Annotated in this window: 36 protein-coding genes, 1 tRNA gene and 2 riboswitches (1 of these 39 running past the window's edge); of the genes, 17 read left to right on the plus strand and 20 right to left on the minus strand. The window is 59.3% G+C overall.

Annotation, left to right across the window (positions count from 1 at the left end):
* From gpmI to rpmA, 4 genes are all read left to right on the plus strand, one after another.
* Positions 1 to 234, plus strand: the end of a protein-coding gene (gene gpmI / locus RBQ93_RS03790; RefSeq protein ID WP_320370691.1) for a 2,3-bisphosphoglycerate-independent phosphoglycerate mutase. Its footprint begins 1,299 nt before the window's first position; 234 of the gene's 1,533 nt are visible here — the last part of the coding sequence; the start codon falls outside the window, past its left edge; its stop codon occupies positions 232 to 234.
* The gene (locus RBQ93_RS03795; protein ID WP_320370692.1) at positions 231 to 887 is read left to right on the plus strand and encodes a fumarylacetoacetate hydrolase family protein; all 657 of its coding nucleotides are present in this window, start codon (positions 231 to 233) and stop codon (positions 885 to 887) included. The genes gpmI and RBQ93_RS03795 overlap by 4 nt, the downstream gene beginning before the upstream one ends.
* 355 nt (positions 888 to 1,242) lie before the next feature.
* Positions 1,243 to 1,551, plus strand: coding sequence for a 50S ribosomal protein L21 (gene rplU / locus RBQ93_RS03800; protein WP_320370693.1), 309 nt, complete (start codon positions 1,243 to 1,245; stop codon positions 1,549 to 1,551).
* A 37-nt stretch (positions 1,552 to 1,588) separates the two neighbouring features.
* Positions 1,589 to 1,843 carry a 50S ribosomal protein L27 gene (gene rpmA, locus RBQ93_RS03805; RefSeq protein ID WP_320370694.1) on the plus strand — a complete coding sequence of 85 codons (255 nt, stop codon included), beginning with the start codon at positions 1,589 to 1,591 and terminating at the stop codon, positions 1,841 to 1,843.
* A gap of 202 nt (positions 1,844 to 2,045) precedes the next feature.
* On the opposite strand, the gene RBQ93_RS03810 is transcribed toward rpmA, so the two are convergent.
* Positions 2,046 to 2,122, minus strand: a tRNA-Pro gene (locus RBQ93_RS03810).
* Positions 2,123 to 2,187: 65 nt separating this feature from the next.
* On the opposite strand from RBQ93_RS03810, the gene nadA reads away from it, so the two are divergent.
* From nadA to RBQ93_RS03860, 10 genes are all read left to right on the plus strand, one after another.
* Positions 2,188 to 3,105 carry a quinolinate synthase NadA gene (gene nadA, locus RBQ93_RS03815; protein ID WP_320370695.1) on the plus strand — a complete coding sequence of 306 codons (918 nt, stop codon included), beginning with the start codon at positions 2,188 to 2,190 and terminating at the stop codon, positions 3,103 to 3,105.
* 2 nt (positions 3,106 to 3,107) lie between these two features.
* Entirely contained in the window at positions 3,108 to 4,310 is a 1,203-nt protein-coding gene (gene glp, locus RBQ93_RS03820; protein WP_320370696.1) for a gephyrin-like molybdotransferase Glp, read from the plus strand.
* A 151-nt stretch (positions 4,311 to 4,461) separates the two neighbouring features.
* Positions 4,462 to 5,316 carry a deoxyribonuclease IV gene (locus RBQ93_RS03825; RefSeq protein WP_320370697.1) on the plus strand — a complete coding sequence of 285 codons (855 nt, stop codon included), beginning with the start codon at positions 4,462 to 4,464 and terminating at the stop codon, positions 5,314 to 5,316.
* Positions 5,317 to 5,323: 7 nt separating this feature from the next.
* Positions 5,324 to 6,553: an ABC transporter permease gene (locus RBQ93_RS03830; protein WP_320370698.1), complete on the plus strand. Its 1,230-nt coding sequence runs from the start codon at positions 5,324 to 5,326 to the stop codon at positions 6,551 to 6,553.
* Positions 6,546 to 7,250 carry a response regulator transcription factor gene (locus RBQ93_RS03835; protein ID WP_320370699.1) on the plus strand — a complete coding sequence of 235 codons (705 nt, stop codon included), beginning with the start codon at positions 6,546 to 6,548 and terminating at the stop codon, positions 7,248 to 7,250. The genes RBQ93_RS03830 and RBQ93_RS03835 overlap by 8 nt, the downstream gene beginning before the upstream one ends.
* A gap of 1 nt (position 7,251) precedes the next feature.
* Positions 7,252 to 7,575: a YajD family HNH nuclease gene (locus RBQ93_RS03840; RefSeq protein ID WP_320370700.1), complete on the plus strand. Its 324-nt coding sequence runs from the start codon at positions 7,252 to 7,254 to the stop codon at positions 7,573 to 7,575.
* The gene (gene selB / locus RBQ93_RS03845; protein WP_320370701.1) at positions 7,572 to 9,611 is read left to right on the plus strand and encodes a selenocysteine-specific translation elongation factor; all 2,040 of its coding nucleotides are present in this window, start codon (positions 7,572 to 7,574) and stop codon (positions 9,609 to 9,611) included. The genes RBQ93_RS03840 and selB overlap by 4 nt, the downstream gene beginning before the upstream one ends.
* Before the next feature lie 62 nt (positions 9,612 to 9,673).
* Positions 9,674 to 9,979: a hypothetical protein gene (locus RBQ93_RS03850; RefSeq protein WP_320370702.1), complete on the plus strand. Its 306-nt coding sequence runs from the start codon at positions 9,674 to 9,676 to the stop codon at positions 9,977 to 9,979.
* Between the two features lie 176 nt (positions 9,980 to 10,155).
* Complete coding sequence (ppdK, locus tag RBQ93_RS03855; protein ID WP_320370703.1) at positions 10,156 to 12,834, plus strand: pyruvate, phosphate dikinase; 2,679 nt, start codon at positions 10,156 to 10,158, stop codon at positions 12,832 to 12,834.
* Between the two features lie 96 nt (positions 12,835 to 12,930).
* Complete coding sequence (locus RBQ93_RS03860; protein ID WP_320370704.1) at positions 12,931 to 14,286, plus strand: MATE family efflux transporter; 1,356 nt, start codon at positions 12,931 to 12,933, stop codon at positions 14,284 to 14,286.
* On the opposite strand, the gene RBQ93_RS03865 is transcribed toward RBQ93_RS03860, so the two are convergent.
* The 5 genes from RBQ93_RS03865 to RBQ93_RS03885 are packed head-to-tail and all read right to left on the minus strand — an operon-like array spanning position 14,281 to position 19,480.
* Positions 14,281 to 14,988, minus strand: a complete 708-nt coding sequence (locus tag RBQ93_RS03865) for a TonB family protein (RefSeq protein WP_320370705.1) — start codon at positions 14,986 to 14,988, stop codon at positions 14,281 to 14,283. The two genes, RBQ93_RS03860 and RBQ93_RS03865, sit on opposite strands and share 6 nt — an antisense overlap.
* A 6-nt stretch (positions 14,989 to 14,994) precedes the next feature.
* Complete coding sequence (locus RBQ93_RS03870; protein WP_320370706.1) at positions 14,995 to 15,735, minus strand: ABC transporter ATP-binding protein; 741 nt, start codon at positions 15,733 to 15,735, stop codon at positions 14,995 to 14,997.
* A complete protein-coding gene (locus tag RBQ93_RS03875; protein WP_320370707.1) occupies positions 15,732 to 16,685 on the minus strand; it encodes an iron ABC transporter permease in 954 nt (317 codons plus the stop codon). Before RBQ93_RS03875 ends, RBQ93_RS03870 begins: the two co-directional genes overlap by 4 nt.
* Positions 16,682 to 17,515 carry a helical backbone metal receptor gene (locus tag RBQ93_RS03880; RefSeq protein ID WP_320370708.1) on the minus strand — a complete coding sequence of 278 codons (834 nt, stop codon included), beginning with the start codon at positions 17,513 to 17,515 and terminating at the stop codon, positions 16,682 to 16,684. The genes RBQ93_RS03875 and RBQ93_RS03880 overlap by 4 nt, the downstream gene beginning before the upstream one ends.
* A gap of 3 nt (positions 17,516 to 17,518) precedes the next feature.
* A complete protein-coding gene (locus RBQ93_RS03885; protein ID WP_320370709.1) occupies positions 17,519 to 19,480 on the minus strand; it encodes a TonB-dependent receptor plug domain-containing protein in 1,962 nt (653 codons plus the stop codon).
* Between the two features lie 35 nt (positions 19,481 to 19,515).
* Positions 19,516 to 19,658, minus strand: a riboswitch (cobalamin riboswitch).
* A gap of 129 nt (positions 19,659 to 19,787) precedes the next feature.
* A riboswitch (cobalamin riboswitch) is annotated at positions 19,788 to 20,002 on the minus strand.
* Positions 20,003 to 20,058: 56 nt separating this feature from the next.
* Here RBQ93_RS03885 and RBQ93_RS03890 point away from each other — a divergent pair.
* Positions 20,059 to 22,071 carry a molybdopterin-dependent oxidoreductase gene (locus tag RBQ93_RS03890; protein WP_320370710.1) on the plus strand — a complete coding sequence of 671 codons (2,013 nt, stop codon included), beginning with the start codon at positions 20,059 to 20,061 and terminating at the stop codon, positions 22,069 to 22,071.
* Between the two features lie 56 nt (positions 22,072 to 22,127).
* Here RBQ93_RS03890 and RBQ93_RS03895 read toward each other — a convergent pair whose 3' ends face one another.
* The 8 genes from RBQ93_RS03895 to RBQ93_RS03930 all read right to left on the minus strand — a co-directional run bounded on the left by RBQ93_RS03895 (position 22,128) and on the right by RBQ93_RS03930 (position 33,787).
* The gene (locus RBQ93_RS03895) at positions 22,128 to 23,114 is read right to left on the minus strand and encodes a substrate-binding domain-containing protein (protein WP_320370711.1); all 987 of its coding nucleotides are present in this window, start codon (positions 23,112 to 23,114) and stop codon (positions 22,128 to 22,130) included.
* Between the two features lie 59 nt (positions 23,115 to 23,173).
* Positions 23,174 to 24,397, minus strand: coding sequence for an alpha-hydroxy-acid oxidizing protein (locus RBQ93_RS03900; protein ID WP_320370712.1), 1,224 nt, complete (start codon positions 24,395 to 24,397; stop codon positions 23,174 to 23,176).
* A gap of 185 nt (positions 24,398 to 24,582) precedes the next feature.
* A complete protein-coding gene (locus tag RBQ93_RS03905) occupies positions 24,583 to 25,338 on the minus strand; it encodes a LytR/AlgR family response regulator transcription factor (protein WP_320370713.1) in 756 nt (251 codons plus the stop codon).
* Positions 25,335 to 27,023 (minus strand): LytS/YhcK type 5TM receptor domain-containing protein, encoded by a 1,689-nt coding sequence (locus RBQ93_RS03910; protein WP_320370714.1) that lies wholly within the window; start codon positions 27,021 to 27,023, stop codon positions 25,335 to 25,337. Before RBQ93_RS03910 ends, RBQ93_RS03905 begins: the two co-directional genes overlap by 4 nt.
* A gap of 163 nt (positions 27,024 to 27,186) precedes the next feature.
* A complete protein-coding gene (locus RBQ93_RS03915; protein WP_320370715.1) occupies positions 27,187 to 28,956 on the minus strand; it encodes a flavocytochrome c in 1,770 nt (589 codons plus the stop codon).
* A 142-nt stretch (positions 28,957 to 29,098) separates the two neighbouring features.
* Positions 29,099 to 30,427 (minus strand): anaerobic C4-dicarboxylate transporter, encoded by a 1,329-nt coding sequence (locus RBQ93_RS03920; RefSeq protein ID WP_320370716.1) that lies wholly within the window; start codon positions 30,425 to 30,427, stop codon positions 29,099 to 29,101.
* Between the two features lie 274 nt (positions 30,428 to 30,701).
* Positions 30,702 to 32,114 (minus strand): sigma-54 dependent transcriptional regulator, encoded by a 1,413-nt coding sequence (locus RBQ93_RS03925; RefSeq protein ID WP_320370717.1) that lies wholly within the window; start codon positions 32,112 to 32,114, stop codon positions 30,702 to 30,704.
* The gene (locus RBQ93_RS03930; RefSeq protein ID WP_320370727.1) at positions 32,111 to 33,787 is read right to left on the minus strand and encodes a transporter substrate-binding domain-containing protein; all 1,677 of its coding nucleotides are present in this window, start codon (positions 33,785 to 33,787) and stop codon (positions 32,111 to 32,113) included. Before RBQ93_RS03930 ends, RBQ93_RS03925 begins: the two co-directional genes overlap by 4 nt.
* A 177-nt stretch (positions 33,788 to 33,964) precedes the next feature.
* Here RBQ93_RS03930 and RBQ93_RS03935 point away from each other — a divergent pair, with 177 nt between their 5' ends.
* Positions 33,965 to 34,600 (plus strand): OmpH family outer membrane protein, encoded by a 636-nt coding sequence (locus RBQ93_RS03935; protein WP_320370718.1) that lies wholly within the window; start codon positions 33,965 to 33,967, stop codon positions 34,598 to 34,600.
* Positions 34,601 to 34,614: 14 nt separating this feature from the next.
* Positions 34,615 to 35,793 carry a methyl-accepting chemotaxis protein gene (locus tag RBQ93_RS03940; RefSeq protein ID WP_320370719.1) on the plus strand — a complete coding sequence of 393 codons (1,179 nt, stop codon included), beginning with the start codon at positions 34,615 to 34,617 and terminating at the stop codon, positions 35,791 to 35,793.
* Positions 35,794 to 35,961: 168 nt separating this feature from the next.
* Here RBQ93_RS03940 and RBQ93_RS03945 read toward each other — a convergent pair whose 3' ends face one another.
* From RBQ93_RS03945 to RBQ93_RS03970, 6 genes are all read right to left on the minus strand, one after another.
* Positions 35,962 to 36,543, minus strand: coding sequence for an HNH endonuclease (locus RBQ93_RS03945; RefSeq protein ID WP_320370720.1), 582 nt, complete (start codon positions 36,541 to 36,543; stop codon positions 35,962 to 35,964).
* A gap of 11 nt (positions 36,544 to 36,554) precedes the next feature.
* The gene (locus RBQ93_RS03950) at positions 36,555 to 37,424 is read right to left on the minus strand and encodes a hypothetical protein (RefSeq protein ID WP_320370721.1); all 870 of its coding nucleotides are present in this window, start codon (positions 37,422 to 37,424) and stop codon (positions 36,555 to 36,557) included.
* Positions 37,402 to 38,145: a hypothetical protein gene (locus RBQ93_RS03955; RefSeq protein WP_320370722.1), complete on the minus strand. Its 744-nt coding sequence runs from the start codon at positions 38,143 to 38,145 to the stop codon at positions 37,402 to 37,404. Before RBQ93_RS03955 ends, RBQ93_RS03950 begins: the two co-directional genes overlap by 23 nt.
* 116 nt (positions 38,146 to 38,261) lie before the next feature.
* Positions 38,262 to 38,813: a hypothetical protein gene (locus tag RBQ93_RS03960; RefSeq protein WP_320370723.1), complete on the minus strand. Its 552-nt coding sequence runs from the start codon at positions 38,811 to 38,813 to the stop codon at positions 38,262 to 38,264.
* Positions 38,814 to 39,070: 257 nt separating this feature from the next.
* Complete coding sequence (locus RBQ93_RS03965; protein WP_320370724.1) at positions 39,071 to 39,502, minus strand: hypothetical protein; 432 nt, start codon at positions 39,500 to 39,502, stop codon at positions 39,071 to 39,073.
* 252 nt (positions 39,503 to 39,754) lie between these two features.
* A partial coding sequence (locus RBQ93_RS03970; RefSeq protein ID WP_320370725.1) for a hypothetical protein occupies positions 39,755 to 40,509 on the minus strand: 755 nt, incomplete at its 5' end.

Below are 40,509 nucleotides of genomic sequence, written 5' to 3' on the forward strand. Positions count from 1 at the left end.
GGCGGCACGGTGCTGATCACTGCCGACCACGGCAATGCCGAACAGATGGTGGATGAACAGGGCGAGCCCCACACCGCCCACACCTGCAACCCGGTCTGGCTGGTACTGGTGGATGACAACCGTAAGGACACGGTACTCAAGGAGGGCGGCAAACTGGCCGATATCGCCCCCACTATGCTTAACATCCTGGGGCTGCCGCAGCCTACTGAGATGACCGGAGAGAGCCTGCTATGAAGACCGTTTCCGTTCCCGCTACCGGCAATGAATATATAATCGGCAAGATTCTCTGCATCGGCCGCAACTATGTCGACCATATCAAGGAGCTGGGCAACGAGACCCCGTCGGCGCCGGTGGTCTTCATGAAACCGGCCACCGCCGTAATCTCTGACGGCGAACAGATCAGGATCCCGACCTACAGCCAGGAGTGCCACTACGAGGCCGAACTGGCAGTACTGATCGGCAGCGACGGCAAGGATATCCCGGAGGCCGAGGCGCTCAACTACGTGGCTGGCTACGGGGTGGCCATCGACATGACCCTGCGGGACGTGCAGGATAACCTGAAAAAGAAAGGGCTGCCCTGGGAGATTGCCAAGGGGTTCGACACCGCCTGCCCGCTGTCCGACTTTGCACCGGCCGCGACGGTGACGAACCCGCAGGATCTGACCATCCGGCTGGCCATAAACGGAGTTGAACGCCAGCACGGCTCCACCGGGCTGATGATCAACCGTGTCTCACAGATCATCAGCTACCTCTCCACTGTCTACACCCTGGAGGAAGGCGACATCATCCTGACCGGCACCCCGGCCGGCGTGGGACGGGTGGTGTCCGGCGACCGCCTGCAGGCCGAGATCCCTGGTGTGGCGAGCCTTACCGTCCAGGTTGCCTAACCACTGACGCAACCCCTGCAGGTTGACTTTTGGCCTGCTGCCGGGCTAAAGTCATGTTCATCGATATCAAATCGGAGGCGGTCATGCAGAACGAAAAAGAGTGCCCGGAGTGTAAGGGCAAGATGATCCTGATGCCCGGCTGAGGTGGTCTCTTCTGGCGGTGCCAGAAGTGCGGCCTGCGTCTTTCCTACAACAGTGAGCAGGCTCCCAGCTGTTGCGGCTAATCCGGACCGGCGGGGCAGGTCAGGCACCTGCCCCGCTTTTTCTCCATGAAGACCGAAAAAAGACTTGACGGACCAGCCCCCTTTGGCTATAGTCCACAACTCTGTAAAAACCAAAGAGGTGGTACACAGCTATGTACGCAGTTATCAAGACAGGTGGCAAACAATACAAGGTCGCCGAAGGCGATTTTCTGAAGGTCGAGAAGCTCGAGGGCCTGGTAGGCGACACCGTTGAGTTCGGCGAAGTGCTGATGGTTGGTGGCGAGGCCATCAAGGTCGGCGCCCCGCTGGTAGCCGGCGCCAAGGTAACCGCCAAGGTTGCCGTGCAGGGCCGCGACAAGAAGGTGCTGGTCTTCAAATCCAAGCGCCGCAAGAACACCCGCAAACTGATCGGCCATCGCCAGCACCACACCGTGCTTAAGATTGAAAAAATCAACGCCTAGTCGTTGACCGATTTACTTTTTTTGAGGAGATAGAACCATGGCACATAAAAAAGGCGTTGGTAGTTCCCGTAACGGCCGCGATTCAGACGGCCAGCGACTTGGCTGTAAGAAGTTCGGTGGCGAGCCGGTCAAGGCCGGTAACATCATCTACCGTCAGCGTGGCACCCAGATTCACCCCGGCAACAACGTCGGCTGCGGCAAGGACTACACCCTGTTTGCCCTGATCGAGGGCGTGGTGAAGTTCGAGCGGATGGGTCGCGATCGCAAAAAGGTCTCGGTCTACCCGGCCTAATCAGCCAGATCATAACGTAAAAGCCCGACCGGTCTACCGGTCGGGCTTTTTTTATGCCTGATCCAACGCCGAATGACATTGGAATTAAGGCGCCATCTGTGCTATACAGAATCCTGCTGTATGCCCGCCAGCACTGCCGGCAGCACAAGTGCACAACAAAAAGGGCTTACGGTACTAACGCCGTAAGCCCTTTTATTGATGTTGGTCGGGATGACACGATTTGAACGTGCGACCCCCTGCTCCCGAAGCAGGTGCGCTACCAGGCTGCGCTACATCCCGTGGAATTGTTCTTATAGTCCCATTCCAGATATTTTGTCAACAGGCAACCGCCTGAAGGAGCAAAAATGTCGTCGCCCGAACTGGCACAGTCCATACGTGATCTTTTGAAGCAACGCAACGCCGTACTGCTGGCCCACAACTACATGCGGGATGAGGTGCAGGCCATTGCCGACATCACCGGCGATTCACTGCAACTCTCGATGGAGGCGGCCAAGACCGATGCCGCAGTGATCGTTTTCTGCGGGGTACACTTCATGGCTGAATCGGCGGCAATCCTTTCGCCCGACAAGACCGTGCTGCTGCCCCGCCCCGACGCCGGCTGCCCAATGGCCGACATGGTGGATGTGGCCGGCCTGCGGGAACTGAAGGCCAAACACCCCGGCGTGCCGGTGGTGACCTACGTCAACTCCAGTGCAGCGGTCAAGGCCGAATCGGACATCTGTTGCACCTCGGCCAACGCCGTCTCGGTGGTCAAATCACTTGCAAGCGACAGGTTGATCTTTGCCCCGGACCGCAATCTGGGCCGCTGGGTGGCCCGTTTTGTGCCTGACAAACAGTTCATGTACTGGGAGGGCTACTGCCCGACCCACGAACGGATGACGGTCGAGGCAGTACAGCAGAAAAAGTCCGAACATCCTGACGCCCTGTTCATCTGCCACCCGGAATGCGCCCCCTCTGTATCTGCCCTGGCCGACCATGTCTGCTCCACCAGCGGCATGTACGACTACTGCAAAAAGAGCCCGGCCAAAACATTTATTATCGGCACTGAGGCCGGTATCCTCTTCAAGCTACGCCAGGACAATCCGGACAAAGAGTTTATCCTGGCCAGCCAGGCACTGATCTGCCCCAACATGAAACTAACCTCGTTGGAGGACGTGCTGTTGGCCCTGCAGACCATGCAGCCGGTGGTGCGGGTGCCGGAAGCGGTGCGGCTGAAGGCCAAATCAGCCTTGGACAAGATGCTGGCTGTCCCGAGGGATTAAACATGGTTTCCTATGACGAAGCGCTACGCACTATCCTTGACAACGTCTCCCCGGTCGGCAGCGAGCAGGTTCCGCTCAGTGAAGCGGTTGCCCTGGTGCTGGCCGAGACCGTCACTACCCCCTGGGACCTGCCGTTGTGGGATAACTCGGCCATGGACGGCTATGCGGTACGAACCGAGGATTGTGGCCAACCGCCCTGCAAGTTACGGGTGACCGGCTATCTGCCGGCCGGGGCCTCGGCAGAAGGGATGACCGTAACCACAGGTTGTGCCATCAAAATCATGACCGGCGCCCCGCTGCCGGCCGGAGCCGATGCCGTGGTACCGGTGGAGGAGACCGAGGAGACGTCCGGTGAACAGGTTACCATCGGTGCTGCAGTCAAAGTCGGCCAGCATATCCGTCGTCAGGGCGAAGATATCCGACGGGGCGAGACGATCCTGCAGGCTGGATCTCCGCTGCGAGCAGCCGAGATCTCGCTGCTGGCCTCCTGCGGCAAACCGCTGGTCAACGTGCAGCGCCGCCCGGTGGTGGCGATCCTCTCCACCGGCGACGAGCTGGTGGAGCCGGGCACGCCGCCCGGCCCGGCCCAGCTGATCAACAGCAACTCCATCGCCCTGGCTGCCGCAGTCCGCGAGGCAGGTGCCATGCCGCGCATGCTCGGCATCGCCCGCGATAATCGGCTGAGCCACCTGGAAAAGATGCGGGCCGGCCTGACTGCCGACTGCCTGATCACCTCGGCCGGAGTCTCGGCCGGGGACCGTGATCTGGTGCGGGCAGTATTGGAGGAGCTGGGGGTCAAATTTCTGTTCTGGAAGGTGGCCATCAAGCCGGGCAAACCCACCGCCTTTGGCATCTTCGAGGGTAAGCCGGTCTTCTGCCTGCCAGGCAATCCGGTATCAAGCCTGGTCACCTTTGAGGCCTTTGTGCGACCGGCGCTGCTCAAGATGCAGGGGCGCCACAAGCTGCTACGTCCCACCCTGCAGGCCACACTACGTGAACCGCTCACGGGGGGTAGCCGGATGCAATTCCTGCGGGTGGCGCTGGAACAGGAGGCTGGCCGCTGGTTTGCGCGCTCGGCTGGTAACCAGGAGACCGGTATCCTGCGCACCTCCCTGCTGGCCGACGGCGTGGCCCAGATTCCGGCCAACAGCGCGTACGAGTCCGGTGCTGAAATTAACGTGCAACTGCTAGGTGAACCGCTCTAGAAACCAACTAACAAACAACGGCACAGACACAGGCTCCAGATGCTAGGCGCACGAGAAGTACGGCACGACGGCGTACAACTGCAGTACGTCGAGTGTTGTACTACGAGTGCAACGAAGCAGATGGACCTGTGGCGAAGCCGCAGGTGAAACCATGACCGACTACCTCGGTGCCCATATGTCCATAGCCGGCGGCCTGCACAAGGCTATCGAACGGGCTGTGGCCGCCAGCTGCGGCACCTTGCAGATCTTCACCCGTTCCTCCAACCAGTGGAAGGGCAAATCGATCAGCGATGCCGATGCCGAGTTGTTCCGCTCAACCTTTGCCGCATCGGGCCTGCATGAGGTCATTTCCCATGACATCTACCTGATCAACCTGGCCGCCCCCCCCGGTGAGACCCGCGACAAGAGCCTTGCCGCCTTTGCCGATGAGATGGCCACCTGCGCCAGACTGGGGATCCACAAGATCGTGATGCATCCCGGTTCGCACACCAGTGATCCCCCTGAGGTGGGCCTGCAACGGGTGATCGAGGGCTTCGACCAGCTGTTCAATGAGGTGCCGCAGTACCAGGGGCTGGTGCTGCTGGAGACCACCGCCGGCCAAGGCACCAACCTGGGCCGCCACTTCGAGGAACTGCGCACGATCATCGACGGCAGCCGCTATCCTGAGCGTTTCGCCATCTGTTTCGATACCTGTCATACCTTTGCCGCCGGTTACGACACCACCAGCCCCCAAGGGTATCAGGCGGTGATGGACGAATTCGACCGGGTTTTGGGGCTTGAGCGGTTGCAGTGTTTCCATTTCAACGACTCCAAGAAGAGTCTGGGCAGTCGGGTGGACCGCCACGACCATATCGGCCAAGGCATGTTGGGCCTGGAGCCGTTCCGCTTGATCATGAACGACCCCCGTTTTGTTGCCATTCCCAAGATACTCGAAACCCCCAAGGGGGATAACGACGAGATGGACCAGATCAACCTCGCTCTGTTGCGGGGCCTGGTCAGCCCATAATGATGCCATGACCAATCTCACTCAACCGCTACGGATCGCCTTGCGGGCGTTGCGGATCAATAAACTGCGTTCCTTCCTGACCATGCTGGGGATCATTATCGGCATCGCCGCCGTGATCGCTATGATGGCGGTCGGCTCCGGCGCCAGCTACATCATCTCCCAGCAGATCGCCAGCATCGGCAGCAACATCCTCTTGGTGATCCCCGGTTCGCTCACCAGCGGCGGCATACGTACCGGCAGCGGCGGGGTGCAGACCCTGACCTATGACGATGCCCGCGCCATCCAGCACGAATGTCCTTCAGTTGCCCTGGCATCCCCCACCGTACGCGGTTCCGGCCAGGTGGTCTACGGCAACCAGAACTGGTCCACCCTCTTGATGGGTTCCACGCCAGAAATGTTTATCATCCGCGACTGGCCGGTTCTGCGTGGCCGCACCATCACCAGCTCCGATGTTGACAGCGCCGCCAAGGTCTGCCTGTTGGGTCAAACCGTGGCCCAAATCCTGTTCGGCAGCGAGGATCCGCTTGGCAAGATGATCCGCATCAAGAAGGTGCCCTTCACCGTGGTCGGCATCATGGACCGCAAGGGGCAGTCACCCCAGGGCACCGACCAGGATGACGTGATCTTCGTGCCGTTGCGCACCGCCCAGCGCAAACTGATCGGCAGCCAGTTTCCCAATACCGTCGGCGCCATCCTGGTGCAGGCCAAAAGTGAAGAGCTGCTGGGTCGTGCCGAGGAGGAGATCACCACGCTGCTCAACCAGCGCCACCGGATTAATGGCTCCAAGGAACCCGACTTCACCGTTCGCAACTTGTCTGAAATACTGGCGGTAGCCGAGCAGTCGGCCAAGGCCATGTCACTGCTGTTGGGGGCGGTGGCCTCCATCTCGCTGATCGTTGGCGGCATCGGCATTATGAACATCATGCTGGTCTCGGTTACTGAGCGAACCCGCGAGATCGGTATCCGGATGGCAATCGGCGCCAAACGTAAGGACATTTTGCTGCAATTCCTGACCGAAGCGGTGCTGCTGACCATCATGGGCGGCCTGATCGGTATCACCCTGGGGGCCGGCGGCGCCATGGTGGTCTCCCGCCTGCTTTCCTGGCCGACCCTGATCTCACCGCTCTCGATCACCATCGCCGTGCTGTTTTCCGGCGCCGTCGGCATCTTCTTCGGCTTTTATCCGGCCCGCAAGGCGGCGTCGTTAAACCCGATCGAGGCATTGCGCTATGAGTGACCGTCCCCGCATCATGCTGGTGGAAGACGAGATCCATCTGGCCCGTGGCATCTGTTTCAACCTGGAACTGGATGGCTATGTGGTCAGCCACTTTGACCGTGGCGAGACCGCCCTTGAAGCGTTGCGGGTCGAACGCTGCGACCTGATCATCCTGGATGTGATGCTGCCCGGCATGGACGGCTTCCAAGTCTGCAAGGCGATGCGCGAACTGGATTCGCGGGTGCCGATCCTGATGCTGACTGCTCGATCAGAAGACCTGGACCGGGTGGCCGGCCTGGAATCAGGCGCTGATGACTACCTGACCAAGCCGTTCAACCTGGCTGAATTCCTGTTGCGGGTGAAAGGGATGCTACGGCGCTCCTCCTGGTACCGCCCCGACCCGGTTGAGGAGGGCTACTGTTTCGGTGACAATGAGGTATTTCTGCTTTCCTATCGCGCCAAGACCGCCCAGGGTGAGATCGACCTGACCGAGATGGAGGTGCGGGTGCTGTCACTGTTCTTCCAGCGGGAGGGCCAGGTGATCCCCCGCGGCGAACTGTTGGAATCGGTCTGGGGCTACGCCTCCGATGCCGAGACCCGAACCCTGGATAACTTCGTGGTGCGGCTACGCAAATACTTCGAACGGGACCCGGGCCGGCCGGTACATTTCATTACCGTGCGCGGGGTGGGCTACCGCTTTTCACGTCAGGGCAGCTAAGATGGTGCAACGCCGCCCGCAATCCCGCAAACTGCCCTCACCGGAAGAGCTGCGTCAGCTGGTTAACACGTTGAAATCAGGAAATAAACCAGCCAACGCTAACTACCGCGAGCAATCGCTCAAGCTGCATGGCTGGATCTGCGCCAAGTGCGGCAGAGAGTTCGAGCGGGAGAATCTGCAGCTCCTCACCGTCCATCACCGGGATGGCAACCACCACAATAACCCGCCCGATGGCAGTAACTGGGAAAACCTGTGCGTCTACTGCCACGACGACGAGCACAGCCGTCTGATACTGGCGGAGTACCTGAACGGAACCACACCATGAAACACCTGATCCTCGGCACAGCCGGCCATATCGACCACGGCAAGACCTCGCTGGTACGGGCGCTGACCGGTATTGATACCGACCGCCTGAAAGAAGAAAAAGCCCGCGGCATCACGATTGAATTGGGTTTTGCCCATCTGGAGCTGCCCTCATACGCCGAATTAACGAAGCAGCAGTCGGCTGGAGAAGCAGGCGGCGAGGAAGGGGCGACGCAGGCGTATGCGGAACTACGTCGAGGAGCCCCTGACGCTGCCAACGAACTTGTCCGGCCGAATCCTGCTTCGTACCAGTTCGGGGTGGTGGATGTGCCGGGCCATGAAAAATTCGTGCGGGCCATGGTGGCCGGTGTAGCCGGCATGGACCTAGTGATGCTGGTGATCGCTGCCGACGAGGGGATCATGCCCCAGACCCGCGAGCACCTGGATATTTTGCGGCTGTTAGGTGTCCACACCGGCCTGGTGGCGCTGACCAAACGGGACATGGTGGAACCTGACTGGCTGCCGCTGGTGCAGGAGGAGGTGCGCGAGTTCGTGGCCGGCACCTTCCTGGAGACAACGGCCATCATCCCGGTCTCTTCCAAAACCGGTGAGGGGCTCGACGACCTCAAGGCCGAACTGGCCCGCCTAGCCGAGGGGGCGTCCGAGAAGAAACGTGACGGACAATTCCGCCTGCCGGTGGACCGGGTCTTTACGGTGGCCGGTTTCGGCACCGTGGTGACCGGCACCCTGTTGGCCGGCGAGATCAAAGTAGGTGACGAACTGGAGCTGCTGCCCAAGGGGATTCCCGGCCGGGTGCGGGGCATCCAGGCCCATGGTGCCAAGACCGACATCGGTCAGGCCGGCCAACGGCTGGCGGTGAACCTGCAGGGGGTTGATCTGGATCAGGTGCAGCGCGGCGATATGGTGGTGCCGACCGGGGTCTTTCGCACCACCCGTCGGGTGGATGTGCGGCTGGACCACCTGACTGCCGCCCCCCGCGACCTCAAGCACCGCTCCACGGTCCGTTTCCACACCGGCACCAGCGAGGTCACCGCCCAGGTGATTCTGCTTGACCGCGACCTGCTGCCAGCGGGCGAGACCGCCTACGCTCAACTGCGTCTGACCGAGCCACTCTTGCTGGTCTCCGGCGACCCCTATCTAATCCGCGCCTCGTCGCCGGCCGCCACCATCGGCGGCGGCATCGTGCTGGACCCATTCCCGCCGGCCCGACGCCGTCGCAGCGACGATGCACTTAACCTGCTGCAATCACTGGATGTAGCCGAGCACCAGAAGACCTGCAGCCTGATCGTTGCCCAATCACTTTTGTCCGGCATCAGCCTTGAAGAGATCGTGCTGCGTTCCGGTATTGCGCGCAGGCAGGCCGAGACGGCTCTGCAAGGGTTGCTGGCTTCGGGTGAGATCGTGCAGATGACCCGCGAACCGCGCATCTTTCTCAGCAAGACCGCCATCGACACCTTAAAGGCAGGCCTGTTGGCTGAACTAACCGCCTATCTGGCTGCCAATCCGCTCAAAGAGGGTATCAGCAAGGAAGAGTTAAAAACCCGCCTGCCCAAACGCAGCGACCAGCGTTTCTTTGCCCCGCTGTTGGCTGATCTGGAAAAGGAAACCAGACTGACCGTCGAACGGGACCTGGTTCGTCTCGCCGGCGCAGCCAAACAGGCTGCACCCCAGACCTCCGCCCTGGCCGGCAGCTTGCTCAAGCTGCTTGACGCAGCCGGCAAAGAACCGCCTACGGTGAAGGAACTGGCCGAGGCTCATCATTGCAGCGAAAAAGAGGTGCGCGACCACCTGACACTGTTGCTGCGTGACAACAGCGTGACCCGCGCTTCAGCAGATATCTTTTATGCCAGCAACGCTCTGGATGCCATCCGCCAGCAGTTGATAACGTTTTTGCAGCAGCACGGCGAGATCATACCGTCCGATTTCCGCGAACTGACCGGCCTGTCACGGAAGTTCATGATCCCGCTGCTGGAGCATTTTGACAACGAAAAGCTGACCATCCGCACCGGCGATAAACGGGTATTACGAAAACGGTAACGGTTGCTTTCGGACAAAAGCAGGCTACAGTTGTACCCATCCCGTCCTTTTGGAGGCGTTTCATGACTCTGCGTCTATGCATTATCTTCAGCTGTACGCCTTTCCTGCTGGCCGGTTGCGCACGCGAGCAACAGACCGAAGCAGACAACTTCAGACAGTCGTTTCGAAAAAGCTTCACCGAATCCTGTATCGCTGGTTCGACTTCAGGCCCCAACGCCTTATCCGCCAAGCTTGCCGCTGACAAGTGCGCCTGCATGGCTGATTATCTGGTGGCAAACTATTCCCCTGACGAACTCGGCCAGCTGTCTGGGGCTGGTTCCAGCGAGGCCACCAGCCTGATGGACGCCGCCATCGCAGCCTGCAAATAGCTTCGACCGACATCTGCAACACCTCGCAAAGGGCGCACTGATGCGCCCTTCTGCATTGAGGAGGCAAAATTACCTTGAGAAATCAGGAGACATCGTATATGGTATAACCTATTGTTTTCACTTGCGTTAAACGCTTTTTACGGACATTAAAACCGTATCATCCAAGGAGGTTTCAGATGGCAGCGAAGTATGTGTACTTTTTCGGGAATGGTCAGGCCGAAGGCCGGGCCGACATGAAAAACCTGCTGGGCGGCAAGGGTGCCAACCTGGCGGAGATGACCAGCATCGGACTGCCGGTTCCCCCCGGCTTCACCATCAGCACCGAGGTCTGCACCTACTACTATGCCAACGCTGAGACCTACCCCGCCGCCCTGACCAGCGAGGTGGAGAATAACCTGCAGAAGGTAGAGGCGATCATGGGCCGGACCTTCGGCGATGCCGCCAATCCGCTGCTGGTATCGGTCCGTTCCGGCGCCCGGGCCTCCATGCCGGGCATGATGGACACCATCCTCAACCTGGGCCTGAACGACACCACGGTCCAAGGGATCATCGCCCAGTCCGGCGATGAACGCTTCGCCTATGACGCCTACCGCCGCTTTGTACAGATGTACTCCGACGTGGTGATGGGCATGGACAAGCACTCCCTGGAGCACCTGCTGGAGCAAAAAAAGGCCGAGAAGGGTGTGCACCTGGACACCGAGCTGACCGCTAGCGACTGGAAAGACCTGGTGGCCCAGTTCAAGGCCAAGATCAAGGCCGACCTGGGCAAGGCCTTCCCGGAAGACCCCAAAGAGCAGCTATGGGGCGCCATCGGGGCCGTCTTCGGCTCCTGGATGAACCAACGGGCCATCACCTACCGCAAACTGAATAACATCCCGGCCGATTGGGGCACCGCCGTCAACGTGCAGTCGATGGTCTACGGCAACATGGGCGAGGACTGCGCCACCGGCGTGGCCTTTACCCGCGACCCCTCCACCGGCGACAACTATTTCTACGGCGAGTACCTGATCAACGCCCAGGGCGAGGACGTGGTGGCCGGTATCCGCACCCCCCAGCCGATCAACATGCACCAGAAGAAGCCGGGCGACCTGCCTTCGATGGAAGAGGTGCTGCCGGAATGCTACGCACAACTGGCTGATATTCGTCAGATCCTTGAGAAACACTACAAGGATATGCAGGACATCGAGTTCACCATCGAAAAGGGCAAGCTGTTCATGCTGCAGACCCGTAACGGGAAGCGTACCGCCCAGGCTGCCATCAAGGTGGCGGTGGATATGGTCAAGGAGGGACTGATCGACCAGAAGACCGCCGTGCTGCGGGTGGCCCCGTCCCAGCTGGACCAGCTGCTGCACCCCTCGCTGGACCCCAAGGCCGAGAAGAAGGTGATCGCCAAGGGCCTGCCCGCCTCCCCCGGCGCTGCCGGCGGCACGGTGGTCTTTACCGCTGACGAGGCCGAGGAACTGGCCAAAAACGGCAAAAAGGTGATCCTGGTACGGATCGAGACCTCGCCGGAGGATATCCACGGCATGCATGCCGCCCAAGGCATCCTCACCGCCCGGGGCGGCATGACCTCCCACGCGGCGGTGGTGGCCCGCGGCATGGGCAAGTGCTGCGTGGCCGGCTGCAGCGATATCAAGGTCGATTACGCCAGCCAGAGCTTCGTTGCCAACAACGGCGTGCTGGTTAAAAAGGGGGATACCATCACCCTGGACGGCTCCACTGGCCAGGTGATGCTGGGTGAGGTTCCCACCGTACCGCCCCAGCTGACCGGCGACTTTGGCACCCTGATGGGCTGGGTGGACTCGTTCCGCACCCTGAAGGTGCGTACCAACGCCGATACCCCCCACGACTCCAAGGTGGCCCGCGAGTTCGGAGCAGAAGGGATCGGCCTGTGCCGTACCGAGCATATGTTCTTTGAAGCCGAGCGGATCGCCGCAGTGCGTGAGATGATCCTGTCGGCCGACGTGGAAGGCCGCCAGAAGGCGTTGGCCAAGATCCTGCCGATGCAGAAGGGCGACTTTATCGGCATCTTCCGCGAGATGAAGGGGCTGCCGGTCACCATCCGCCTGCTGGACCCGCCGCTGCACGAATTCCTGCCCCAGGAAGACAAGGATATCGACGATCTGGCCGTCACCATGCAGGTACCGGCCCAGACCCTGCGCAACAAGGTGGAGTTCCTGCACGAGTTCAACCCGATGCTGGGCCACCGTGGCTGCCGCCTGGGGATCACCTTCCCTGAGATCTACGACATGCAGGTGCGGGCCATCATGGAGGCGGCCTGTGAACTGGTCAAAAACGAGGGCTTCAGTATCGTGCCGGAGATCATGATCCCGCTGATCGCCACCGTAAAAGAACTGTCGGTCTTGAAGGCCAACGCGGTCAAGATCTGCGACGAGGTGATCGCCCAGTACGGCGTCAAGGTGGAATATCTGATCGGCACCATGATCGAGCTGCCCCGAGCCGCCCTGACCGCCGATGAGATCGCCGTCGAGGCAGAGTTCTTCTCCTACGGCACCAACGACCTGACCCAGACCACCTTCGGCCTGTCCCGGGACGATGCCGGTAAGTTCCTGCCGTTCTACGTGGATGCCGGCATCCTGCCGGAAGACCCCTTCGTCTCCCTGGACCAGAACGGCGTCGGCCTGCTGGTCAAGATGGGTTGTGAGAAGGGCCGCGCCACCCGCCCCACCATCAAGCTGGGCATCTGCGGCGAGCATGGCGGCGATCCCGAATCGGTGATCTTCTGCCACAAGATCGGCCTCGATTACGTCTCCTGCTCCCCCTTCCGGGTGCCGATCGCCCGCTTGGCTGCAGCCCATGCCGCCCTGGGTGGCGGCGACGACGCCACCAAATAGGTTAAGCACTACCTGTTTTGACATCACGGGCGGGATCGACACGATCCCGCCCGTTTTTGTTGACGCCGCCGGTGAGGAGGGACTACAGTCGTTGCCATGTCGTCCCTGCTTGGCCGCATACTCCCTTGTTTTCACAGCAAACCGGTCTCGATCCGCTGCAATGTCTTTCGGCTCTCGCTGCCGGTACTGCTTTCATCGCTGTTCCAGCGGCTGGTGGGCATCGCCGACATCTTCATGACCGGCGGCCTGGGTGCATCGGCCATCGCCGCCACCGGCCTGGGCCAGCTGCTGCTCTTCACCACCATGACCATCTTCTGGGGCCTGTCTACCGGCACCTCGGTGGTGATCGCCCACCTGTTCGGCGCCGGACGCCATGACGAGGCCCGCCGGGCCGCAGCCACCGCCCTGGCAGCCTGCCTGGTGCTGACCGCCATCGCAGCCGTTGCCGGCAGCCTGTGGGGGGCCGAGGTAGCCAGCCTGATGGGAGCCTCGGCCGAGGTACAGGCCCAGGCCGGCCCCTACATCCGGCTGGTATTCCAATGGCTGGTCTGGACCACCGGGGTCAACATCCTCTCGGCCATCATGCACGGCAACGGCCAGACCCGCATCCCGATGCAGGGCATCCTGCTGGTCAACATCCTGCACATCCTGATCGCCTGGCCGCTGATCTACGGCAGATGGGGTCTGCCGGCCCTGGGGGTGGAGGGCGCGGCCATCGCCATTAACCTTTCGGAATTCATTGGCTTTTGCTACCTGCTCTACCAGGCCTTCAAGCAGCGCTACCTGGTCCTGCAGTGGCCTGACCGGCCGCTGTTTGCCAGGATCTGGCAGGTGGGCTGGCCGGTGGCCCTGGAACGGGTGGCCCAACAATCCGGCCAGCTGTTCTACTCCAGCTTCATCATCGCCTACGGCACCAGCGCCTATGCCGCCCACCAGATCGGCCTGTCGATCGAATCGCTCTCCTTCATGCCGGGCGCCGGCATGGGGATCGCCGCTGCCACCCTGATGGGCCAGTCGCTGGGGGCCAAGAAGTATCTGCGGGCCCATGCCAGCCATGTGCAGGCCCTCAAACTGGCCCTGGTGGTGATGGGCACCATGGCGCTCGTCTTCCTGCTGATCCCCCACTACCTGATGATGGTCTTTACCAGCGACCCGGAGGTGATCCGCCAAGGTGCCGTTTTCTTGAGGATTGTGGCCTTTGCCCAGATCCCGCTGGCGATCTCCTTTGTCTATGCCGGTAGCCTGCGGGGGGCAGGGGACACCTTCTACGTCTTCATTGTCACGCTACTGACCATGTGGGGGGTGCGGGTGCTCTTGGCCTGGGTGGCGGGGCCGCTGCTGCAGCTGTCACTGTATATGGTTTGGGGGGTCTTCCTGGTGGATTGGTATGTACGGGCGGTGGCCTTTGGCTGGCGCTACCACAAACGGGACCTGCACAGCACGGTGCTATGAGCGCAGCGTAAAGCGGATGGTGATCAGGGCTTGGGCCTGGACCGGGCGGCCAGCCCTTACAGCGGGGCGATAACTGGATTGGCGAATGGCGGTCAGCGCCGCCTGGGTAAACCCGAAGGCAGCCGGCTGCACCACCTCAACCCCCTGCAGGCGGCCCTCGGCATCAATGGCCAGCTTCAGCACCACCGTTCCCTCACGACCCAGTTGACGAGCCCGGGCAGGATAGACCGGCGCTACCTGGCGGCTGAAGGCCGGAGCGCCGCTGCTGCCCAGCTGCGGCAGCGGACTGCCGGCACCTTCGTCGCGGACAGATTGCTGGGTGCCGACAGTCGCCACACTCGCTGATGGTCTGACGTCTTCTCTGGCCGCCGTCGCTGGCGGCGGCAGTTGAGCAGCCACCGGCGGGAGTGGCGCCGTTGCTGCAGTCGGCATTGCCGGCTGGACAAGCGCGCTGGCCGCAGCAGGCGGCTCATGCTTGGCCCTGATGGGCCGAGGTTGCGCTGATTGGCCTGATTTTTTATTGAGCTGCTGCCGTTGCCGAGATGCGCCAGCCTGTGCCGGGCTGTTCGCCAGCACCACCTCATAGACCACTACCGGTTGCGGAGAAAAATCGAGCGAACGGGCCAATGTCACCGCTGCCACCAGCCCATGCAGCAGCAGCGAAACGATCACGCAGAATATGCCCAGACGATTTGCGCCCATACGGTTTTAGTCCTTGTGTGCCTGCCAGGCCACGTTCCACTGGGCGGCCGGGTCCAGATCAAAGGTCCGGCAGACCAGCTCCGGCTGCAACAGCTCACCCGGCAGACCATCGGCCAATAGCTCGCCTTGCCGCAGCACCAGCAGACGGTCCAGCTCGCGGGCCAGCATCAGATCGTGCAGCGATAGCAGGATGGTCAGTCCCCGCTCCTGACAGAGCTGCCGCAGCAGGGCCAGCAGTTCATACTGGTAGCGCAGGTCAAGTCCGGCCAGTGGTTCGTCCAGAAGCAGGGTTGAGCCACCCTGGGCCAGGGTCATGGCCAGAAAGGCCCGCTGCCGTTCACCACCGCTGATCTCTGCCAGTGGCAGCTCAGCCTTTCCAGTCAGACCAACCATTTCAAGCACTTCAGCACAGGTAAGCCGCTGGGGGTGTCGTCCGGCGGCCCGGCCCATCTCCACCAGCTCCAGCACCCGAAACGGTAGCGGCACCTCCAGTGTCTGGGGCAGATAGCTCAGACGGCTGGCCCGCTCATGGCCCCGCCAGCTGCCTACCGACTTACCATCCAGCGTCACCTGCCCCTGATCAGCCCGTAACAGACCGGCCCCCAGCCGCAGCAAGGTCGTTTTGCCGGAGCCGTTGGCGCCGATCAGACCCACCAGCTGGCCCTTGGCCAACTGCACCGAAAACAGACGAATGCAGGGGGTCTGGCCATAGCTGAAGCTGACCTGTGTAAAGGCAAGACCGCTCATCGCATCCCCCGCCGCAGCATGATCAGAAACCAGGGGGCGCCGATCAGTGCGGTGACCACACCGGCCGGCAACTCCATCGGCGGCAGCAGACTGCGCCCCAGGGTGTCGGCCAGACAGAGCAGCATACCGCCACCCACCGCCGCCAACGGCAACACCCGCCGGGCATCGGCCCCCACCAGCACCCGCACGCCATGGGGCACCATCAAGCCCACAAAGCCGACGATACCCCCCAGGGCCACAGCGGCAGCGGTCAAGAGTGCAGCCGCCAGCACCAGCAGCATCCGCTCACGCCCTGGCTCCAGCCCCAAGCCAAAGGCCACCTCGTCTCCCAGGGCCAGGGCATTCAGCCCCCGCCGTCGTGACAAACCCAGTACAAAACCGAGCAGCATCAACACCGCTGCCGCCGGCACCAGCGACCAGTCGGCGCCAGCCAGGTCACCGGCCATCCAGAGCAGGGCCCGCTTGACCCCATCGGCCTGGGCCAACGACATCACCAGCATCAGGATGGCGGACAGAAAAAACCCGATCCCCACCCCGGACAGCAGCAACCGTTCCGCCCGCACCCCCCAGGCATCGCGCCCCAGGGCCACCACCACCCCGCTGGTCATCAGGGCCCCCACCAGGGCCAGGCTGGGCACCAGCCAGGTGGCGCTTCCCTGACTGGCCAACAGTCCGAAGGCCGCAGCCAGTGCGGCCCCACTGGAGGTGCCCAGCACATAGGGGTCGGCCAGCGGATTACGGAAGACCCCCTGCAGTATGGCTCCGGCCACTCCCAAGGCTGCACCCATCAAAAGCGCCACCACCACCCGCGGTAGCCGCAACTCCAGCAGGATCTTCAGCTGCAACTCATCAATCTGTAACAGGTTGATCGGCTGCTGTCCCAGCGAAAGCGAGAGCAGCAGCACCACCACCAGACAACCCAGCATGATGAACAGGGGATGCCGTTTCAAGGCCGTTGCCCCCGCCGAGCAAGCTCCAGACACCGCTTCAGCTCCGCAATCCCCTCCGGTATCCGGGGACCGGGTCGGTAGAGGGCATCGCTGACCATGCAGACCCGACCCTGCCGGACCGCATCCAGCGACGAAAGGTGCTTGAGCATCCGCTGCAACGGCACCCCCAAGGTTTCTCCCTGACCCACCACGATCAGCTGCGGATCACGGGCAATCACCGCCTCCAACGAGAGCCGGGGATAACCGGAGCGGGCATCTGCGGCAATGCTGTCAAAGCCGACCCGCTGCAGCACATCGTCCAACAGCGAGCCGGGACCGGCCGCCACCAGCGGGTCCGGCCAGATCACAAACAGGGTGCGTATTTGTCGATTTTGTTTCGTGTCGCTACGCAGACCCGCCTCGATTCGGCCAGCCAACCGTTCGGCAGCCTGGGGCACCCCCAGTTCATGGCCCAGCCGGCGGATAGCCGGCACCAGCCGATCCAGCCGGGAACCACGGAAGATCACCGTCTTGATGCCAAGCTTCTGCAATCGTTTCGACAGGTTGGCGCCTACCCCCTCTTCATCCAGCAGCACCAGATCGGGCTTCAGCCGCAGCACCGCCTCCAGCGACGGGTTGGCTGGCCCACCCACGGTCGGCTTGCCCTTGACTGAGGCCGGCCGGTCGCAGTAGCTGGTGACCCCCACCAGTTGCCGTTCCAAGCCCAGGCTGCAGACCAGCTCCGTCAGGTTGGGGGCCAGCGAGACGATCCGCCGGGGCGGCTCCCCGCACTGAGCAGGGGCCGCCGCCAGCAGCATCAGCCAGACTATGAGCAGACAAAACCGTTTCATCCGTTAAAATGACACCTTAACCCCGGCGTAGGCCCCGATACCGGGGGTGCCATAGCCCAGCACCTCTTCATATTCACGATCCAGCAGGTTATCGATCCGGCCGAAAAGCTGCAGATTTTTGGTGACATCATAGGAACCGGCCAGGTTGACTACCATGTAATCCTTAAGAGTTACAGTTTGTTGTACGTAGGTGACTGGATGAAAAGTCAGATCGTTTCTATTACCGACATAGATCAGGCCGAGATTCAGGTTGCCCTTACCAAAAAAACGGTAATTTACATCAGCGGTCAGCTTATGCTTGGGACGACGCAACAGTGCCTCTCCAGTTTCCTTGTCTTTGGTCTGGGTATACGTATAGGCTGCACTGAACATCAGATCGTTCATGGGGTTAACTTGTACCGTAACCTCAAGCCCTTGCGTGTACGCACGAGCAACATTCTCATAGGTCTGATTTTGATATGCAATTAGGTCTTTAAAATCATTTCTGAACCATGTCGCGCCCAGCGTTGTGCTGATTTCCGATATCTCCTGTTCTAGTCCGATATCCCAGCCATTGCTCTTTTCTGGTGTTAATCCTGCGTTGCCGCCAAGAAAACCCATAGCAGGCGCAGGTGGCGCAAACAGTTGATACAGCGAAGGCGCCTTGAAGCCGGTGCCATAGCTGCCTTTCAGCCTGGTGTCGGTCTGCTTGAACAGATAGGCGGTGGTGAAACGGTAGGTGGCCTTGCTGCCAAAACGGTCATGGTCATCTATCCGCACCCCGGCCGTGGAGAACCAGCTATCCCACAGGTTAAGCTGGTCCTGCAGGTAGAGACTGTTAGTACGGGCGGACTGTTCATTCCAAATATTTGTAGACGTATCGACGGAGCTGGTCCCTGCATTGAAATATTCGTAATAACTTTTTGATTTGGCCTTTTCCTCCTTGGTTTCGGCACCGACCAGCAGGGTGTTGCTCTTGTGCAGTCGCAGGATATGCTGCCAATCGAATTTTACGGTCTGCCCCTGATATTCGCTGCGCTGAAAATCAAACGGATGGTCAGCATCGCGGTCATTGTCGTCGGAGCGGGTCAGGTCGTTGAGCGAAACCCCCAGTTTTTGTTCCCACAGGTCATCAAACAGCAACAACGCACCTTGAGTCCTGAACTGCAGCTCTTCGTTCCGCATGACCCGGTTTGGATCATCGGCACCGGCACCGCCGCCGTTATCAGCCTCGTTGCGCGTCCTGGTATAGCGCAGGCTCATATCGATATCACTGTTCTGAGTAGGCGTAATCCCCAAGCGTGCAGCAACGGTGGTATTCTGGTAACCGTCAGCCTCACGATTGCCGTCACGGGATGCAGCAGCCGAGATACCGCTGCTGTCAAGCCGGGAAAGCGACAGGCTATAATTGACCAGATCGGTGCCACCGCTGATGCCGGCAGATTCCTTAGCCGTGTAGAACGAGCCGCCCTCTGCCGAGACAAAGCCGGTCGACCTACCGCTGCCCCGCTTGGTAATGATGTTGATCACGCCGCCGATGGCGTGGGAGCCGTAGAGGGTACTCTGAGGTCCGCGCAGCACCTCGATACGCTCAATGTTATCCGTGGTCAGAAAACCGAAGTAGTACTCGCCACCGGTGGTGGAGGGGTCATTCAACTCCACACCATCAATCAGCACCAGGGTATGGCGGCTATCGCCCCCCCGCATGAAAATCGACACCGTTTGCCCAGCCCCTCCGCTGCGCACCACATCCAGTCCCGGCACCATCCGCAGCGCATCGGCCACGGTCTGCTTCTGCTGCTGCTCGATCTCTTTGGCCGTGATCACGGTGATCGAACTGCCCACCTGCTCGATCGGCACCTCATCACGGGTGGCGGTGACCACAATCTCACCCAGATTCGCCGTCTGCTCCTCCGCCAGCGCGACACCACTGGTTGCCAACACCACTCCCACCACCACTGCACAGGTTTTTCTACTGCGTTTCATCGCTGCTACCTCCCTCGGGTTTTACAGCTGGAGCGGTCTTCCGGCTTAGGACAGCCTACTTGCCCACCTTCCCAGGATTGACCCAGTGGTTGTTTCGCCTTGCGGCGACGGGCGTTCGTTTCCTTTACGGCTGCGGGGCAGCGGGGGAATGGCTCGTGCAGAGCGGCACCCCTCTTCCTCGTCTCCTGCTGATTGAAAATAGGTTATTGACTAAGACCCTGCAAACGACTGGGGTGGATTGCTGCGGTAGTGATCGTGCGTGAAGCGAGCAACGGATCGTCACAGATGGACTGCTGCATGGATGCCTCCCCCGAAGCGTGCAAATGGAGCGGTATTCCGGCTCAGGGCTTCCTACTCACCCACCTTCCCAGGTTTGATCCCAGTGGTTGTTTCGCCATGCGGCGACGGGCTTTCGTTCCCTTTACGGCTGCGGGGCAGCGGGGGGTTAGCTCAACAACAGCGGCACCCCTCTTCCTCGCTTCCATTCGGTATCTGAAGTATGCTATTTCAAGCCATAAGTACCCGGCCACGTCAAGAGTTTTTATCCGTTTAACCGATTTATCCGACAAAGGTTGCTCATGCCTACCATTCACCGCTCCGTCTGTCCCTTTGATTGCCCCGATGCCTGCGGCCTGCTGGTGACTGTCGTCGACGGCTGCGCTGTAAGCGTGGCCGGCGACCCGGACCATCCAACCACCCGCGGCCTGCTCTGCCCCAAGATGCAACACTACGAGCGCACGGTCCACTCCCCCCGCCGCCTGACCACACCGCTCCGCAGGAGCGGCCCCAAGGGCAGCGGCCGATTTGAGCCGATCTCCTGGGATGAGGCGGTTGAGCAGATCTGCTCCCGCTGGCAGGCGATCATCGCCAGCCACGGCGCTGAGGCGATCCTGCCCTATTCCTACGCCGGCACCATGGGGTTGGTACAACGTAACAGCGGCCACCCCTTCTTCCACAAGCTGGGGGCCAGCCGCCTGGCCCGCACCATCTGTTCACCGGCCAAGGAGGCCGGCTGGCAGGCGGTGATGGGCGAGACCCCCGGCCTGGACCAGAGCGAGCTGCAGCAGAGCGACCTGGTGATCCTGTGGGGGATCAACGCTGCCGCCACCAGCATCCACACCATGCGCGACGCCAGCCAGGCCCGCAAAAACGGCGCCCGACTGTGGGCCATCGACACCTACCGCACCCCAACCTGCGAGGCTTCGGACGAGGTCTTTCTGATCCGACCCGGCAGCGACGGCGCCCTGGCCTTGGGGATGCTGCAGGTGATCGCGGCTGAGGGGCTGCTGGATCAGGCCTTTATCGACCAGAGCGTACGTGGTTTTGAAGAATTTTCCCGCTCGATCCTGCCGGATTGCACCCCGGAACGGATGGCTACGGTCTGCGGCCTGCCGGCGGAGACCATCCGCCGCATGGCCCGGCAGTATGCAACGGCCCGAGCCCCTTTCATCCGGCTGGGCAGTGGCCTGACCCGCTATGCCAACGGCGCTATGAATGTGCGCTGCATCACCTGCCTGCCGGCCAGTATCGGGGCCTGGCAACGCCCCGGCGCCGGTCTGCTGTGCGCCACCGCCACCGGCGGGGCCTTTCCGCTGGCGCGCGTCACCCGGGAGGATTTCATGGCCGGCCCCACCCGGATCATCAACATGAATCAGCTGGGCCATGCCCTGAACCAAGAGAATGATCCGCCGGTGATGAGCCTGTACGTCTACCATTCCAACCCGGCCAGCATTGCGCCGGATCAGAACGCCATCATTCAGGGCCTTGAGCGGGAAGACCTGTTCACGGTGGTGCATGAACGTTTTCTGACAGAAACCGCCCGCTACGCCGATATCGTACTGCCGGCCACCAGCTCTCTGGAGCATGCCGACCTGTACCGCTGCTACGGCAGCTACCACGCTCAGCGCTGCAGCGCGGTGATCCCGCCCATCGGCGAGGCCAAGAGCAATTGGGATACCTTCTGCATGTTGGCGGCCGGTATGGGTTGGGATGAGCCGTTTTTCAGCCAATCGGCCGATAGCCTGATCGAACAACTGCTGGATTACGAGACTCCCTGGCGTGACGGGGCCATCACCGAGCGGCTGCGCAACGGCGAGCCGGTGCTGCTTGCCCCGCCGTCTACCCCGCGGGGGCCATGGCTGACGCCATCGGGCAGGATCGAGATCCGAAACGACCGTGAGCCGGAACCGCTACCTCGCCTGCTGCCGACCCACGCCGAGGGCGACGGCTTTCCGCTGCGGCTGCAACCGGCGGTGACCCCCTATGCCCTTAACTCCAGCTTCTACGAGCAAGACCAGCTACGGGATCAGCAGCAAGCGATGCTGCTGCTGATGCACCCCGATGATGCAGCGACGCGGGGGCTGACGGACGGAGCTGCCGTGCAGGCGGTCAATCAATACGGCCAGGTCAACTTTACCCTGCGGGTCACAGAGCGGGTGCCGCCGGGCACGGTGGTGACCGAAGGGGTCTGGTGGCAAGAGTTTCTCAACGGTAAACGGGGTGTCAACGCCCTTACCTCCCAACGGCTGACCGACCAGGGGGCCGGCAGCACCCTCTACGATGTAGGTGTTGAAGTCAAACCGGTGAGATAAAAAACGGGCCATCCAGTTTCTGGGTGGCCCGCCTGAGTACCGCCGCTTACGGGCTGCTATTTAGCCACTGCGGCCTTATACGCATCAATTATCTTCTGTACCTTTTCCGAAGGTGCACCGATGGTGATCAACCCCAAGGGCCGCTCAATCTTGTCAGTCTTGACCACCACCACCCCTGGTTTCACAAATCCGGCACCGAGGCCGCCGATGGCAGCCGGATCCTTGGCCACCTCATCGCTGATGGTAGCCACGTTGACCGCCAACGTTTCAGCAAGATATTCCTCGTTCTTCAAGACCGCCTGCTTGATCAGGCCTCGGGTGGCACTGGAGAGGGTGTCGGTCACGACCTTGATCGTCTGATCTGCACCGCCCAAATCCTTCCAGTTTCGAATCTTGCCGGTGTGGATATCATTCAGCTGCTGGAAGGTCATGGCCTGCACCTTGTTGGATGGATGCACCGCAAATACCACCTGATCCATCTGAATGGCATGCAACTGCATCTTTGAACTATCCAGTTCGCGGCCAGCCGCCTTGGCACCCTTGGCAACGGTCTCTACCGAGGCCGAGGCCAGCGAGGCGTCGCACTTCTGGTCCACCAGATCAATCAAGCCTTTGCCGGCATTGCTCTTGACCACATCAAGGCTAAAGCCGGTGGCCTTTTCAACCGCTGCCTTATGCGGGGTGATCAGGCCGTCCACCACGCTGGCAGCGCCGCACAGCTTGACCACCGTCTTGGCGGGTGTGTCAAATCTGCGGTGGCAGGCATCACACTCCGCAAAGGCCCGCTTGCCGTTGTGGCAGACAAAGCAGGCCTTATCCTGAAAGTGATCCTGCATGGTTATCAGGGCCTGCTTTTTGGTTTCGAAGATAGCGCTGTGGCAATCGTTACAGACAAATCCCTTGCTGGCATGGACACGGCCATCAAAGGTTACCCGCCCTTGGCCCGCGCCACCGTAGAGAAGCGTCTTGCCCCCCCCGGTTGCACCAGCCAGCCCGCAAAGCGCTAGCATCAGACAAATGGTCAGTAAAACGGTTCTATACATGGGCGACTCCTGACACTGCCCGGCAGACGCTGCCCTGCCGGGGCAAGGGATACGACGACTTAAACCAGGATACTCCGGCTGACCTTTTTCACATCAGCGGTCCCGGTCAGCGTCATGGCAACCACCAGTTCTCCCTGCATCTTTTTCAGGATCAGGGCCACCCCTTCTGGTCCGCCACCGACCGACCCTCTGATCAGCGGACGTCCCACCAGCACCGCATCGGCCCCCAATGCCAGCGACTTGAGCACATCGGCGCCATAACGTATCCCGCCGTCGGAGAGAATCACGATCTTGCCCTTGACGCTATCGGCAATGGCCGCAAGCACCGCAGCTGACCCAGGTGTGTGATCAAGCACCCGTCCGCCGTGGTTAGAAACCACGATCCCGGCGGCACCCACATCAATCGCCTTTTTCGCCTCATCAACGGTCATGACACCTTTGATGATGAACGGCAGCTTGGTTGACTTGGAAATTTCCCTCAACTGTTTCAGACTCTTCGGCTCGACCGTCCTGCCTGGCAGCGCCCGTGAGGCACGACCGGCCGAATCGATATCGACGGCAAAAAACGGCGCGCCGGACTGTTCAATCAGGCGTATCCGCTCAATGATCTCGGCCTGGGTGCGCGGCTTGATCTGTGCGGCTGCCTGGCCACGATATTTAGCCACGGTCTTGAGGCGGGTCTCATACACCGACAGCGGATCGCCGATTCCGTCTGCTGCAAAGCCGATCGTACCGGCCTGGATGCACCCGGCAACAATGCCCTCCATGTACTCCTCTTCAGACACCTTGCCCTGCAGGCCCATGTTGTAGGTGACACCGCCGGTAACCGCAGACATGATCGGCATCGACAGCTTGACACCGAACAAGGTCAGGCTGGTGTCAGGTTTCTTGACCTCGTGGAAGGTCACCATCTTCAACTTGTACTTCTCCAATGCGGTCAGGTTGTTACGAAACGCCGCGCCAGAATCGATGCCACCCATGCCCGGCACCTCGCCAGAGCAGGCCACACCGTCACACTCGGGACAGACCCGGCAGCGGGGATACATCTTCTCGCGGGCCACCTTCAGCACCTGATCCAGCTTGAGGGCACTCTTGCCGGCTGCAGCAGCTGTTGCTGCAGCGGCTTCCTTCTTGGCCTCTTCGGCGGCACTGGCCTCCCGCACGCCCCCCACCGCCTGCACCGCCAAGACGCCTGCACCGACTGCAGCAGCGGTCTTGATGAAGTCACGCCTGCTAAAACCACCTTCTAAACGGATCTCCTGCTCATCATGGGTCTGGGACATACGCTTCCTCCTTTGGGTTTATGCTGCGCCGTGCGTCCCGCGCCACCTGCCGCAACGGCCATCGCTACTGTTGGCACGGGTAGTCTCAGCATAACGCGCAGTTGTGCCACTGCAATCATCAGTTGGTGAACGGCAGATTTACGGCCTGAATGGCAAAAAAGAAGGGGTGAATGGCAGGGTACTGGTCAGCGGTGGGTGATTAGGTGTCGCTTGAGTTCCTTGGCATGGTAACGGCTGACCACGATCTCGGTCCGGCCGTGGTCGTTCATCACCAGCTTGCAGCTGCCGTTGAACCAGGGCACGATCTCTTGAATGCAGCTCAGGTTGACCAGCGCGTTACGATGGGCCCTGAAGAAACCAAACGGCGCGAGTTGCTCCTCAAGGGCGCTGACGGTAAGGTTGGCCTGGTACAGCTGTCCGTTGGCGTGGATCATCGTTGAGGCCTCGCACGCCTTGATGAAGACGATACTGTGCGGCGCCAGCGGCATGATTCTCCCCCCCTGACGCACCGCAACCCACTTGCGGTCATCGCCAGGGGCATCGTTCCGGGTACGCTCCTGATCCTGCTTGGCAGTTGACAGCTGTTTGCGCAGCTTGTCGAGCGTCTTGGCGAGTCGCTCCTCAGTGACCGGCTTGAGCAGATAATCAAATGCCTCCAGGTTGAAGGCATCTACCGCGAACTGACTGTAGGCGGTTGAAAAAACAATCAGGGGCCGCTCCGGCAGTTCCTGCAGAATCTCGGACAGTTCAATGCCGGTCATGCCGGGCATCTGTATATCCAAAAACGCCACCTGCGGCTTGTGTCGCCGTAGCAGGCGCAACCCCTCCGCCGCCGTGGCCGCCTCGCCGACCACCTCAAGGTCGCCGGCCTGCTCCAGCAGGTAGCGCAACTCTCTGCGAGCCGGTGCCTCATCATCGATCAGAAAGACCGTCACCCTCACACGGTCACCGGGATCGAAAAGGAGATGGTAGTGCCGATACCTGGTTCGCTTTCAATACTCAAGGCCCTTTCTGTGCCGTACAGCGCTATCAGTCGGCTATTGACGTTTTTAAGCGCGATACCCAGCCCCTCTCGGGACGAAGTTGACTGCTCGGACAACAGTCCTGCAACCTTTTCCTGGCTCATGCCCACCCCGTTGTCTGCAACCCTGATATGTAGGTCATGGCTGCCCATGGTGGCGCTGATGGTGATCTCGCCGCCGGTCTCCTTGGGTAGAATGCCGTGCCGGATGCCGTTCTCGACCAGCGGCTGCAGGATCAAAGGCGGCACGGGGCAGGACAGCGCAGCCTCGTCAATGGAGTAACGCATCCTGATCCGCTCCTCAAAACGAGCCTTTTCGATGGCCAGGTAGGCCTCGCAGTGTTCCAGCTCCACCGCCAGCGGCACCTCACGCACTGCAGTGCTGGTAGTCTTTCGGAAAAATTCCGCCAGATGCACCAGCAGCTGCGAGGCAACCCCCGGATCGGTACGGATGTAACTCTTGATGGTTGAGATGGCGTTGAACAGAAAATGCGGATTGATCTGGGCCTGCAGTGCCTTGATCTCGGCTGCTGCTGCCAGACGACGGTGATTCTCAATCTCGCCCAGTTCAAGCTGGTTCGAAAACAGTTGCGACAAGCCGGTGGCCAGCTCCAGATCCAGTAGGCCGATGCCGAGCCCTTCGGTCCTGAATAGTCCCAGTACGCCGATAGTCTGCTCCTGCTTCTTCAGCGGGACCACAACCGCAGAACGTAGCCCGCACTCAGCTATGGTGCAGCCCACTTCGCCGGCGCTGCCGGCCTGCATGACAGTCCCCGTAGCGAGCGCCTGCTGGACGATGACGCTGGTAACGATCTTTTCCAATACGATGGCATCATGTGCTGTTTCTCCTGCCAGTAGTCCTCGTCCGTCGGCAATGAAAACCGCATCCAGCCCGGCCAGGTTACGGACGATGCCGGCCGTCTGCCGAGCTGCTTCGCTGGTCAGTCCGTTGCGCAGCACCGGCAGCGTCTGCAGGGCAATGGTGAGCGTCTTTTGGGCCTGCTCGGCCTTGGCCAGCTCTTTCTCGCGATAGACCGTCGAAATCAAGTGGATAAAAACGGCTGTCCCCAAGCCGTTAACCAACAGAGAAGGCACGGCCAGCTTCGGCACCAGATTGAGTGCCGCCTCAAAGGGACGGGCCAGCAACAGGATAAAGCCCATCTTGATCAGCTCATTAACCGCACCCACCGAGAAGGCCGCCACCACATCAAACGCGCGACGCCGCAGGCGATGGTAGAGCAACGCCGCCAGAAGCCCCTGAAACACAGTTGCAACCCCGCATGACAGGGAGGTCAGGCCGTTCATATCCATCAGGTAGCGATGACTGCCCGCCACCAGCCCGGCCGCAAGCCCAACCAGCGGCCCACCGAGAATGCCACCCAAGGCCACCGCCACGCCGCGCAGGTTAGCAATGGCCCCCTGAAATGGAAAGCCGCTGTAGGTGGCCACCACGCCGGCCAGACCGAACAAGAGCGACAGCACCAGCTTGTCGTGGCCGCTGGCGTCACCAGTTAGCAGACGTTTGAAGGCCTTGAAACGAATCAGGAAAATAAAGAGGATGGCAAACAGACCGAGGCGTTCGAACAGATCTTGAAAAAGTTCCATTGGTCCCTCAGATCGGCGGGTGCCTGCCAAAGGCAGGCTTACGGTTACTGCAGGGCAGTCTAACAGACTCCGCGACCGATTGCCAGAGCGAGGCGCAGGCCTGCGAAACGGCGGGGCGGTGTCCCGCCCCGCCGTTAACGCCAAGGTTTAGTTTATAATGCGGCTACTTACCGCCCTTCACCAACTTGACGGCACTGGCCCCGGCAATTCTACCGAAGGTAATGGTTTCGGAGATCGAGTTGCCTCCCAGTCGGTTGGCGCCATGCACCCCACCGGTCACCTCGCCGGCCGCGAAGAAGCCCGGCATCGGCTTGCCGTTCTTGGCCACCACCTGGGCAGCGGGGGTAATCTTCAGGCCGCCCATGGTGTAATGGACCCCCGGCTTCACCTCAATGGCGTAGTACTTGGCAGTGCGCAGGGCGCGAGGCAGGTCGGGACGCTTGAATTCCGTGTCATTCTTGGCATCAACCGCCTGATTGTAGGTCTCGATGGTCTGCGCCAGGACCTCGGGCGGCATACCCAGCACCGTAGCCAACTGCTGGGGCGTAGCACCCTCCTTGACCAGCTCCAGGTGGAAATAACCGTCGATCTGCTTCAGACTCTTGCGAATCCCCTCGTCAAACACCAGAAAGGCCGACTTGCCGGTCTGGGCCAGGGTTGCCTCCGAAGCCTTGTCGCGGGTGGTCAGTTCGTTCACAAACCGCTTCCCCTCACGGTTGATCAGGATGGCGCCGTTGCCCCGCACCGCCTCGGTGATCAGGATCCGGCTGCCGGCCGCCACGGTGGGGTGGATCTGAATCTCTTTCATATCTTGCAGCTCCCCACCTGCCTGGTCCCCCAAGACCATGCCGTCGCCGGTGGCGCCCGGCTGGTTGGAGGTGGTCATCCCCTTGAATTCAGGACGATAGTAGGCCACCTGCTCCGGATTGTTGGAGAAACCGCCGGCGGTCAGCACCACCGCCTTGGCCTTGATAGTATAGAGGCCACGGTGCTTGCCTTCCACCTGCACCCCGCTCACCCGGCCCTGCTGGTCGCTGATAATCTTAACCACCTTACTGTTGACCCGCACGTCCAGCTTACGGTCAACGGCATTCTGTTTCAGGACATTGGCGATATGGGCACCCACAGCAGCCCCGCCCGTCGGGCGGTGGGTGCGGTTGGCGCTGGCGCCGGCCATGCGACCCACATCACTGATATCGGCGCCGATCGAGGTCAGCCAGTCCACCGACGCGGCCGAATTCTTGGCCAAAATCATGGCCAGCTCAGGATCGTTGGTGTTCTTACCGCCCTTCATGGTGTCCTGGTACATCAGATCCACCGAATCCTTGATCCCCTTGGCCTGCTGGAACCTGGTCTCGGCGGCGTTCATACCGCCGGCCGCCAGCATACTGTTGCCGCCGGTAATTGGCTGTTTTTCCAGCACAATCACCTTGACGCCGGCATCGTGGGCCGTGATGGCGGCGGTCATGCCAGCCGCCCCGGCGCCGATCACCACCAGGTCGGTGGTCTCTATGCGTTGCTTAGCTGGCTTGCGAACCGGCTGCTGATCCTTCTTGCTGGCGGTACCACCAGGCATCGGCAGATTAAAGGTATGGCAGCCGTTGCAGTAGGCAACGGATTGTTCATGGCCCCGGTGGCAGACGGTGCAGTTGATCTCGCCCAGATGGGACTGGTGAGGCTTGATGTGTCCCTTGTCCTTGACCGCCAGCACATCAAGATTGCCATGGCAGTTGATGCAGCGCTGGTTGATGCCCCGCTCGCTGTCATCCACCACAATCCGCTTGCCCTTGCCGTGGCAGTCGGCACAGGCAACCTTGTTGGCCTGATGCAGCTGGGCCAGCGCAGCCCCCTCTGCTGCCGCCAGCAATCCGTTGCTCGGCATAAGCAGGGCCAGCAGCCCCAGCAGCAGCATCACCAATCGCACCTGTTTCATGGTTGTTCTCCTTTCTCGCCTGACAGGACAAAGCGGCCCGCCGGATGACCGGCGGGACCGCACAGTTAAAAATGTCTAATCGGTTGTTACTACACAGCCTATCCCTGATTTTACTCCTGTCAACCGGACCATACCGTCCAGTTTAGAACAGCACCCGTGAGATCATATAGGCGCAGACCGTGGAGACACTGACACCGATCAGACCGGGGACCATAAAGCTGTGGTTGAGCAGATACTTGCCGATATGGGTGGTGCCGGTACGGTCCATGTTAATGGCAGCCAGGTCACTGGGGTAGAAGGCGAAGAAGAAGTAGGCGTAACTGGCCGGCATCAGACCCAGCAGCAGCGGCACCGGCAGCCCCAGGGCCAGACCCAGCGGCAGGGTGATCGCCAGGGTAGCGGCCTGGCTCTTGACAAAGGCCGAGATGCAGAAGGTGGCGATGGCAAAGGTCCAGGGAGCCAACTTGACCATCACGCCGATGTTATCGATCAGATAGGTTTTGTTGGCGGAGATGAAGGTATCACTCATCCAGGCGATACCGAAGATGGAGACGACAGCGATCATACCTGCGGTAAAGACGCTAGAATGGGCGATATCCTTGGCCTTGACGTTGGCGGCAAACATGATGAAGGCGCCAAAGGCCAGCATCACAAACTGCACCACGGTGGTCATGGCCACCGGCTTGCCATTATGCCCCAGCGGCAGCAGTTCCGGGAAACTGGCCAGGAAGATGATCGAGCCCACGCCGGCAAAGAACAGCAGCACCGAAATCTTGGCAGTCAGCGGGATCGCCTTGCCCAGGGTGGTCACATCGGCATCCAGCGACTTACGGAATTCAGGGTCCTGCAAGCGCTGCTGATATTCGGGGTCCTTGTCCAGATCCAGACCGCGGTTAAAACTCCAGATGGCCGCCACCAGCAGGCCCACTACGCCGGCCGGCATGGTCACCAGGATGATATCCACCAGGGTCACCGGGTAGCCTGACTTGGCGGCAAAACCGAGAAAGAAGGTTACCGCCGCCGCCACTGGGCTGGCGGTAATCCCCATCTGGGAGGCCACGCTGGAGATGGCCATCGGCCGCTCCGGTCGGATACCGGTCTTGAGGGCCACGTCGGCGATCACCGGCAGCAGGGCGTACACGGCATGGCCGGTACCGCAGCAGACCGTCAGGAAAAAGGTGGAGAGGGGGGCCAGGATGGTGACGTACTTGGGATGGGCCCGCAGCATCCGCTCGGTCAGCTGCACCAGATAATCCAGGCCACCAGCCACCTGCAGGGTGGCCGAGGCGGTCACCACCGCCAGGATAATCAGCATCACCGCGATGGGCGGCTCAGACGGGGCACTGCGGAACCCCAGCACCAAAACCGCGACTCCCAGACCGCCAATCAGGCCCAGTGAGACACCGCCGCGACGGATACCGATCAATACCGCACCAAGTACCAGGGCAAACTGAATCCAGAACATCAACATGGCATACCTCCTATGGTTGTACTGCTCAAATCGGGCAACAGCCAAAGCGTTACCCTCACCAGAGCATTAACGGTGCCAAGTTATTCTTGCTTGCCCAAGATATCGTTATTATGAAGTTTATTTTACTTCAGGGAGATGCCGGAAGCGGCGAAGGGGTATAACCCAGGTTATGGCAGATGAGGTGAAACCACGGATTAGCTGAACAAATTAAGCTGGTTGCAGCAAAACAACCGGCGTTATGATTATAACGCCGGTTATGAGGGTAGCACTATCGTTAAACTTCCCGCTGTCTCAAGCGCTTGGATAGTGCTGGCTGGGAGATGCCCAGCATGCGGGCAGCAATGGTCTGGTTATTGTTGCTGCGGGCCAATGCCTCTGCAACCAACAGCTCTGCTGCCTCGCTGAAGGTTGGCAATCGCTGACAGCAGGCAAACGGATTGCGCCGTTCTCCATCCTCCAACGGCTGAACCGTCCCGGTGTCGGCACCGATGGCGGTGACGAAGCTGTCCATGGACAGTACACCGCTGCTGTGCAGGCTGACCGCATCGTAGACCAATGCCTTCAGCTCGCGCACATTACCGGGAAAGGAGTAGGTGGCCAGTAACTGGGCCAGTTCACGGGGCGGGGTCGGTTTCTTCTTACCCAGCGTCTGGGCCGCCTCGGCCAGGAAGTGCTCCAGCAACAGGGGGATGTCGCAGCGCCGCTCCCGCAGCGGCGGCAGTTGTAGCTGATGGGTGCGCAGGCGGTAGTACAGGTCACGCCGGAACTGACCGGCCGCCTCACGGGCCGCCAGGTTAGCGTGGGTTGCCACCATCACCCGGGCCCGCAGCCGCTTGGGACGGTCGCTGCCCAACGGAAAGTACTCCCCCTCCTGCAGCAGTCGCAGCAGCTTGACCTGCGATGCAATGGAAAGGTCACCGATCTCGTCCAGAAACAGGGTGCCGTCGGCTGCCTCCTCGATCATCCCCTTGCGCGGCTGCTCGGCCCCGGTGTAAGCGCCGCGCAGGTGACCAAACAGGGTGTCGCTGAAGACGGTGTCGTCCAGGCCGGCCACATTGACCGCCACCAGCGGCCCTTTGCAACCGCTTAACCTGTGGGCGGCCTTGGCCAGTAGTTCCTTGCCGGTGCCGCTTTCGCCGGTGATCAAGAGCGGCTGAGGGCTTTTGGCCACCGCCTCCACATAGGCAAAACGGGCCAACATCCCCGAATCGGCCGTTACCAGACCGCTAAAGGCTTCCGGATGATGCAGACCACCTGAGATCAACCGGTTGCTCACCTCGCGGTTCTCCTGCTCAAGCTGTTGCATGCGGATCGCCCGCAGCACGCCGCCCACCAGCCGGTCTTCCTCCACCGTTTTGACAAAGTAGTCGAAGGCGCCCAATTTTATGCACTTAACCGCCGTCTCCACCTGATTCAGACCGCTGATCACGATGCAGGTAACCTCTGGATACTGTTCGGCAATCATCCCCAGCAACTCTTCACCAGACAGGTACGGCATGGTCAGGTCCAGCAGCACCAGTCCGACCCCCCCTTCGGCCAGCAATCCCATCACCTGGCGGCTGTCCTGGCAACTGCGGATATTGCTGATGCCGGCTGAACGCTCCAGGGTCAGCGCCACCGAACGCAACCAGGCCGGTTCATCGTCCACCAACAGGATGCCAAAGGCGGGGTACCGTGCTTCAGTCATAAAAGATTCTCCGTAACCGCGGGGAGCACCAAAGTGACGGTGGTGCCCTGCCCCGGCGTTGAGTCAAAGTTCAAACTGCCACCATGTTCCTTAACAATGCCGCTGGAAACCGACAGGCCCAGGCCGGTACCGCCACTCTCCCGCTTGGTAGTAAAAAACGGGTCGGTCAGGCGGGCCAGGTGTTCTGGGGCGATGCCGCTGCCTTCGTCCCGCAGGGTCAGGCCGACTGAAGGTCCGGTCGGGTCGCAGAACGTGGTCAGAAAGATGCCCCGGCTACTGTCGGACAGGGCCTGACAGGCGTTCAAAAGCAGATTGACCAGTACCTGCTCAATCCGCTGACGGTTGCCACACACCTGCGGTAGCTGCTTAGCATAGCTGGCCTCGAACCGGTCAGTAGCGGTCCGCAGTGACCGCTCCACCAGCCGCACGGCAGTTTGCGCCACTTCATTCAGATCGATCTGCTCCTGGGTGGCGCGGTCATCCCGCCGGGCAAAATCCTTGAGATCCTCCACAATCCGCTTGATCCGCTTGGCGCCGTCGTGCATTTCGTCCATCATCAGCGGCAACTCACGCCGCATGCGGCTGTAGGGCAGCCCGCCCAGTGGAAAATCACCCTCGCGCTGATAGCGCTCCTCCAGCAGCTCAACGGCATCGGCGTAGGCTTCTTTCAGGATCGGCATATTCAACAAAATCATTCCGTTGGGGTTATTGATCTCATGGGCCACCCCTGAAACCAGAATCCCTAGTGCCGCCATCTTGTCGGCCTGTACCAGCTGTTGCTGGTTGAGACGCAGTTCTTCCAGGGCAGAGCTGAGCGAGGCGGTACGTTGTGCCACCTGCCGTCGTAATGAATAGCTCCAGAGCACCGTGCCACCCAGCACCACAATCAGCGGCGTTGCCAGAATCGCTGCGGCTTTGAGCGCCTCCTGCCAGGTCGGCTTGGCCGGCTCCAACACCCCCAACCACTTGGCATGAATGGTATCGTACTGACCGGTCTTCTTCAGGATCGCCAACCCTTCGGTAAAGCGGGCCAGCAGCTCGTCGTTCCCTTTGCGCACGGCATAACCGTATTTTTGCGAAGCGATGCTGCGGGCCACTGGCACCAGGTTGGTCAGCTTATACTCCCGGATGATGTACATCCCCGGCACCATCGCCACCACCGCGTAGTCACACTCACCCGCCGCCAACAGGCGCAGGGCGTCGGCCGGGGTTGGGGTCGGCACCAGATCGCTGGCGTAGCCCATGGCCATCAACTGCTCATGCATGATGCCGTCACGGTGCAAGGTCACCCGCTTACCCTGCAGCTCCTCCAGTGAACTGACTGCTGGGGTCTCCGTACGGGCAAAGATGGCATGGTTGACCATGGTATGAGGTGGGGTGAAATCGATGCTGGCGGCCCGGCTTTCGGACCAGGAAATACCCTGCAACAGCTCGATCCGACCGGACTTCAGGTCGCTCAGCTGTTCCGACCAGCCACCCAGCCGGAACTCAACCTGCAAGCCCATCACCTCGGCGATGGCCCGGGTAAGCTCAACATTGTAGCCGGCCGGCTTGCCCTGCTTGTCGATGAATTCGTAGGGCGGGTAGTCGCGGTCCCCACCCACAACCAGCGGCTTGGCAAGCGCCTGGTCTGCGAGGCAGCACTGTATCGCCACGACGACGATGATCCGCATCAAAATTCCCACAACACCCTCCTGGCAGCTCAAGTCTACCGGATTTCGCCAGAAACACAAACCAGCCAGCAGCCGCCTCAATCGCATGATTAAAAAATGCGCAACCCCTCAGCTAGCACTGGTACCTGGCCGGAAAATGCGCTATAAAAGATTCATTTTGCACCTGAAAGGCCCTCTATGAACCGCTTTTTGCTGCAACTGCTCTGTGCTACGTCGCTTTTGGTCGCCTCTGCCATCCCTCTGCTGGCTGCAGATGAGGCAACGCCGGCCCCCATCACCGCCCCCCCCTTAAGTCTGTTGCCGACGCTGCCGATTACCACGCCAGCTCCTGATTCAGTCACTCCCACAGCGACCAGCTCCAGGTTGGGCCTGGTGGATATCAACCGCATCTCGGCCGAGTCAGCCCTGGGCAAAGCAGCCCAAGCCAAGATCAAGGCCCAGCAAGGAAAACTGCAGAAACAGGTGGATAGCAAACGACGTCAACTTGACAAGTTGAAGGCGGACATCGAACGCCAGCTGCCGACCTTGGCGCCAGCCCAGCGGGAGGCCAAGGCTAAACAGTTTCAGAAAAAGGTTGAAGAATTCCAGAAGTTCGGCATGAACGCTGAAAAAGGGTTACTGGAGACCCAGGAGAAGCTGACCAGGGAATTGTTGGCCGCCATCGAGCAGGCAGCCACCAGGGTAGGGGCCACCAAAGGCCTGGCAGCAGTGGTGGTCAAACGTGAACTGCTCTATCTGGCCAGCGGTACAGAAGCTGTCGATATCTCTGAAGACATCACCAAGCTGGTCGACGAGACCATGCCGAAAAACTAGCAGGAGCCGCAACCATGAACGCCATTCTCAACCTCTACCTGCACCTCACCATCAGGACCCGCATCTATCTGCTCTGTTTCTGCTACAGCCTGTGCATCATCTTCGGTGTCGGCGCTGGACGCGAATTGCCCCTGGGACTGGCCATCGCCGCAACGGCGGCCTTTGTGCTCATCGGCGCCTTTTTCGGCGGCCTGCTGTTCTGGTCGGTCAATGATGCCCTGCAGCGGATCATCGCATTTCTGACCAACATGACCCAGGGCAACCTGAGCCAAAAGATCTCTGCCAAGCGCAACAACGAGATCAGCGCCATCATCCGCGCCATCGACACCCTGCAGACCGCCATGCGCGGCATGATCTCCGGCATCCAGACCACCTCGAGCCAGGTCACCAGCGCCTCGGGTCATCTGTTGACAACCGCCGGCAGCATCGCCCAGGGCACCGAACTGGCAGCCAGCCAATCCCGTTCGGCCAGCGACTCGGTGGAACAGATGGCTGCGGCCAGCGCCGACATCTCCCGCAGCTGCTCAGAGATGGCCAGCATGGCCTCCGATGCCGAGCAGGTCTCCAGCAACGGCGAGCAGGTCATCGCCACCATGGCCGGCACCATGGAGAGTATTGAAGCCCAGATGGGGCAGACCACCGAGGCGGTCAAATCCCTCGGGGCCACCTCCACCCGCATCGGCGATATCCTTGAAACCATTGGCGATATTGCCGATCAGACCAATCTGCTGGCCCTGAACGCCGCCATCGAAGCTGCCCGGGCCGGGGAGCAGGGCCGCGGCTTTGCCGTGGTGGCCGATGAGGTGCGCAGCCTGGCCGAGCGGACCACAACCGCTACCCGCGAGATTCAAGGCATTATCACCGCCCTGCAAAACGATGTAAAAACGGTAGTTTCTGCCATGGAACAGAGTTCAACCCAGGTCCATGAAGGGGGGGAAGGGGCGAGGCTCTCCTGCGAAGCGATCATCTCCATCCGCCAGAAGATCGGTGTGTTACAACAGCATGTGGCGCAGGTGGCCCAGGCCGCTGATCTGCAATCCGCCAGCACCTCCGGCATCTCCGAAAACATGCACCATATCACCAGCGTGATCAGCGAGGCCGCCAGCGGCGCAGAAGAGACCCGCAGTTCCGCCAATCAACTGGCCGGCTCGGCCACTGAACTGCAGCAGATGGTGGCCCGCTTTACGCTGTAGTTTTCAAGGTGTCAAACGAATCAAAGCCGGTCATGGGGCGTTACCCTCATGGCCGGCGATTTATTTTAAAACAACACATTTTTTATGCCTTTCAGACTTCCAAAGTTTAATCTTTATACATGTTGCTCCGTAGATCGGTATATTGCTTATTCTACCCCTCAGAATGTCTCACAAATCACGACCAGCTGAATAAGCATCCAAAATTGTTTTGTTTATTTTTTCAGCCAAGACCTGCGCTCCCTTCATGGCATCCTGTACTTTTTCGTGGTTTTTCCAATGTTGCGTCCACGCTTCATCTCCTATTATCATTTCAAAATTCATCCTGGTCGGTTTCCCCCATTGCTCATATGCAGTAAGTCGCTTAACTCTCAGTTCGATATCACTTATCCCCCTGGTTTTTGGTGACAGCCTGGCATCACTTCTCATCCATGCCTCCCATGGCTTGTTTCCTTTTGATTGATTGCATTTTCCACAGCAAGGTACAAGGTTATGAATTTCTGAAATGTATCCCGTTGGCCTTTTATTTACCACAAGTGGACGCAAATGATCCCATTCCGTTGCGGTGTCACCACAAAATGCACATTGAAAAGATTCTGGTGACATTCCTAGAATTTCTAACGCTTTTTTTACTTGTCCGCTTGAAGGATGCACCACAGGAATTATAGAATTTATGAAAGCATTTGTAATACTGGAAGATCTTCCGGTAATTTTAATCTGAGTTGGCATTCGAAATAACGACAAATAAGGCATAAATTCCTCCGCTATTCTGATATGAAACTTAAAGCCCAATTTACAGCTTCCGGATAAAAGCTTGTATCCAATACAAATTCTTGCCCTCTTGCTACAGACTCCAAACAGCAGAATCCATCATTATCCGTTGGTAACTGCCATCGGCTTATCTTTTCGTGCGACGACAGAGGCGGTTTTCCTTCATCAGGATACATCCAGCTCGGCACTCGCCAAAAACTTCGATTCATGTCAGGTGCGGTCAGTTGCAGAGATTCATTGAACTTCAATGTACCAGCGCCGGGAAGATGTTCAATGCCCGGCAGTCCAAGCGAGTCTGCTGCAACATACAATACGTTTCTGCCTTGCCGCGTGCCATGCAAATGCGGGTGCTGCTGTGCCCAATCAGGAGTCGGAACTTTCCCAATCTGGAGGATATATCCAATTCTAAGATAACCAAACAGTGCATGAATATCCTGAGCGCTTCGCACGTAGCGGTAAATACCATCAACTACCTCACACTGCCGGAACCACCCGAAAAAAAGAAAAAGATCTCCAATGCCGACATTATGATTATGCAGCACACCTGCCGCACTGCCGCATTGCCCCAAAGCTGCTTTCCAGTCGGATTTTCTTGTGCAGATGTCTCGTGTCAGATCAGGGTCGAGATGGGCACGGTCGCATGCAGTCAGAGGAACCTGCCTTTTTGAGCTGCTTATCCTTTTCCCCTTCAGGTCAGTAACAAGCTTTCCTAAGTTGTGCCCTTCAACTGTCAGATCACTGTAGGTAACCGTACCGTGACGATCGGGTATGGGGAGAGAAATCATAGTACCGTCATGCATGATGGGGTTGGGAGCACATCCGGTTCCACTGTCAAAGCCTTTACGGCTGAATATAATTTTCATCTTTTTTCCAGCTTTCATTGTTTGGGGGCCAGCGGAAAGGGCGACCATAGATACCATTTTTTTTGAAACGCTCTTGGATGTATTTAATCAACGGTATCTCGCTCCCTTCTGTGATGGTTCCGTAACCTGATTGGCCAGGGACTAAGTTTGGACGTTGTATCGCCTCAGGAAGGAAATAACCAGTTCTGCCGTCAGCTTCGTATCCACCCCCGAAATAGTAAAAGTTAGTGGATATGAGGACATACCTGCCAGATATATCCCTTACCTTATGCTCAGGCTTTTCTGCTGGATGAAATCTATTTGGTAATACTTCGTAAGTGTTGCCAACAAACCTATAAATATTGTCTCCTCGATCCTTCCGTAAATCTGCGACAGAATTACTATCTTCCTGGCGGCTTCCGCAGCACCCCCTTCTGACATTTTTTATGGTGCCAGCAACATGGGTGCTATTCCCACGAGGAATTGGGCGTTTTGGGGGATAGCTTTTGTAATAGTTTTCTAGTGGGATTTTTTCTTTTACTTCCATCAAAAATATGAGGCGCTCGTTACCAACCTCGTCACCACACATAGATTTGGAACCAAACCCGGCTATCCAATCGCCTTCTTTTCTTGTTGAGGACCGCCGAATTCCGGCCTTACAGGTTGCAAGCGTCAATACGCCAAAAAACGGATTTGGTGCGAATCCTGAATCATCGGACATTTTGTAAGATATTAGTTTCATTGCAATTCCCTGTTGTGCGCATCACAGTTTAAATTTGAGTAATGCCCGTAATAACTGAGAGTTTGGTTTTGCTGAACTATACCTGCAACAATGCCTGAATTTCTGCTCATTTACGATCATGTCACCACCCCATTACGCCTCAGCGCCTTTGTAATCACCGATGACCCACGTTCTACCATGCCCTGAACAACCTCAACAAGCTCCGGATAATCACTATAATAGCGCCCCTCTGTACAGATCAGACTTTCCACCAGCGATTCGTCGTGGGTCCGCACCGCCAGATCAATACATGCATCCCGCCACTGCTCCAGCACCTCAATCGACATCGGCGCAAACAAGGCACCTCTCCGCACAAAATAGAAAAGAACCAGGTCAGCGATTCTTATATGACTATCAAGCAGTGGAAGCCAGCTTGTCAGCACCGTATCCATGTCTTCAGCCTTGTCAATGCAGTAAAGAGAGAGATACAGAGCATTATGCCATTTGGGAAATCTGTACAGCTCCGACAGATCCAGCGATGCAAGTGAAGCCACCAGCTGGTTGCCTTCCTGATGCCCCAGAGCAGTTGCTGCATTGCGGAATTCCATTGATCCACAGGTTGTGCAGAATTCCTGAATGCACCATTGTTTCTCGTGAGCTTGTTGAAGTAACTCAATATAGGCGTTCATTTTCACCTCTTTTTGTCAAATGGCATATCCTGAGCACCTCGAACATAGCGGTATGTGTCACCAGCGGTTTCACACTGCCGAAAAACAAAGCAGATCGCCTAAGCCTATATTGTGATTATGTAGCACGCCAGCCGCGCCCAAAATGTCGCGTGTTCAAAACCTTTGGCCTCTGGCTACTTGCATAAGATTTCAAAACCAACTTTAATGTGTATTGATCTTAATCATTTGCTGCATAGTTAAAAATATCAGCTACTCTCTCAGGCTTCCTTCGCCCAATGTGCCGCCTTGTCGACCTGTTCTATCAACCGTTGTTCAAATCTGAGCAAGCGCATCAGCTCGGCGTCAGGGTTGCACTTCAGTGTACGCATCACAGCATCCTTGGCTTGCTGGAATGAGCCGGTTCGTCGCAGCAGGTCTGCCTGAAGCAGGCCATCGCGCACCGATGTGTCCGATACAATGCCACCCTTTTCATGGGAACGCCTCATCATCTCAAGCGCCTTTGTCCGGTAATCTTCCGCGCCCTGCCAATAACCGTCGTTATCGCAGATCCATGCAGCCCGAATGCTGGCCCAAAAAGCGCCCTTAAAATCACCATCTGCCGCTTTAAACTGAGCCACACACAGATATGCCTTGCAGGAATCGTCAATCCAGCGCTGCTTGAGGATATCCCTGTAGGGTTTTGTGTTCATAACGCCGGGCTGCACCGGTGACTCAGCAATATCATGCGAGGCGTAGCCGCAGTGTCGGCAGAATTCTACCATACAGCCATACGGCACCCCTGAATGCCAACCATCGAGAGTTGGACCCGTTTTCCCGAATTGCGAGTAAGACAAACAGACGCTTACCGGGATTGTTTCACCACAGACACAGCAGGTCTTATGTTCGGTTCTCACCATGGTCATTCAAAATCCCCCCGGCAATTTGCTGCCTTGTGCAGCAGACTACCATGCTGTCATCGTCGTTCCGCTCAGCCGTTCTCTAACTGTATCCGTCAATGTTTTTGGTATGTTGGCGTTAGAGTAAAGAGACCCCGGCTGGACCCGCTCTTCCCAATGATCCGCGGCGAGCCCCAGCAGCAGTGTCTCGATTACTTCCAGCACGATCATCTTTTCGGTCTGTGTTTCAGTGACGAGCCCACGCAGAAAAGCAACCAGTTCTTCAGACATCCCCAGATGTTTAAGATAGTTAATGCTTAATTGCCGGCTCAGGCCACTTTCAGCGTAGTTTTTTATAAATTGTTCCGGAGTATTTCTGCCAGCCTTGGCTCGTTTAAGTGCCGAAAAAGCTTCTGCTGGTTTAAGGACGTCGAAATAGGGCACATCAACGCTGTGACGATCAGCGAAATCGTCTGAATAGCGGCAATATGACAGCAGCCTGTCCTTCATTTCTTGTGCCAGCAGGTTACTGGCGACATATTCCCGGATCTGCGTTGCGGCTTCTTCCTGCATTGCCACCTCCGCCAGCTTGTCTTCAGCCTCAACGAGCTTCCCATCCACGAAATCAAGATCCCACAGTTGGATGATTGTGCTGGGACCAAGCGATTGCCGCCATTCATAACGGCCATCGGTGGGCCCGCTGCCGATGCGTATGGTACCTGTAAAGATGACCGGATGACGGAGCCTACGGTATTCCATGCTGTGGTCATCACTGCAGAACACCGGAGCAACGCCACCAATGAGCGGGTACTGATCTTCTT

The organism is Trichlorobacter sp. (genome assembly GCF_034008105.1).
Classification (GTDB): domain Bacteria; phylum Desulfobacterota; class Desulfuromonadia; order Geobacterales; family Pseudopelobacteraceae; genus Trichlorobacter.

Coding starts and splice junctions, on each gene's coding strand:
- RBQ93_RS03870 (WP_320370706.1), bottom strand. CDS start 15,735: ATGAGCGGTCTTGCCTTTACACAGGTCAGCTTCAGCTATGGCCAGACC.
- RBQ93_RS03795 (WP_320370692.1), top strand. CDS start 231: ATGAAGACCGTTTCCGTTCCCGCTACCGGCAATGAATATATAATCGGC.
- RBQ93_RS03840 (WP_320370700.1), top strand. CDS start 7,252: ATGGTGCAACGCCGCCCGCAATCCCGCAAACTGCCCTCACCGGAAGAG.
- RBQ93_RS03830 (WP_320370698.1), top strand. CDS start 5,324: ATGACCAATCTCACTCAACCGCTACGGATCGCCTTGCGGGCGTTGCGG.
- RBQ93_RS03880 (WP_320370708.1), bottom strand. CDS start 17,515: ATGAAACGGTTTTGTCTGCTCATAGTCTGGCTGATGCTGCTGGCGGCG.
- RBQ93_RS03890 (WP_320370710.1), top strand. CDS start 20,059: ATGCCTACCATTCACCGCTCCGTCTGTCCCTTTGATTGCCCCGATGCC.
- RBQ93_RS03965 (WP_320370724.1), bottom strand. CDS start 39,502: ATGAACACAAAACCCTACAGGGATATCCTCAAGCAGCGCTGGATTGAC.
- rpmA (WP_320370694.1), top strand. CDS start 1,589: ATGGCACATAAAAAAGGCGTTGGTAGTTCCCGTAACGGCCGCGATTCA.
- RBQ93_RS03920 (WP_320370716.1), bottom strand. CDS start 30,427: ATGTTGATGTTCTGGATTCAGTTTGCCCTGGTACTTGGTGCGGTATTG.
- ppdK (WP_320370703.1), top strand. CDS start 10,156: ATGGCAGCGAAGTATGTGTACTTTTTCGGGAATGGTCAGGCCGAAGGC.
- RBQ93_RS03930 (WP_320370727.1), bottom strand. CDS start 33,787: ATGCGGATCATCGTCGTCGTGGCGATACAGTGCTGCCTCGCAGACCAG.
- RBQ93_RS03940 (WP_320370719.1), top strand. CDS start 34,615: ATGAACGCCATTCTCAACCTCTACCTGCACCTCACCATCAGGACCCGC.
- RBQ93_RS03910 (WP_320370714.1), bottom strand. CDS start 27,023: ATGGAACTTTTTCAAGATCTGTTCGAACGCCTCGGTCTGTTTGCCATC.
- RBQ93_RS03935 (WP_320370718.1), top strand. CDS start 33,965: ATGAACCGCTTTTTGCTGCAACTGCTCTGTGCTACGTCGCTTTTGGTC.
- nadA (WP_320370695.1), top strand. CDS start 2,188: ATGTCGTCGCCCGAACTGGCACAGTCCATACGTGATCTTTTGAAGCAA.
- glp (WP_320370696.1), top strand. CDS start 3,108: ATGGTTTCCTATGACGAAGCGCTACGCACTATCCTTGACAACGTCTCC.
- RBQ93_RS03885 (WP_320370709.1), bottom strand. CDS start 19,480: ATGAAACGCAGTAGAAAAACCTGTGCAGTGGTGGTGGGAGTGGTGTTG.
- RBQ93_RS03950 (WP_320370721.1), bottom strand. CDS start 37,424: ATGAAAATTATATTCAGCCGTAAAGGCTTTGACAGTGGAACCGGATGT.
- RBQ93_RS03945 (WP_320370720.1), bottom strand. CDS start 36,543: ATGCCTTATTTGTCGTTATTTCGAATGCCAACTCAGATTAAAATTACC.
- RBQ93_RS03850 (WP_320370702.1), top strand. CDS start 9,674: ATGACTCTGCGTCTATGCATTATCTTCAGCTGTACGCCTTTCCTGCTG.
- RBQ93_RS03895 (WP_320370711.1), bottom strand. CDS start 23,114: ATGTATAGAACCGTTTTACTGACCATTTGTCTGATGCTAGCGCTTTGC.
- RBQ93_RS03960 (WP_320370723.1), bottom strand. CDS start 38,813: ATGAACGCCTATATTGAGTTACTTCAACAAGCTCACGAGAAACAATGG.
- RBQ93_RS03860 (WP_320370704.1), top strand. CDS start 12,931: ATGTCGTCCCTGCTTGGCCGCATACTCCCTTGTTTTCACAGCAAACCG.
- RBQ93_RS03835 (WP_320370699.1), top strand. CDS start 6,546: ATGAGTGACCGTCCCCGCATCATGCTGGTGGAAGACGAGATCCATCTG.
- RBQ93_RS03825 (WP_320370697.1), top strand. CDS start 4,462: ATGACCGACTACCTCGGTGCCCATATGTCCATAGCCGGCGGCCTGCAC.
- RBQ93_RS03900 (WP_320370712.1), bottom strand. CDS start 24,397: ATGTCCCAGACCCATGATGAGCAGGAGATCCGTTTAGAAGGTGGTTTT.
- selB (WP_320370701.1), top strand. CDS start 7,572: ATGAAACACCTGATCCTCGGCACAGCCGGCCATATCGACCACGGCAAG.
- RBQ93_RS03955 (WP_320370722.1), bottom strand. CDS start 38,145: ATGAAACTAATATCTTACAAAATGTCCGATGATTCAGGATTCGCACCA.
- RBQ93_RS03925 (WP_320370717.1), bottom strand. CDS start 32,114: ATGACTGAAGCACGGTACCCCGCCTTTGGCATCCTGTTGGTGGACGAT.
- rplU (WP_320370693.1), top strand. CDS start 1,243: ATGTACGCAGTTATCAAGACAGGTGGCAAACAATACAAGGTCGCCGAA.
- RBQ93_RS03915 (WP_320370715.1), bottom strand. CDS start 28,956: ATGAAACAGGTGCGATTGGTGATGCTGCTGCTGGGGCTGCTGGCCCTG.
- RBQ93_RS03865 (WP_320370705.1), bottom strand. CDS start 14,988: ATGGGCGCAAATCGTCTGGGCATATTCTGCGTGATCGTTTCGCTGCTG.